Origin of the sequence: Comamonas resistens, from assembly GCF_030064165.1 — a bacterium.
Taxonomy (GTDB): Bacteria; Pseudomonadota; Gammaproteobacteria; order Burkholderiales; family Burkholderiaceae_C; genus Comamonas; species Comamonas resistens.
Map to the genome: position 1 here is coordinate 113,401 of NZ_CP125947.1, position 57,671 is coordinate 171,071.

The window sequence follows — 57,671 nt, forward strand, 5'->3', positions numbered from 1 at the left end:
GCCATCCCACCAGTTGGGGGCGGGCCTGTCTGCTCGTGTGATCAGCAGCAGTGGTGCCCCGGTTGGCGCATGAGCCTGGGCCAGGCACTGCTGCAGCAGATGGCCATCCGTGCAGCCCAGTGCATAACTGGCGGGAAACTGCGAATGCAGCATGGCAGCGATCATGTGATCCGAGCCAACAATCACGCCCTGGCCGTCATAGCCGGCGCTGCGCAGCTGTGCGGCCAGTTCTTTGACCGGGTGGTTCAACTCATCTGGGTCATTCTTGCGTCCGCCCTGCCAGGGGCGCAGCGTGGCCATCAGCAGAAAAATCAGGGCAAAAACCAGGACCAGGCCGGTGAATACCTTGCCCGCTCCGGGCTCTAGCAGCGCGGGGCGCCAGACATAGAGAGCCAATGGCGCAATTGCCACCAGTGGAAGCATCCAGCGTTGTTTGAAGTCGGTCACGTCTGCCAGCAGCACCATGCCGAGAAGACAAGCGATGACAAGCAGCAGATAGCGCTGCAGCAAGGCAAGAGCCCAACTGCGCTCAGGCAGAGGCAAAGACGAGGCAGCGGCCCAGAGCTTGGAGCGATAGCCCAGGCCAACAGCGATCAGCCACAAGCCCATTGCCGAAATCAGGGCCTTGCCCAAATTTCCCAAACCCTTGAGGTGTGAAACCTCTGCAGAAATGGACATTTTCTGCACGGTTTCCGTGGTCGCCATGCCCCAATGCAAAGCCAGCCACCATGCATGGGGCGCAACCAGCAGCAGGCCGACTACAGGAGCCAGCCACCAGCCTTTGGCAAAGAGGGCGGACCTGACCTGACCCACGGACATGGAGGCGACAAACAGCGCAGCGATCAGCATGGCATAGCTGTATTTGGACAGCATGCCCAAGGCGCAAAAAATGCCAATCAACACGAAATTGATAGGTTGGGGGCTACGGACCTGGCGCAATACGGCCCACCACAATCCCATGGTCATGGCCGTCACCATCACGGTATGGGTCTGGTCGCGCAGCGAATCCCAGCCAAATGGAGGCATCAGCAGCAAGCCGGCCGCCACCCACCAGGCGCCTTTGGCATTGAGCAGCTGTCTGCCTGCAAGCCATGCCAGGCAATAGGTCAGTGCAATCAAGCCGTGCTTGAGCACGGCCAAGGCCAGCACGGATGGGCCCAATACCTGGCAGACCACCCATTGCAGCCAGGTGTAGAGCGGGGGCTGGGGACCATAGCCCAGCGATAAAGTTTGGGCCCACAGAATCTGCTCGGATTCGTCCCATTTCATGCCGGAAGAGATGGCAACACGGGAAAGAATATGCGCGCAGGCCAATAAGAGAACGCAAAGCCACGGCTTGGCGTACAGCTTTTGCTGCCAGTCCTGATAGTTGGTTGGGGAGGTCATGAAGCCACTGTATTCGGGCTGAAGGGAAAGGCCGGAATGGCGCCCGGCGAAAATCGTGCCAAGGGTATTCAGTTAGTATAGGTGGACTGTTATTCCAATGCTGAGCATGACGTCCGTGCACGATTCCAAGCCCGAAGTTTCCATTGTTGTCCCTGTCTATAACGAGTTCGATAATCTGCCCGATCTGGTCGCTCGCATTGACGAGGCCATGCGTCAGCAGCCACTCAGCTATGAACTCATTGCCGTGGATGACGGCTCTACCGATGGCAGCGCCAAGCGCTTGAAGGAACTGGCGGAACAGCACCCATGGGTGCGAGCCGTGTGTCTGGTGCGCAACTATGGCCAATCCAGCGCATTGCAGGCCGGCTTCGACAGGGTGCGCGGTCGTTATGTAGTGACGCTGGATGCGGACTTGCAGAACGAGCCTGGTGATATTCCACTGCTGCTGGAGCGCCTGGAAAACGATCCCGATGTGGATATGGTGTCTGGCTGGCGCAAGAACCGCCAGGACAAGGCGCTCTCACGCCGTCTGCCGTCGGTGCTGGCCAACCGCCTCATCTCCAGCTCCACGAATGTCAAGCTGCATGACTACGGCTGTGCCTTGAAGGCCTACCGCCGCGAGATCATCGACCGCATTCGCCTGTATGGTGAATTGCACCGCTTCATCCCCTCGCTGGCGCGTGATGCGGGTGCGCGTATCGCGGAAGTTCCCGTGCGCCACCATGCGCGTACGCGTGGCGTTTCCAAGTACGGTATCGATAGGACTTTCCGGGTGATTCTGGACCTGATCTTCATCGTCTTCTTCATGCGTTTTCGCCAGCGTCCGCTGCATGCGTTCGGCGGGCTTGGTCTGTGGCTGGCGACGCCGGGCATATTGATTCTGCTGTGGCTGCTGGGCGAGAAGATCATGGGCGAATCCATTGGTGGGCGCCCTTTGCTGATGGCTGGCGTCATGCTGGTGCTGATGGGCATGCAGTTCATCGCTGCCGGCCTGATCGGTGAATTGCTGACGCGTATCTATTACGAGTCGGGCAGTGGCTTGCAGTACTACGCCAAGGAATATGGCGCGGTGGAAACCGCGCCTGAACCACAAGCCTCGGAAGCGGTGCTCGGCACATCGTGAACAAAGGCCGCAAAGCATTTGCCAAGGGCATGCTGGGCCTGGCATTGCTGGGCGCTGTCATCTATCTCGCCAATCCCGTGCAGCTCTGGGGGCGCTTGCAGCAGGCAAATCCCTGGTGGTTGCTGGTGGGCTTTGGGTTTGCCATTGCCTCCAACGTAGTATCTGCCTGGCGCTGGAGGGCCATGGCTGTCTGGCTGGGGGCCGAGATGCCGATGGCCTCAGCCATGCGCTGGTATTTCCAGGCCATTGGCCTGAATGTGCTTCTACCAGGGGCGGTTGTCGGCGGTGATGTTTACCGGGCTTTGGCTATGCAAAAGACCGGACAGTCCAAATCGGCAAGCAGCCTGTCGGTGATTCTGGATCGGCTCAGCGGTCTCTGGATGTTGTGCGCCATTGGAGGCTTGGGCGCCGTAGCTTGTGCAGCCACATTGGCGCCATGGCTGGATTTGGACGTGACGCTTTTCAGGACAGCTTTGCTGCTCATCACCTTGCTGTGGTTGCTGTTGCCATGGGGCCTGCTGAAGGCTGTACATCTGGAATGGGTCAAGCTGCCGGGCGCTTGGCTGGCCCCCTTGCAAGACGCGGTGCAAAGGGCTGACTTCATACCTCAGCTATGGCTGCAGGGTTTGAGCTCGGCCATGGTGCAACTGCTGTCGGCCGCTGCGCTGGCCTGTGGTGCGCTGGCCCTGGGTCTGTGGCAACCACTGTCCGTGTGGGCTTTTGCGATTGCCCCGATTTTTCTGATGGCAGCGTTGCCGGTCAGTGTGGGGGGCTGGGGAACGCGGGAAACCGCGGCGGTTGCCGCACTGGCTCCGTTTGGCGTGCCCGCTACCTTGGCTGTTGGCGTGGGCTTGCTCTATGGCGTTTTTGCCTTGGCTCAGGGCGCGCTGGGTGCGTTGGCCCTGGGCCTGCCTGCAAGAGATCAGGCTTGAGGCGAAGCGCCGGATTGGGCCTCCAGGCGACAGATCCCGCCCCAGAGTACGGCCAGGCCGAAGATATAGAACATATTGCCGCTGTTGTGGGCAAAGAAGACCTGGGTCCAGCCAAAGCCAAAGTACGCCAGAGGCAGCAGGGTTGCGGCTGCGCGTAAGGCCAAAGCCTTGGAACGCATTTCCTCGTGCACCCTATTCAGCCGCTTGTGCGTAGGCCAGAAGATGATCGCAGGGACTGCATAGAAAAGCAGCAGCAGAATCAGACCCAGCAAGCCGCGCTTGACCCACATGTCGAGGATTTCATTGTGGGCGTGCCCGTACTCCATCACGGACGGGTGAGCCAGACCTTGATCCACCATCTTCTGCTTGGCTGCGGGGTAGCCGGCCAGACCCCAGCCAGAGATCGGGCGTTGCTCGATCAGATGGATGGCCAGACGCCATTGCTCCAAGCGCTGACCTACCGATGTGGTGGCATATTTTTGAGGGTCCTGCAGATATTCAGAGACTTCCCGGCTTGCCTCCTGGGTGCGCTGCTCCAGTTTGTTATAGGCAGGCACGGCAATGAGCACACCAAGCACTACCATGATGGCAGCAGCCATGCTGGCCAGCTTCTTGAAGCCATTAAGCCAGGCCATGAGCCAGATCGCCGCGATCAGCAGCGGCGTTACCACCCATGAACCGCGCGAGTCCGAAAGAAAAGAGGCCAGGATCCCGCAGGCTCCCAGCAGGCCCAAGGCCGCTGCCTGCCATTTACCCCAGCGTCCGAGGATGGCCACAGCAACTGCGGCAAAGCCCAGATACATGGCAATACCGCCATATTGAATGGCGTTGGTGAATCCGCTGACGCGTGGCATTTTGAGAACGCCAGCCTGATAGGCGGCAATGGCCAGTGCGCCCAGGGCTCCACATGCCAGCCCCCAGACAATTGCGGAAAGCCGCACGCCAGTCTTGCTGAGATACCATAGACTCAGGGCCGCCAGCGCATATTTGGTGCCATATCCCCAGCCAGCAGCAGAGAACAGACGATCGAAGGACATGCTCCAAAGCAGGCCCATGATCAAAATCATGCTCACCAGAACTCGCGTATCTCTTGCTGTCGGCTGTTTGGCGCGGAAAGCTGCGCAGCCGACGATGGAGAGCAGAGCCAGAGCTGTCGAGCCATATGAGTAACCGGAGGGGAGACAAAGACTCAGGGCGAAGAAGGCGAAGCTGGAGGCATCCAAAGCGTGTGCAAAGCCTCGGGCCATTTTTCGTTGATCTGGCTTCGCAGACGTTTGTAAATGCGCAGTCATGGTGTGGATGAGTGTGGCAGCGAGGTGATGGTCTTCAAACTACACTGCGGGGTTTGTCTTAAGTGCCGAAGTGTATGTCGTCATTGCCCGTGGTTTTTATCAATTTGTCCAAGGATGTAGAGCGTCGTGATCGCATGACGACTCAGCTAGAGCAGATGGGCCTGAGGGCATCTCGCCTCCCCGCCGTGTGGTGGTCAGATTTGCCAGCCGATGAGCAACGGCGGTATTTTTCGTCCGCGGAGAGCCGAGGCCGTTACTTCAAGCCATTGGGTAATGGAGAAAAGGGTTGCTATTGCAGCCACCTCAAGGCATGGCAGTCGCTGCTGCAGAGCAATGAACCCGCCCTGGTGGTTTTTGAGGATGACGTCAAACTACTGGACAGCTTGCCGCAGGCTTTGGCCGCGATCAAGGCACTGCCGAGCGATGGCAGCTGGGACATGATCAAACTCTATGGGCGTGAGCAGGAGAAGATTGCCAATCAAGGCCCCTTGGTCGAGGGGGCCCTGCAACTGATCTCTTACCAGCGAGTGCCGAGCTTTGCGGCTGGCTATGTCGTCAGCAGGGCAGGCGCCGAAAAATTGCTGAAGACGCGCATTCCGTTTGACAGGCCTGTGGATGTGGACCTGCGCTTCTGGTTTGAGAACGGGCTGCGTATCTTTGGCGTCTATCCCTCTGTCATCGCCTTGGATGACACCAGCGAAGTCAGCAGCATCTGGGCACAGAAAGAGGCGCGGGCAACCGTGCTGCAGAAAATACGCAAGTTCAAAATGAAGCTTGCGCTCAACTGGGGCAACTTCTGTGCAAAAGCTCCCCATGTGTCCGAAGTGCTCAAGCGTTAACGGGAAGCAGTTTTTGATATTGCTGCCACATATGCTCGCGCCCATAGTGATTCAGGGCATGGTCGCGTGCCGCCAGGCCGAGATTTTGCGCAAGCTCCGGGTTATCCAATAGCTTTTTCAGAGCCTGGGCCAGGGCCTCGGGATCGGACTCCGGTACACGCAGACCATTGACCTCGGGGGTGATGACTTCCCGTGCGCCAATCACATCTGACACGACGCAGGCGCACCCTGCTGCCATGCCTTCAACCAGAGCCAGAGGCATGCCTTCCCAATGTGTAGCAAGCACAAAGATCTGGGTTTGAGAGAGGCGCAGGGGAAGATCGGAAACGTTGCCAAGAAAGCGGACTTGTTGTGTCAGACCCAGCTCCGACACCAGCTGTTCGGCCTTGGCTTTGAGAGCGCTTTTACCGCCGCCGGCGAGATAGAGGGTGGGCGTGCAGCCTTGGCGCCTGAGTATGCCTAGAGCCTTGATCAGGCTGGCATGGTCTTTCTGGCGGGCGAAGCGTGAGGCCATGTAAATGGCGGGTTCGCGTTCCTGCCAGCGCAAGGGCTGGGTGGACTGTGGAAAACGCTCCAGGTCGATGCCGTTGCAAATGGCCAGGCATTTCTCAGGGGGGAAGCCCCGTTCGATTAGGCTGGTCTTGACGCCTTCCGAGACCCCGATATGGGCCTGCGTAAGCGGCTCAAGCGCCAGAGCCTGCCGCAGTCTGCGCGGTGTGTAGCGCTCTCTGGAATTGTGTTCCACATGAAAGATATGTGGCACCTGCTCTGCTGCGGCAGCACGCCGCCCCCAGATATGGTCGCTGAATCCATGGGCAAAGACCGCATCGGGCTTGAAGCCGCGAATGACCTTGCGCAACTCCCAGACGGTGATGGCGTGCATCCAGTTGGAAACCACATGGACCTGAAGGCCCTGCTGGCGCAGCTTCTCGACCCTGGCGTCATCAGTGCTGGGCTTGCGCCTGAGCACCAGCATGACTTCGTATCCCGGCGTATGCAAAGCCGCCAGGCTGAGGTCGATGGCAACCTGGGTGGCTCCGGAAAATCCTCCGGTGACGAAATGCAGAATACGCATGGGCACTAGTAATGCAGAAATGAAAGATGGTTCCCTACGCTCTCACACCTGCGTGTGAGGCAGCCCCTCCAATAAGGGGCATTTTCATCTTGGGGCGGCCCGGAAATGAAAAAGCACCTGGGTACTTATGGAAGTCGCCAGGTGCTTGAGAGTTGGGACCGGATCAATGACCGCCCGCAAACACCTCGCCAGCCTTCAGACGGTAGGCTGTGCCGCAGTATGGGCACTTGGCTTCGCCGGTCTTGGCCACATCCAGATAGACCTTGGGGTGGCTGTTCCACAGCTTCATATCGGCCTTGGGGCTGGGGCAGAACACGCCACCTTGGGCATTGAGGTCTTTGGCGGCCAGTTCGACGACGGCGTTCGTGGTCATTTCTCGTGTCTTTCTCTTGATTTTGATGAAGCGGGCTTGCTGCCGGAAACAGCAGTCAAGCCGCTCAGGGGTGTGATTTTTACACCAAGGTCAGCCAGTGGGCGTACTTGGGGTTGCGGCCGTTGACGATGTCAAAGTAGGCCGACTGGATTTTTTCGGTAATCGGGCCGCGGCGGCCTTCGCCGATCTGCACGCGGTCCACCTCGCGGATGGGTGTGACTTCGGCGGCGGTGCCGGTGAAGAACAGCTCGTCCGAGATATACAACTCGTCGCGGGTGATGCGCTTTTGCACCACTTCCAGGCCCAGGTCCTTGCAGATGTGCAGCACGGTGTTGCGGGTGATGCCGTTGAGGGCACCGGCGGACAGGTCGGGGGTGTAGACCACGCCGTCCTTGATGACGAAGATGTTCTCGCCCGAGCCTTCGGACACAAAGCCCGAGGCGTCCAGCAGGATGGCCTCGTCGTAGCCATCGTCCAGCGCTTCGGTATTGGCCAGGATGGAGTTGGTGTAGTTGCTCACCGCCTTGGCCTGGCTCATGGTGATGTTCACATGGTGGCGGGTGTAGCTGGAAATCTTGGTGCGGATGCCGCGCTGCATGCCTTCCTCGCCCAGGTAGGCGCCCCAAGCCCAGGCGGCGACCATCAGGTGGATGCTGTTGCCCTTGGGGCTCACGCCCAGCTTGCGGTCGCCGATCCAGGTCAGCGGGCGCAGATAGCAGGACTTGAGGCCGTTGGCCTTGACCACCTCGACCTGTGCCTGATTGACCTGCTCCTGGGTGAACGGGATCTGCATGCGCAGGATCTTGGCGCTGTTGAACAGGCGCTTGGTGTGCTCTTCCAGGCGGAAGATGGCCGTGCCCTTGTCGGTCTCATAAGCGCGCACGCCTTCAAAGGCGCCGCAGCCGTAGTGCAGCGTGTGGGTCAGCACATGGATCTTGGCGTCGCGCCACTCCACCAGTTGACCATCCATCCAGATCTTGCCGTCGCGGTCGGACATCGAAGGAACTACAGGGCTCATAAAACCATCCTTTTGGGTTTGTGTAATCAGTGGTCGCCAGCATGGGTTCAACGCTGGCGCTTGTCTCCTGAATTCGCCATTTTAGGGGGCAGTGGTGCTCGATGGTGCAGCTGTTGTTTCTGGTTCAGGCGTGGTGCTACTGCCTGCGGCATCGGGGCGCTTGAGCGTCCACTTCATGAGCCGACCTTTGACAAATTCGCAGGTCACATGGGAGTCGGTACCGTCCGTCCAGCGGTAGATCTCGGGGTCCTGCCCCTCTTCAGACAGACGCTGACCCAGGGAACGGGTCATGGCGACCACATGTACCAACGGAACCTTGGGCTTGAGCTTGGCATTGAGCATCACGGCGCTACCGACATAGCCGATAGGGCGGCTCGATGCCTTCCTCATGACGGACATCAGGCGGGTGAAATGCAGCAGCACCCACATGATGATGCCGCCAACGACTGCCGCCACGCCGGGCCAACCCGCCGAGCGGTGTGCAGCAATGACCAGCACGATCATGCCTAGAGGGACCAAAATATTGCGTAAATTCATGGGCTTAATTGTCTTACGTAGGCCAGTCCTGTTGCCTGCGGGCAGTGCGTATGCCCCAGGCACTTGCGGGACAAGGCTATTCTCAAAACAGTAGCCGCCAGCGCTTGATGTTCAATGAGTTCAAGAAAATTCCTGTCTGGACTCCACTAACTGCATGCGTCAGCAGCTATCAAATTAACCTATACCGCGCACGATATTCATGGCCTCGTCCACGCGTTCCACAGCATGAATGGTCAGGCCGGCAATGGCTTTCTTGGGGGCATTGGCCTTGGGAACGATGGCGATAGTGAATCCTAACTTTGCTGCTTCCTTCAGGCGCTCCTGGCCGCGGGGAGCCGGGCGCACCTCACCGGCCAAGCCGACTTCGCCAAAGGCGATAAAGCCCTTGGGCAAGGCCTTGCCTCTAAGACTTGAAGTGATTGCCAACATCACTGCCAAATCAGCTGCAGGCTCGTTGATACGTACGCCGCCCACGGCATTGACGAATACATCCTGATCGGCACAGGCCACGCCCGCATGGCGGTTGAGCACGGCCAGCAGCATGGCCAGCCGGTCGCGGTCCAGGCCCACGGACAGCCGCCGAGCTGCGGGGCCGCCTTGGTCCACCAGAGCCTGGATTTCCACCAGCATGGGCCGCGTGCCCTCCAGCGTCACCAGCACGCAGCTGCCAGGCACGGGCTCGCTGTGCTGGCTCAGAAAGATGGCGCTGGGGTTGGTCACGCCCTTGAGGCCTTTTTCCGTCATCGCGAAGACGCCGATTTCATTGACGGCTCCGAAACGGTTCTTGATGGCGCGCACCAGGCGAAAGTTGCTGTGCGTATCGCCTTCGAAGTAGAGCACCGTGTCCACCATATGCTCGAGCACGCGCGGGCCGGCCAGCGCACCGTCCTTGGTCACATGGCCCACCAAAATGATGGTGATACCCGTGGTTTTGGCCGCACGCGTCAGATGGGCCGCGCATTCGCGCACCTGGGCCACGGAGCCAGGTGCCGACGAAAGCTGGTCCGAATACACCGTCTGGATCGAGTCGATCACCACCACGGCGGGCTGGGTGGCCTCCACGGTGGCCAGGATTTTTTCGAGCTGGATCTCGGCCAGCACGTTGACCTGGCTGTTGTCCAGCCCCAGTCGGCGCGAGCGCAAAGCCACCTGGGCACCGCTTTCCTCGCCTGTCACATAGAGCGTGGGCAGACCAATGCGATGCAAGGCATCCATAGCTTGTAAAAGAAGTGTGGACTTACCTATTCCTGGGTCGCCGCCGATCAGCACCACGCCGCCTTCGACCACGCCGCCGCCCAGCACGCGGTCCAGCTCCTCGATGCCGCTGGGCGTGCGCGCCACATCCTGGGCCTCGATGGCCGACAGCGGGGTGACGGGCTGGGCATTGGCCAGGCCCGCATAGCCCTGGGGCTGGCTCAGGCGGTTCTTGCCGCCCGAGGACGAGTCGGCCACGGTTTCAACCAGGGTGTTCCAGGCGCCGCAGCTGGGGCATTTGCCCAGCCAGCGCGGGCTGGTGCCGCCACAGGCATTGCAGGTATAGGTGGTTTTGTCTTTGGCCATGGGCGGCAACTATACCGACTGACTTCTGGCGCAAATGCCGTTTGCCAAAGCAGCTGGGCGACAAATCTCAGAGTGAACAACCACAAAAGACAAGCATTTATATAACTACTCCGCATGACGAACCAATATGCGCTACAATTCATCCCATCGACACAGACTCTGTGTAGAGAAACAAATTACCGCGCGATGGAGCAGTCTGGTAGCTCGTTGGGCTCATAACCCAAAGGTCGGAGGTTCAAATCCTTCTCGCGCAACCAATAAAAGAGCCTTCTGGAAACAGAGGGCTTTTTTCGTTCTGGTCGAGCAAAAACTGGCGCGAACCAGCAATGAGATGCCGAGCAAGAGCCGCCTCGCGGCGAGGGCATCACCCCCTCCCGAAGAGAGAGGGGGAAGACGCGATAGCGCCTCAGAGGGAGTTCATAAAGAACTTCAGGCGGTGCTTATGGATACAGTCCGCGCATCTCGCGGGCATGCAGAATGCGCTTGCAGGCCACGATGAAGGTGGCGGTGCGCAGTGTCACCTTGTGCTCCTGGGCCACGGCCCAGATACCGGCAAAGGCCTCCTGCATGATGCGTACCAGACGGGCATTGATCTCGTCCTCGCTCCAGAAGAAGCTGGAAAAGTCCTGCACCCATTCAAAGTAGCTGACCGTCACGCCGCCGGCGTTGGCGATCACGTCGGGCAGCACCAACACGCCCTTGTCGTTGAGGATGTCGTCGGCCTCGGGGGTGGTGGGGCCGTTGGCACCTTCGATCACCAGCTTGGCCTTGATCTGGCCGGCGTTGTCCTTGGTGATCTGGCTTTCCAGCGCCGCAGGGATCAGGATGTCGCAGTCCACCGCCCAGAAGTCCGCGTTGTCCATGGCTTCGGAGCCGGCAAAGCCGCCCACGCCGCCGGTGTTGCCCACATGTTCGAGCAGGGCCGGCACGTCCAGTCCATTGCTGTTGAAGATGGTGCCGGTATGGTCCTGCACGGCCACCACCTTGGAGCCGGCTTCGGCGAACAGCTTGCCAGCCGTGCCGCCCACATTGCCAAAGCCTTGCACGGCCACGCGGGCGCCTTGCAGGCTCAGGCCGGTCAGCTTGGCAGCTTCCACGCCCACGGTGAAGACGCCGCGGCCGGTCGCTTCCACCCGGCCCAGGGAGCCGCCCAGATCAATCGGTTTGCCAGTGACCACGCCGGTGGCGGTGGCGCCGGTGTTCATGGAGTAGGTGTCCATCATCCAGGCCATGACCTGCCCGTTGGTGTTCACGTCCGGTGCCGGGATGTCCTTGGAAGGGCCGATGAACAAGCCGATTTCGCTGGTGTAGCGGCGGGTCAGGCGCTCCAGCTCGGCGGTCGACAGTTTCTTGGGGTCGACGCGGATGCCGCCCTTGGCACCGCCGTAAGGCACGTTCACGGCGGCATTCTTGATGCTCATCCAGGCCGACAGGGCCATCACTTCGGAGAGGGTCACGTCCTGGTGGAAACGCACGCCGCCCTTGCCGGGGCCGCGGCTCAGATTGTGCTGGACGCGGTAGCCTTCAAAGTGGGCGATGGTGCCGTTGTCCATTTCGATGGGCACGTCGACGATCAACATGCGCTTGGGGCGCTTGAGAGTTTCCACCCAACGGGCAAGAGAGCCCAGATAGGGGGTGACACGATCCACCTGTTGCAGGTAGTTGCCCCAGGGGCCGAGGTGATCGGGGTTCAGGTAGGAAGGCAGCGCATGGGCTTGAGACATGATGGGAGCCTGGTTGACTGATGTGCAGCGGCGCGAAATCTCGCGGTTCGCCGTCCGGAATCTCAGTGTGCGCGCACTGATGAATGCTGTCCAAGGCTAGTTGTTTGCAGGGTTATGCATTTGATGCATAAAGCCTTTTCCGCGCCGGCCGACGCGGCGGGGTGAAATTTGCCATCATCCCCTCCATGGCTGAAAATAAAGATTGCTCAACTGGCTGGTGCGGCCCGGCGCCGTTTGCCAACACTCCGCCCATAGGTCTGGCTCCCGAGCTGCAAAAGCAGGAAGACGTGCTGCCTGACTGGACGCAGATTGCCTCCGATCTGCCCGAGGATGCCTACGCCACGGCCGATGCGCTGTGGTGGTCGCGCAAGCTGGGCGCTCCCCAGGCGCTGGGTGCGGACCTGGCACCACTGCTGGCTGGCGAGGATGACGCCCGCGCCGTGCAGCGCGCCCTGGCCAGAGCCTGGGACTGGTGGCCTGCCGACCGTGCGCCGCGCTACTGGAAGTCCGGCGGCGCGAGCCGCGAAGCGGCCTTGCTGCATGTGCCGCTGCCCGAGAACGGCATCCATCTGGGCTTGGCGAAGGTCGCTGCGCCCGAGACCGTCTTCAATCTGCGCTGTGCCGAAGCCGAGATTGCCCTGCGCATAGGCCGGGATGTGAGCGCCGAACAGGCGGCTGCCCTGGATGAGGCTGGCGCATTGGCGCTGGTGGACGGCGTGGCCGTGGCCATCGAATGGGTGGATGTGCGCTGGCGCGACGGGCTCGAGGCGCCTGCCCTGGCGCTGCTGGCCGATGGCCAATGTCATGGCGGGCTGGCGCTGGGCGACTGGCTGCCTGCTTCCGTCCTTTCGGGGCGTGACTGGTCGCAACAACGATGCGCTGTGACCGTCAATGGCGGCGAGGCCCAATGGTTTACCGGCACGCACAGCCTGGGTGACCCGGCCTGGCTGTTGCGCGACTGGCTGAAGCATGTGGCCCGTGAATATGGCAGCGTGCCGGCTGGCACGGTGGTGACCACGGGTACCTGGTGCGGCTGCATGCCTCTCAATGCCGGCGATGGTTTCGAGGTGGAGTTTGAAGGACTGGGCCGCCTGGGCTGGCAGTTTTGATTCTCAAAAACAAGAGCGGATGGCGCTGTATGGGTCTGGGTTACAAAGCCTTTTGTGCTTGAAACCTGGTCTTCACAAGCGCCAGCCGCTTTTGTTTTGCGAGCAAGCCCGGCTTACTTCACCTTGATCTTCTCCAGCGCCGGTGCGCCGGGCGGATATTTCAGCTCGAGATTGCTCAGAACCTCGCGCAGCACGGTGGCAATCATCAGATTGCGGTGCGTCTTGGAGTCCGCTGGCACGATGGTCCAAGGCGCCCAGGGCGTGTGCGTGGCGGCCAGCAGCTGGGCATAGGCCTGCTGGTATTCGTTCCACTGGGCGCGCACCTTGAGGTCGCCTTCGTCAAATTTCCAGTGCTTGCACGGGTCGTCCAGGCGTTCCTGCAGGCGCTGGCGCTGCTCGTCCTTGCTGATGTGCAGCATGAACTTGACGATGACCGTTCCCGTCTCGCTGAGCATGCGCTCGAAGTCGTTGATCTGGGCATAGCGCTGGGTCTGCTGCTCGGGCGTGATCCACTGGTTGACCACGGGCACCAGCACGTCTTCGTACTGGCTGCGGTTGAAGACCACGATTTCGCCGCTGGCCGGTATCTGCAGATGGATGCGCCATAGATAGTCGCGTGCCTTTTCGGTCTCGGTCGGGGCTTTCCAGCCCACGGTGCGCACGCCCAGAGGTGTCATCTGGCTGAACACGCCGCGCAGCGTGCCGTCCTTGCCGGCCGCATCCATGCCTTGCAGGATCACCAGCAGCTTGAAGCGTCGGTCGGCGTAGAAGATGTTCTGCAACTCATCCAGCTCGGTGGCGAGCTTGAACACCGTCTCCTTGTCCTGCTGCTTGCCCTTGCCCAGGGAAAAAGGCTTGGCGGACGGGTCAAAGGCCGCCAGATCGACCGCGCCCGGCTTGGCTTCATGTGCAGCGCGACTGTCCTGGGGCTGGCCGGGCTGCCATTGCTGCCACAGCTTGCGCAGCGGCTTGTCCTTGCTGTGGAAGGGGTAGACATTGGCGCTGCTGTCGCCTGGCTGGTGCAGGGGCGCGGTAGCGGCGGTGATGGCGGCTACCGGAGCATCTTCGTGCCTGGGCGGTTTGGCAGGCAGGATCGTCACGGCAGGCGTCTTGATTGCGGCTGTCTTGACCGCCGGCCTGACGTTTTGCATGGACTCGCTGGTAGGAAACGGCAGAGTCTTGGCCGCAGCGGCCGGACCGGCTTTGGCGGGCGCGGTTTTGACGGGAGGCTTGGCAGGGGCTGGCGGGCGGGGCATGGATGAAACTCCTGTGCGGGGTAGCGGTGCTATGGATTGACGAGCGCAAAGCGCCTTTGTCTGCTGCGCTTGACGCTGTTTTGCCACAAAAATCCGGGTTCCGGCGTCAGCAATTGTCTGCTTGCCTTTCGCGCAACAACTGCAGGAAGCGTCGTGCGGCCAGGCCCATGGGGCGCTCCTTGGACCAGACCCAGTCGACGAACAGCGTGGTGCCGTTGCTCAGGCTTTGCACGGGAATCACCATCAGGCTGCCGGCAGCGATATGGGGTTCCACCCGGCTCAGGGGCAGCCAGCCCCAGCCCAGGCCCGCGCTGATGAGGGACAGCGCCGCCTGGTGGCTGTCCGTGCGCCAGCGCTGTTGGGCGAAGACAAAGCGCGCGTCGATCTGCGCCAGGTCGCGGCTGGCCATCAGGATCTGCCGCGCGGCGGCCAGTTGTTCCACGGTCAACCTGGCCTTGGGGCCTTGTTCGGCCATGGCCTTCTGCCAGGGCGCGAAGCTGGGGGCCATCACGGCCACCAGGGTCTCGCGGCCCATTTCCTGGAAGCCTTCGCGGCCGTCGATGGCAGGGCGCTCGAAGACCAGGGCCAGGTGGGCTCGCCCTGTATGCAACAGTTCGAGCGCATCGTTTTGCGAGGCGGCCAGCACCTCGATGGGCAGGGTCGGAAACTCCTGCACCAGTTGGGCCAGGGTGCCGGTCCAGTGGGTAGATTGCAGCTCGGGCGCAATGGCCAGCGTCAGCCGCTCCTCCAGGCCCTGGTGCAGGGCGCTGGCCTGCCAGTTGAGCTGCTGCAGCTGCTCGGCCAGCAGGCGTGCCTGCGGCTCCAGCGCACGTGCGGCTGCCGTGGGCACGGGCTCGCGCCCGCTGCGGTCGAAGAGCTGCAGGTCCAGTTCGGCCTCCAGCTGGGCAACGGCCATGCTGACGGCCGATGGCACGCGCCCCAGCTTGCGCGCGGCGGCGGAAAAAGAGCCGGCATCAAGCACGGCCAGAAACAGGGGGACTTGGTCGGCGGCAAATGGCATGCTGCGATGTATCAGAAAAACTGAAAGAAGCTGACTTTTATCTTCAATTTTCAGAACATACACTGCCTCCCATGTCTCAACAAGTTTCTGTTTCCACTGCGGCGATTGCCTCTGCATCCGCATCGCCTTCCGTTTCCAGCACCGCCCGCGAGGAGGCCCGTGCGCAGGCCACAGGCCTGCAGGGCCCCAAGCGTCGCATCGTCTATGTCGGTCTGTACGAAACCATTGCCATCATCGTCTCCAGCCTGATCTTCATGGCCATAGGCCAAAAGGCCAGCGACTCCGGCGTCATGGCCGTGGCGGCCTCCGTCATTGCCATCTGCTGGAATCTGAGCTTCAACTACCTGTTTGAAAAATGGGAAGCCAGCCAGAGCGTCAAGGGACGCTCGGTGCTGCGCCGTGTGGTGCATGCCATCGGCTTTGAAGGCGGTATCGCCGCCATGCTGATCCCGCTGATGGCCTGGTGGTTCAACATCTCGCTGTGGGAAGCTGCGGTGATGGAAGCCGGCCTGCTGGTGTTCTTCATGGTCTACACCTTTGCCTTCAACTGGGGCTTTGACCGCCTCTTCGGCCTGCCCGCTTCCGCCCAGGCGCTGACGAAATGAAGATGACTCAAAACGGCTGCAGGCGCTGATGGGCAGCTATCCATCAATAAAAAAGGGCGGGTCTTAGACCCGCCCTTTCTTCATCCTGAAGCCTTCGGCATCAGCGCAGCACGCTGATGAACCCCTGCAGCGCAAATGCGTTGATGATGTCGATGAAGAAGGCGCCGACCAGCGGCACGATCAGAAAGGCCTTGTGCGAGGGGCCGTACTGGTTGGTGATGGCCTGCATATTGGCCACGGCCGTGGGCGTGGCACCCATGCCGAAGCCGCAGTGACCGGCGGCCAGCACGGCGGCGTCGTAGTTCTTGCCCATGATGCGGAAAGTCACAAGGGCCGCGTACAGGGCCATCATCACGGTCTGCGCGGCCAGGATGATCATCAGCGGGCCGGCCAGGTCGGTCAGCTCCCACAGCTTGAGCGACAGCAGCGCAATGGCCAGGTAGATGGATAGCGCTGCATTGCCGAACACATCGATGGCACGGTCGAAGACCTTGATGCCGAAAATATAGTCCAGCGCATTGCGGATCACCACGCCGCCGCCCAATGCCCAGACGAAGGTGGGCAGCTGGATGGCCGTGCCCTTGGTCACGCCGGTCATGAATTCGGCAAAAGCCAGGCATCCGGCAAACAGGGCCAGTGTTTCCACGGCCGCGTCAGCAGTGATCAGGCGGGGCGCCTTGCTGGGGGATTCAAAGTTGGCCACCTCGTTGCCTTCAGGCACGGTGCTGGCGCTGGGGCTCAGCTGTTCGTCCTCGGTCCGGGGTGATGCGAGCTGATTCTTGGTGATCAGACGCTTGGCCAGAGGGCCGCCCAGCAGGCCGCCGATGACCAGGCCGAAGGTGGCGCAGGCGATGCCCAGGGTCGTGGCGCCGGTCAGTCCATATTCGCTCTCCAGCACCGAGCCCCAGGCGCCGGCCGTGCCGTGGCCACCCACCAGGGTGATGGAGCCCGCCACCAGACCGATCAGCGGATCCAGGCCCAGAACCTTGGCCAGGCCCACGCCGACCGCGTTCTGCACGACGATGAACACGGCAATCACGCCGAGGAAGACGAACAGCGCAGAGCCGCCTTCACGCAGCTTGGTGAAGTTGGCGCTCAGGCCGATGGAGGAGAAAAACACCAGCATGAAGGCCGACTGCAGGCTGCCTTCAAAGCTCACGGTCAGCCCCGTGATCTGATGCAGGGCGAAGATGGTGGCGGCAACCACCAAGCCGCCAGAGACGGGCTCGGGGATGTTGAAGTCGCGCAGAAAGCGGATGTGTCGCGTCATGAACTTGCCAAGCAAGAGCACGAGGACGGCCATGATCAAGGTGTAGTACGCGCCAAAGGTCACGTTCATAAATAATCTCCAAAGGGTTCCAGGCGACGACGGGTGGCCCAGCCAGCAGCGGGCGGGCCTGTCGTGCGCGGGTGCGTACTGCGTGCGGAGGCTGCACCGATGGTGCCAAAGCCCGCAAAAGCATTGCTGTAGGTACTTGTCCAGTTGTGGGGACAGCCTGCCCCAGAGGGCAGGCCACAACCAGCCGACCTCGCGTGCATGAGGTCATGCAACACAGGCCATAGCGTGAATATGCGCGAAATGCGATGTCTGCATTCGCTGTTAGCGAAATTACCTTGGCGTTTACCCGCATTTTCATAAAGCTGACAAGCGGGGATCTGCTAATAGGGCGCTCCCAAAAGGGCTCGCCAAGTGGTTGTTGCAAATAAATACATATCACATGTACACATGACATGTGATGAATGCTAAGGTCAAAGCATGGAACATAAGACATCAGCCCACTACCAGAGATTGCACCGGCAAAGACTGCGTGAGCAGGGGCTGGTGAAGAAGGAAGTCTGGATTCTTCCCGAGCACAGCCCGCTGCTGCAGCGGCTGGAAAAGCAGATGCGCCTGCCACAGGCGCTGCCGGACTCATTGCTGATCGACCACAAGGAGGGCTCTATGGATAGTGCAAACCATGCGTACTCGAGTATTCACAGCTTGGCCGACGACCTGCAGCAAAGCGCGCTGGCGCGCGATGGCAGGTTGCATGTCGAGGTGCTTGAGGGTGCCGATGCCAGCGTGCTGGTGACCCTGCCGGAGTTCGGCGACCTGCCTGTGCACCTGGCCCTCTCGGGCGAGCAACTGGTGGTGGAGGCCTTTCTCTGGCCTGCCGACCAGGTCAAGGACCGTGCAGGCCTGAACGAGCAGATCCTGCGCCTGCAAAAGCTCTTTCCCTTCACGACCATGGCGCTGGAGCCCATGGCCCACGGCGGCGAAGGCTATGTGATGTTCGCGGCCCTGAGGGCGACCAGCAGCTGCGAGGACATCGTCAGCGAAATCCTCACGTTGTCCGACAGCGTGATCCAGGCCACCGAAGCGCTGCAAGCCCATTTGTCGCTGGCGCAGGCCTGAAGCGTGTCAGACCCTTTTCCTCTACAACCCACAGCCCCAGGAGAACATCATGGCAGTTTGGAACAAGCTGGTGACAGCACTGCGCGGCGCGGCCCATGAGGCCGGGGAAGCCGTCACGGACAGCCAGGCGCTGCGCATACTCGACCAGGAAATCCGCGATGCTGACAATGACCTGAGCAAGTCCCGCGAAGCGCTGGCCGAGATCATGGCCAAGCAAAAGCTTGCGGCCGGCAAGCTGCAGACCACGCAGTCCAGGCTTGCCGAATACGAAGGCTATGCCGTCAAGGCGCTGGATACCGGCGACGAGACGCTGGCGCTGGAAGTGGCCGGCAAGGTTGCCCTGCTGGAAGCGCAGCGTGACGAGGAGCAGGCGCAGCTGCAGGCTTTCACCCTGAGCGTGGAGCAACTGCGCGAGGCCATACAGACGGCACAGACCAATATCCGCCGCCTCAAGCAACAGGCCGATACGGTCAAGGCTACCGAAAGCGTGCAGCGCGCCCAGGCCACGGTGGCGGGCCGTTATACGGGCTCGCAATCGCGCGTGCAGACGGCGCTGGATTCGCTGGAGCGCATCAAGCAAAAACAGGCCGAGCGCGGCGCGCGGCTGCAAAGCGCGGCCGAGCTGGCACAGGACGGCACGGAAGATGCGCTGGATGCCAAGCTCAGGGCTGCGGGCATTGCCCCCCAGGCCGGCGACGCCAGAACCGTGCTGGAGCGCCTGAAGGCCCAGCGCGCGGGCGGCGACAAGCCCGCTTGACGTTGGCCCGGGCAAGGGCAGGAGCAACAAGAGGCTGCCGGGGCCTCCCGGGCAATACCTCACCGTACGAAAGGAAACAATATGAGCGCTTTCTTGCAGTACGCATTCGGCTTTCCCACCTTCATTTTTGGGGCGCTGCTGGCGTTCATGCTGCTGTATTGGCTGGTGGCGCTCGTGGGCCTGGTGGAAACCGATGCGATCGACCACTGGGTGCTGTTCGACGGCAGCGACCATGCGCATGGGGTCGAGCATTCGGCCAGTGCACTGGCCGGCCTGCTGCTCAAGGTGGGGCTGGGCGGCATTCCTTTGACGGTGATCCTCACGGTGCTGTTTCTGCTGGCGTGGCTGGCGTCCTATCTGCTGTGCCATCTGGTGCCCATGCCCCAGGGCTGGACCTGGATCAATGTGCTGACCGGCAGCGTGGTGGCTGCGGCGGCGCTGGTGCTGGGCTTTGTGACCACCGTGCTGGTGCTGCGCCCGCTGCGTGGTGTCGTCAACAAAATCGCACCGGCTGAAGAGCCCAAGGTGCTGCTGGGCCGCAGCGGCATGGTGCGCAGCGCCGTGGTCAACGCCGCGCAGGGCTATGGCAGCGTGGACGATGGCGGCGGTGGCCTGAACCTTCAACTGCGCTCGCCGGAGCGCGAGCTGGTGCGTGGCACCGAGGTGGTGTTGATCGAGCATCTGCCCGAGCAGGGCGCCTGGCGCGTTGTCAGCAAGGCCGAGTTCGACGGCGGCGAAATGGGGTGACACATTGGGATGAGACATGACGTGTGCATGAAATGCGCACGCCATGTGGATGGTGTTTTCTTGATGATTTATTGACTGGGGAGATTCGTTATGGGTTTGGACAATATGGAGTGGTACATCGTTGTCGGGGTGGTGATCGGTTCGATCTTCATCATCATCCTGGGGCTGTTTGCACTGATCAAGGCCTTCTATATCAAGGTGCCTCAGGGTACGGCGCTGATCATCAACGACACGACATCCCAGCCCAAGGTCAAGTTCACCGGCGGCCTGGTGCTGCCCGTAATCCACAAGAAGGAGTTCATGCGCATCTCGCTGATCACGCTGGAGATCGACCGACGTGGCAAGGAAGGCCTGATCTGCAAGGACAATATGCGCGCTGACATCACGGTGGCCTTCTATCTGCGCGTCAATGAAACGGCGCAGGATGTGCTGAAGGTGGCCAAGGCCATAGGCGTGGAGCGTGCCTCCGACAAGGTGGCCGTCAACGAGCTGTTCAATGCCAAGTTCTCCGAGGCGCTCAAGACCGTGGGCAAGCAGATCGACTTCGTCAAACTGTTCGAGAACCGCCAGGACTTCCGCGACCAGATCATTCATGTGATCGGCAACGACCTCAACGGCTATGTGCTCGAAGACGTGGCCATCGACTACCTGGAGCAGACGCCCAAGTCGTCGCTGGACCCGAACAACATCCTGGACTCCGAGGGCATCCGCAAGATCACCGAGCTGACGGCCAACCAGAACATCGTCACCAACGAGCTCGAACGCAATGCCGAGCTGGCCGTGACCAAGAAAAACGTCGAGACCAAGGAAGCCATGCTGGCCCTGGAGCGCCAGCAGGCCGACGCCGAGGCCCGCCAGAAGCGCGAGATCGCCACCATCCAGGCGCGCGAGCAGGCCGAGACCCAGAAGGTGCAGGAGGAAGAGCGCCTCAAGGCCGAACAGGCCCGTATCCAGACGCAGGAACAGCTCGATATCCGCGAGGAAAACCGCCAGCGCGAAGTGGCCGTGGCCCAGCAGAACCGCGAGCGTGCGGTGGTGATCGAGGTCGAGAAGGTCACCCGCGCCCGCGATCTGGAAGTGGTGGCTCGTCAGCGCGAGGTGGAACTGCAGCGCATCGAGAAGGAAAAGGCCATCGAAGTCGAGAAGGCCAACATCGCCAACGTGGTGCGCGAGCGCGTCGCGGTCGAGAAAACCGTGGCGCAGGAGGAAGAGCGCATCAAGGAAGTGCGCGCGGTGTCCGAAGCCGAGCGCATGAAGCAGGTGACCGTGCTGACGGCCGAGGCCGCGGCCCAGGAAGAGCTGGTGCGCCAGGTCAAGAAGGCCGAGGCGGACGAGACCGCATCACGCCACAAGGCCGTGGAAGTGACCACCATGGCCCAGGCCGAACTGGAGGCCGCGGGCAAGACCGCCGAGGCCAAGAAAAAGCTGGCCGAGGCCATCGAGGTGGAGCGCGCGGCGCCGGGCCTGGCCGATGCCAAGGTGCGCGAAGTGACCGCCGCCGCCATCGAGAAGGAAGGCATGGCGCAGGCCAAGGTCATCGCCGAAAAGCTGCTGGCCGAGGCCCGGGGCGAGCAGGAAAAGGGTCTGGCCGAGGTGCGCGTGATCGAAGCCCAGGCCGATGCCAATGAAAAGCTGGGCCTGGCCGATGCCAAGGTGCTGGAGGAGCGTCTGCTGGCCCAGGCGCGCGGCGAAGCTCAGGTGGGAAATACCAAGGCCGTGGTGACCCGTGAGGTGGGACAGTCCGAAGCCGATGTGCTGCAGGGCAAGCTGTTTGCCGAGGCCAAGGGCCTGACCGAGAAGTTCTCGGCCCTGGGTTCGCTGTCCGACCAGGCGCGTTCGCACGAAGAGTTCCGCATGCAGCTGGAAAAGAACTTCGAGCAGGCGCTGGCCGCCATCGAAGCGAACAAGACCGTGGCGCAGGAGCAGGCCGAGGTGCTGTCGGCCGCGCTGTCCAAGGCCAATATCGACATCGTCGGCGGTGGTGGCGATTTCTTCAACAACTTTGCCAAGGCGCTGTCCGTGGGCAAGGCCGTGGAAGGCGTGTCCGCCAAGAGCCCCATCGTGCAGGAGCTGCTGGGCAAGTTCCTCGGGGGCAAGTCCCTGTCTGCGGATACCCTCAGCGGCCTGCTCAACGGCGGCAGCAAGGGCCTGCCGCCCGCACAGAACAGCGCGGAGTAGGCGCGCGATGTTGCCCGATTCCACCTTCGCTTGCGGGCGTGGATCGGGGTGAATCGAGCGCGGGCAGGCTGTGCGCGTTTCGTCCGCTCCTGCTCGCTTTGAGCGAAAGCCATTGAATTCCATGTCCGAAAACACCTCTCCCGCCGAACTCCAATCCACCTCCGCGGTCGATCAGGCCGTCGCCAGCGGCGGCTCGTATGAAGTTCTGGCCAAGCGGCTCGATGCCCAGGGCCAGGCGCTGGAAGCCCTGGTACGCCAGCTCAACGAAGAGCGGCTGGAGGAGTTTGGCCGCAGCCAGATGGAAGTCGTCGGCCGCATGCGTGTGCGCACCGAGAACAATTGCCTGGGCCGCGATATCGCCCAGGTCGGCGGCTATCTGCTGTTTGGCTACAACGTCTTCATGGGACTGAAGCGGGAGACGCGCGTCGAGGACGTATTTGCACTGTACCGCCTGCACGAAGGCGAGCAGGGCTACGAGGTCACGCCGGTGGATCTCAAGGAGAGCTTTCTCGGCATACAGAGCTTTGTGCAGGACTTCCAGGAGCTCTACGCCTACTACAAGAACACCAAGCTGATGCAGCTGGCCGTGCGCGACGGCAAGCTGCTGGCCAGCTTCCAGATCGGCGAGCGCCTGACCGATGTGCGCGTTTTCCGCTGGTCGGTATCGTCCGATGGTCAGCAGATCCGCTATATCGACAACCGTGGCGAGCGCGATATCGAGCTGCCCGCACCCCATGACTTCGAGTGGCAGCGCGCGGGTCGCGAGCAGCTGGTGCAGGGGCGCTATCCGCATCTCAATATTCTGGACAAGGTGTTTGTCGAGACGCTGGGTGGCGATCTGACCATCAAGGTGGAGAACAACACCAACGATGGCCTGGGCATCTACCGTGAGCCCGTGCAGGAAAAGAACCAGTCGCTGGACGATGCGGTGTTCGAATACGCGGCCGTGGGCAGCCTGATCCTGCTCAAGATCCTGCCCTACCGCGAGGAGCAGTGGCGCTATCTGGTCTACAACACCTTGTCGCAGCAGGTGCTGCGCATGGACTCCATCGGTTCGGCCTGCATACAGCTGCCCGATGACCACGGCATCATCTTTCCCGGCGGCTACTACCTGCAAAGCGGCGAGCACCGCTCGTTCGAGCAGAACATGCAGGGCATGCGCTACCGGCGCAGCATCCGCTCGCCCAATGGCGAGGATGTGCTCTACATCTTCTACGAGCCCGAAAGCGGGCGCATGGCGCTGTTCAAGTACAACCTCATCGAGCGTGCGCTGCAGCCGCCGCTGGTAGGCCATGGCTATGCGCGGCTGGAGGACGGGCGCATCGTCATCTTCGCGGCCGAGAGCAACGAGGCCTCGCGCGTGCACCCCATGCAGGTCTGGCATACGCCGTTTGCCTCGGAAGACTATGCGGCGCGCCAGCCGCAGCGTGACAGCTTTCTGGGCCGCATCGGCAATGCCGAGCTGGTCAGCGGCATCTCCGACTTCTTCAGCGTGCGCAAGGAAATTGCGGCGACCGAGGTTTCGCTACCCCGCTACGAGCGGTTGATAGACAGCACGCGCCGCCTGTTCGAGCGCTACCACTGGCTGGGCACGCCCACGCTCAAGACACTCAACGAAGCGCTGCTGGGCATCGTCGCCACGGGCGATGCGGTGATCGACGAATACGAAAAGGTCGAGAGCATCCGCCAGGCCTCGGCGCGTGCCATGGCCGAGGTCTCGGGCCGCCACCAGGCCCTGCTCAAGCAGTTGCGCAGCTCGGACTGGGAAACGGTGGACGAGCATGTGCAGGCGCTGAGTCAGCTGGGCCAGCTGCGCGGCCAACTGATGTCCACGCGCGAGCTGCGCTATGTGGACCAGGGCGCCATCGACGCCATGGTCGCAGCCGCTGGCGAACAACAGGCCGAGGTCTCGCAGCAGACGGCGGCCTTCATTGCCACCGACGCGGCCCTGCAGCCCTATGTGCAGCAATTGCAGGAGCTGGACCAGGCGGCGCAGGCGGCCACCACGGTGGCGCAGATCGGCGAGCCCATGCAGAAGATGGCGGACATGGCCGGCGCGCTGGACATGCTCTCCGAGCTCATGGGCAGCCTGCAGATCGCCGATGCCACGCAGCGCACGCAGGTGGTGGACCGCATTTCGACCATTTACGCGCGCCTGAACCAGGTGCGTGCACGCGCCCAGCAGCGCAAAAGCACGCTGGGCAGTGCTGAAAACGTGGCCCAGTTCGCGGCCCAGCTGGCCCTGTTCTCGCAAAGCATAGTCAGCGCATTGAATCTGGCGCAGACGCCCGAGCGCTGCGACGAGCAGCTGGCGCGCCTGCTGGTGCAGCTGGAGGAGATCGAAGGCCAGTTCGGCGAGCACGAACAGTTCCTGGGCGACATCGTGGCCAAGCGCGAGGAAGTGCTGGAGACCTTCGAGGCCCACCGGCAGGCGCAGCAGGATGAGCGCCAGCGCCGCGCCCAGGGCGTGCTGGACGCTGCGCTGCGCATCGTGCAAAGCTTGCCCAAGCGCACGGAAAAGCTGGCCAGCTCCGATGCCCTGCATGCCTTCTTCGCGGGCGATCCGCTGATCGCCAAGCTCAAGGAGCTGGCGCAGCGCCTGCGCGAGGAGCTGCACGATCCCGTCAAGGCCGACGATATCGACAGCCGCATCAAGACGCTGCGCGACCAGGCCTTCCGTGCGCTGCAGGACCGCACCGACCTGTACGAAGGCGACGGCAACCTGATCCGGCTGGGGCGCCACCGCTTCTCCGTGGGCAACCAGGAACTGGAGCTGACCTTGCTGCCCCGTGGCAAGGAGTTGTTCCTGCATATCGTGGGCACCGAGTATTTCGAGCCCGTGAACAACGCCGAACTGGCGGGCCTGCAGGGATACTGGGATGCGGCCACGCCGGCCGAGTCGCCCAGCCTCTACCGCGGCGAATATCTGGCGCTGCAAGTGGTGCGAGCCATGCGCGCGGGCCGCGAGGGCTGGAACCAGAACCGTCTGCGGCAGCTACTGCCCGATACCGAGGCGCTGACCCAGGCGATACGCGAATTCGCCGCGCCGCGCTACCGTGAAGGCTACGAGCGCGGCATTCACGACCATGATGCGGCCCTGATCCTGCAGGCCCTGACTCCGTTGGCCGATGCGGCCGGAGCGCTGCGCCATGCGCCCCATGCGCGCAGTCTGGCGGCCCTGTTCTGGAGCCGCAGAGACCGCATACAGCAGCCCCGGCTGGCAGCGGCCATTGCGCTGTGGCCCGAAAGAGCGCAGCAGGCCCAGGCCATGCAGCAGCTGTTTGCCAGCGACGCGCAGAAAAGCCAGCTGCAGGCCGATATGGCTGTGCAACTGCTGGCCTTTGCCCGGGATGAGGAGTTGCTGGACGATTTGCTGGCCAGCGACCCGACTCGTGATGGCACGGGCGTCGATGCGGACGGCGCAGATTCCGAACAGTCCGCAGAGATCGCCAGCCTGGTGAACGCCGCTGCCGAATACCTGCTGGCCGAGCTGGCGCAAAAGGCCTTGCGCTTCCACGCCTCGGGCGCCAGCCAGACGCTGATAGCTGCACTGCAGGCGGCCATGAAGGCCGGCAGCCAGGAAGGCGGGCTGCACTGGGAGGAGCTGCAGGCCTACTGGAGCGCCAAGGCCGCAGGCCGTGGCAGCGAAGGCGCGGCACTGGCCGAACGCTGGCGCAGCGCGTTGCACTGGGTACAGACCGCATGCAGTGCGCAGGTCGGGGACGAGACGACCTCACTCCAGGCTTACTGCAGCGAAGCCGCGACCTGGCTGGTCTGCGCCGGCAACCTGCCCAGCACCGTGAGCAATGTGGACCTGCAGGTGCAGATACCAGGCCTGCTGGGCCAGCATGCCCGCATCATTGACGGCCAGATGCATTTGCAGCTCGACCAGCTGGGTACGCGTGCGGCGCGCCACTACCGGCTCTTCGTGCCGCAGTGGGAGCGCTACCAGCAGCTGCGCCAGCAGGTGCTGCAGGACTATCGGGCACGCATACGCCTGGAGGAATTCAAGGCGCGGCCCCTGTCCTCCTTTGTGCGCAACAAGCTCATCAATGAAGTCTACCTGCCCGTCATAGGCGACAACCTGGCCAAGCAGATGGGCGCACAGGGCGAGGCCCGCCGCACCGACCAGATGGGCCTGCTGATGATGATCTCGCCCCCTGGCTACGGCAAGACCACCTTGATGGAATATGTGGCCAGCCGCCTGGGCCTGATCTTCATGAAGATCAACGGCCCGGCACTCGGCCATTCCGTGCGCTCGCTGGACCCGGCGCAGGCGCCCGATGCCACGGCCGCCAAGGAGCTGGAAAAGCTCAACCTGGCGCTGGAGATGGCCAACAACGTGATGCTGTACGTGGACGACATACAGCACACGCACCCCGAGTTCTTGCAGAAGTTCATTTCGCTGTCCGACGGCACGCGCCGCATCGAAGGCGTGTGGCAGGGCCAGACCAAGACCTACGACATGCGCGGCAAGCGCTTTTGCGTGGTCATGTCGGGCAACCCGTACACCGAGTCGGGCGAGGTCTTCAAGATTCCCGACATGCTGGCCAACCGTGCCGACATCTACAACCTCGGCGACGTGCTGGGCGGCATGGAGGAGGTCTTCAAGCTCAGCTACATCGAAAACAGCATGACCAGCAATGCCGTGCTCGCACCCATGGCCACGCGCAGCCTGCAGGACCTGTACCTGCTGCTGGACAAGGCGCAGGGCAAGGAAGTCTCTGCCAATGCACTCAGCCACGACTACGCGCCCGCCGAGCTGCGCGAAATCGAAGCCGTGCTCCAGCGCATGCTGCAGGTGCGCGAGGTGGTGTTCCGCATCAACCAGCAATACATTCTGAGCGCCGCCCAGGACGACGACTACCGCACCGAGCCCGCGTTCAGGCTGCAGGGCAGCTACCGCAACATGAACAAGCTGGCCGAGAAGATCACGCCGGTGATGAACGACCAGGAAATGCAGCAGATGCTCGACGACCACTACCAGGGCGAAGCGCAGATGCTGACCACGGGCGCCGAGGAGAACCTGCTCAAGCTCAAGCAGTTGCGCGGCCATGCCAGCGGCGCGGAGAGCGCGCGCTGGGAGGAAATCCGCACCCAGTTCCTGCGCCACAAGGCCGCCGGCGGCGCCAATGCCGATGCCGGCACGCGTGTGGCCACGCAGCTGGTCGACCTGGTGGCCGCCACACGCGAGATGGCGCATGGCATGGCCGATGCGCGCCAGCAGCAGGCCGAACAGCTGGCACTGTGGCGCGATGCCGACCAGGGTCAGGACGCGGCGCAGCGCGAGGGCTGGCAGGCGCTGCTGGCGCAATTGCAACGGGCACAGAGCGCCACCGACCAGTCCCTGCAAGGCATACGCCAGGCGCTGGCCGAGGTCGGCAGCCGTGAAGACAGAAACGGGTCGCAAGACTCTGCGCAAAGCGGTCTGGCCAGCTTGCTGGGTCAGGTGATGGCGCACTCGCTGCAGCCGGTGGTCGAGCATCTGGAGCAAAGCCGCAACCAGCAACTGGGTCTGCACCGTGTGCTCATGCAGGTGGCCACGCGCATGCAGGAGCAGATCGACAGCCAGCGCGCACAGCTGCAACGAGCCAGCACGCAGTCCACGCTGCATGCCGGCGAGATAGACCGGGCCTTTGACCGCATGCAGGAGGGGCGGGGACCCAGGTAATGCATAGGGGACTTGCGCAAACAAGCTGGGCCGCCACTGCGGATGCACAACGGGCATTTCTATCGACGAAACGCCATGCCTGATCCGAATCTGCGCAAGTCGCTGCATATTTCATAGCTGTCTGCGCTTGCAGCAAGCTGATTTTGTATATGAAAGTATCAAAAACTGTTTGCTATAAAGCGCCAGAAGCTCTTGAATACATAGCGAAAAACATTTGGCATTGGGCATGCCGATACACTGCGCCGATGCGTGTATTCCCTCTGCCCACTCCTGCCATTCCCGCTCTGTCGCGCGGCACCACATACCGGCTCTGGCTGCTGTCTGTGTTGCTGGCGCTGTGGGTGGTGCTGGCGGGCGTGGCCCAGGCAGCCCCTGGCTCCACGCTGCCCGGCCCCTTGGGCAGCCTGAGTGCAGGCTCGGGCGGCAGCTCGGCTGCCGATGAGGAGCAGCGCGCTCTCCAGGCCCAGCGGGACGCCACCGACAGCGCCAACCAGGAAGCCGATGCCCTGGCCCAGTCGCTGGACCGCTTGCGCGCCAAGGCGCAGGCACCGGTACAGACCTTGCCCGCGCCGCTAGGCGATGCGGAGCTGGCCGGGCTTCTGGCGCGCTGGCAGGAGCGCATTCCCGCCAACGCCAGCCAGGAAGTGCTGGAGCGCCTGCTGGCCGACGAGCGCGATGCCATCGCCGCGCTCAAGACGGGGATTGAGAAGTCCGCCGCCGAGCAGGCCAATCTGGTGACCCAGCCCGGTCAGGGGCGGGCCGATCTGTCCACGCTGCAGCAGCGCGTGCAGGACAGCGCCGAACCCGTGAGCGCCGAACCCGGCGAGCCGCCGGCGCTGACCCAGGCGCGCCAGCTGCGGCGCAGTGCCGAGCACCGCCGCGCCATGCTGGAGCTGGCCTTGCGCCAGGAAGAACAGTCCACCATAGAAACCCGCCAGCGCCTGCTGGACGCCCAGTTGCAGGCCCAGCGCCGCGAATTGCTGGAGCGCACGCCACGCGTGGCCTGGCTGAATCAGCGCATTGCCGAGCGCAGCCGCCAGCAGCTGGAGCAGCAGGCACGCGAAGCGCGCGCGGCGGAAGATGCCGTCACCAGCGCCTCCCCCGCGATCCGCGAGCTGGCGCAGCAGAACGCGGCCCTGGCGGCCCAGATCCTGGAGCACACCAACCGCCTGGCGCAGGAGCGCATGGAACTGGCCGGCGACGAGTACCGCCAGGGCCAGCTGGCTGCCGCGCTGCGCGACACCCAGGCCCGCTTGCGCCTGGGTGGCGGCGCGGCTGTGGGTCAATGGCTGTGGCAGCAACGGGTGGCGTTGCCCACGGCCAACACCGTTCAGGCGCGGCGCAAAGCAGCGCAGCGTCAGCTGGCCGAGCTGCGCCTGGCCTTGTTCAACGCGAGTGAGCGACGCTTCAGCCTCAACAGCGCGGCAGGCCCCATGGACGGCGTGGGCACGGAGGCCAGCGCCGAAGCTGCGGCCCGGCGCACGGCGCTGTGGGGCCGACAGGCGGCGCTGATCGACCAGCTGCAGCCGCTGCTGCTGCGACGCATCGCCGTGCTGGAGCAGACCGAGGCTGCGCTGCAGGCTACGCAGCGCAGCGGCAGCGAACTGCGGCAGGTGATGGACAAGGAGCTGCTGTGGTTCCCCAGCCACCGGGCCATGGACAGCTCCTGGCTACGCGAATGGCGCACCGTGCTGCAAAACGCCGGCGGCGAGGGGGCAGGGCAGGCTTTCAGCGCCTCGCCATGGAACACGGCCCGCGCGCTTGGCGCCAGCCTGCTGGCCAACGTCTGGGCCTATCTGGCCATTGGCGCAGGCGTGCTGGTGCTGCTGAGGCTGCGGCGCCAGGCCTTGCGCAAGCTCGATGCCATCGCGTCGTGCGTGGGCGATTTCTCGCGCGACCATTTCGGGCTGAGTCTGGCCGCACTGGGCTGGAGTCTGCTGTACGCGCTGCCCTGGAGCTTTGCCACGGCTGCGCTGGGTGGGCTGCTGCAATCGACCAGCACGCCGGCGGCGCTGGAGCCGCTGGGCCTGACGCTGGAGCAACTGAGCAGCTTCATCTTCGTGGCCACGCTGCTGCAGGCGCTGTTTCGTCCGGGTGGACTGGCGCTGGCCCATTTCGGCTGGCCTCTGGAGCGCGTGCAGACGCAGAGCCGTGTGCTGCGCCAGGCCACCTGGCTGATCGTGCCTGCAGAGCTGCTGGGTGGGCTGGCCTTCTTCAGCCATGACGATCCGGCCATCAGCACCTGGGGGCGCTTGTGCATTCTGACGCTGGTGCTGGGCCTGGCTTGGGTGTCGGGGCGCTACTTCCGCGACAGCCTGCGCAGAAAAGGCCTGAGCTGGCACTGGGGGCTGATCGTGAGTGCGGTGCTGGTGCTGCTGCTGCTGGGCCTGGCCGTGGGCATCGCGCTGGGCTATGTCTATACCGCCACCGAAGTCATCCAGGCGCTGCTCAGCGGTTTCGTCTTCCTGGCTTGGGTCGAGGTGCTGATCGGCCTGCTGCGGCGCTGGCTGCTGCTGGGCGAGCGTCGCCTGGCGCTGAACCGGCTGCGCGCCGCGGCGCTTGCGCAGGCCGCCGCCCTCGCCCAGACCGACGGCCAGACGGATGCGGCCAAGCCCCCTGTGGACGAGCAAAGCCAGATGGCCCTGGTCACGGTGAGCGCGCAGACGCACCGGCTGCTGGGCCTGCTGCAGCGGATACTGGTCGTGCTGAGCCAGATCTATGTCTGGTCCCCGGTGCTGCCCGCGCTGCTGCGCTTCAATGGCGTGGTGCTCTGGTACACCACCAACACGGGGGCCGACGGCATAGGCCATCCGGCTCCCGTGAGCCTGATGGACGTGCTGCTCACCGTGCTGCTGCTGCTGCTGACCGTCAGCCTGACGCGCAATCTGCCGGGCCTGATGGAAGTGGTGCTGTCGGCGTCGCTGCGCATCAGCAACTCGGCGCGCTACACGGCCACCACGCTGGCGCGCTATGTCGTCGTCATTGCGGGCGCCATCACCGCGCTTTCGCTGCTGGGGCTGCGCTGGGGCCAGTTGCAATGGATGGCCGCGGCGCTGACCGTGGGCCTGGGTTTTGGCTTGCAGGAGATCTTTGCCAACTTCGTCTCGGGGCTGATCCTGCTGGTGGAGCGGCCCTTCCGCGTGGGCGACGTCATCACCATCAACCAGCTGGACGGCACCGTCACCCGCATCCGCACGCGTGCCACCACGGTGCTGGATTTCGACAACAAGGAAATCGTCATCCCCAACAAGACCTTCATCACCGGCCAGGTGACGAACTGGACCCTGAGCGACGATGTGACGCGTCTGGTCATCGAGGTGGGCGTGGCCCACGGCAGCGACTCCGCACGGGTGCGCGAGCTGCTGCTGGCCATTGCCGGCGAGCACCCCCAGGTCTTGCGCGAGCCCGAGCCCAACTGCTGGTTCATGGCTCTGGAGGGCCAGGGCCAGAAGTTCGAGCTGCGCGCCTATGTGGGCTCCGTGGCCGACCGGCTGCCGGTGCGCAACGACCTGAACCGCAGCATACGGGAGCGGTTGGCCGCCGAGGGCATTGCCGTGGCCTTCCCGCAGATGGGTGTCCATGTGCGGGAGTTGCCGGGGCAGCCGTGGGCACCAGGGGCAAGCCCGGATACGAATAGCAGATAGATTCTCGGATTTGATAGCTGGTGGTGCTTTGTGGACGGGCGCTAGCAGCTGTTTTCATGCTGAGCCAATAGCTTCCTGGCTGCGGCACGCGCCAAGCGCCTTGCACCATGCCTGTACGGCTATGGCGGCCAGCCTGCAAAGCGTGGCGCTAGCGCTTAAAATCCGAAGTTCCGCCTCCAAGGAGCGCTGCAGCCAGCCGGTTGTCCACCACAACCCGCCCGTCAGGCTTGGGGGTGCGCAGATGGTCTCAGACCTCTGTCTCCATAACGGCGCTCACCTGTTCTCGATTCTGTCTGGTTTGTATACAGGTGAGCCTCATGTCCGCTTCCGCTGCTTCCGTTTCCGTTCCTCCCATGCGCCTGTCGGGCCTGGAGCCCGTCTTCATCGGCGAGGGTACGCTGTTCGTCAACGTGGGCGAGCGCACCAATGTCACCGGCTCCAAGGCCTTTGCGCGCCTGATCCTCAACGAGCAGTATGAAGAAGCACTGGCCGTGGCGCGCCAGCAGGTGGAGAACGGTGCCCAGGTCATCGACGTGAACATGGACGAGGCCATGCTGGACAGCAAGGCCGCCATGGTGCGCTTCCTGAACCTCATCGCCTCCGAACCCGATATTGCCAAGGTGCCGGTGATGGTGGACAGCTCCAAGTGGGATGTGATCGAGGCCGGCCTGCGCTGCCTGCAAGGCAAGGGCATCGTCAATTCCATCTCCATGAAGGAGGGCGTGGAGGAATTCAAGAAGCACGCCAAGCTGGTCAAGCGCTATGGCGCGGCCGCCGTGGTGATGGCTTTTGACGAAAAAGGCCAGGCCGACACCTTTGCGCGCAAGACCGAAATCTGTGAACGCGCCTACCGCATCCTGGTCGACGAAGTGGGTTTCCCGCCCGAGGACATCATCTTCGACCCCAACATCTTTGCCGTGGCCACCGGCATCGAAGAGCACAACAATTACGGCGTGGACTTCATCGAGGCCACGCGCTGGATCAAGCAGAACCTGCCTGGCGCCAAGGTCAGCGGTGGCGTGTCCAATGTGTCGTTTTCCTTCCGCGGCAACGACCCGGTGCGCGAGGCGATTCACACGGTTTTCCTCTACCACGCCATCAAGGCCGGCATGGACATGGGCATCGTCAACGCCGGCATGATCGGCGTCTATGACGATCTGGAGCCCGAGCTGCGTGAGCGTGTGGAGGATGTGGTGCTCAACCGCCGTCCCGATGCGGCCGAGCGCCTGCTGGAGATTGCCGACAGTGCCAAGGGCGCGGCCAAGGACGACAGCAAGAAACTCGAATGGCGCGGCACGGCCGAGAACCCCAAGACCGTGAGCGAGCGCCTGTCGCACGCGCTGGTGCACGGCATTACCGACTTCATCACCGAGGACACGGAAGAGGCCTACCAGCAGATCGTGGTGCAGGGCGGTGGCCGTCCGCTGCACGTGATCGAGGGCCCGCTGATGGACGGCATGAACATCGTCGGCGACCTGTTCGGCGCCGGCAAGATGTTCCTGCCCCAGGTGGTGAAGTCCGCTCGCGTGATGAAGCAGGCCGTCGCCCATCTGGTGCCCTATATCGAGGAAGAAAAGCGCCAGCAGGAAGCGGCGGGCATGGACGTGACCAGCAAGGGCAAGATCGTCATCGCCACCGTCAAGGGCGATGTGCACGACATCGGCAAGAACATCGTCACCGTGGTCCTGCAGTGCAACAACTTCGAAGTCATCAACATGGGCGTGATGGTGCCCTGCCACGAGATCCTGGCCCGCGCCAAGGCCGAGGGCGCGGACATCATCGGCCTGTCGGGCCTGATCACGCCCAGCCTCGAGGAGATGCAGTACGTGGCCGGCGAGATGGACAAGGATGACTACTTCCGCATCAAGAAGATTCCGCTCTTGATCGGCGGCGCGACCTGCTCGCGCGTGCACACGGCCGTGAAGATCGCACCCAAGTACGACGGCCCCGTGGTCTATGTCCCCGATGCCTCGCGCTCGGTCAGCGTGGCGCAGAGCCTGCTGGGCGATGGCAAGCAGGCCTATCTGGACGAACTGCAGACCGACTACGACAAGGTGCGCACCCAGCACGCCAACAAGAAGAAAACACCGCTGTGGACGCTGGAGCAGGTGCGCGCCAATGCCGCCGTGGTCAAGCATGAGCCCGTGACTCCCCGCGTGTTGGGCCGCCGTGTGTTCAAGAATTTCGATCTGGCCGAAATCGCCCAGTACATCGACTGGGGTCCGTTCTTCCAGACCTGGGACCTGGCTGGCCCCTATCCAGCCATCCTGGACGACGAGATCGTAGGCACCGAGGCGCGCAAGGTGCTGGCCGATGCCCAGGACATGCTCAGGAAAATCATCGAAGGCCGCTGGCTGCAGGCCAATGGCGTGATGGGCCTGTTCCCCGCCAACCGCGTGGGTGACGATATCGAGTTCTATACCGACGAGTCGCGCAGCCAGGTGCTGACCACCTGGTACGGCATGCGCCAGCAGACCGAAAAACAGGCCGTTGATGGTGTGCTGCGTCCCAGCCGCTGCCTGTCCGACTTTGTGGCCAGCAAGGAAAGTGGCATCAAGGACTATGCGGGCCTGTTTGCCGTGACGGCCGGCATTGGCGCCGAGAAGAAGGACAAGGAGTTCCAGAACGCGCTGGACGACTATTCGGGCATCATGTTCAAGGCCTTGGCCGACCGCCTTGCCGAGGCTTTTGCCGAATGCCTGCATGCCCGTGTGCGCAAGGATCTGTGGGGCTATGCGGAGGGCGAGGCCTTGAGCAACGAGGACCTCATCAAGGAAAAATACCAGGGCATTCGCCCCGCGCCTGGCTATCCTGCCTGCCCTGACCATACGGCCAAGATCGATCTGTTCAAGACGCTGAATGCCGAGGAAATCGGCATGACGCTGACCGACAGCCTGGCCATGAACCCGGCATCCAGCGTGAGCGGCTTCTACATCGGCAACCCCGAGGCAAGCTACTTCAATGTGGGCCAGATCGGTGAAGATCAACTGGCTGACATGGCCGCGCGCCGCGGCATGGATATCGAAGAGCTGCGCCGTTATCTGGCACCGAATCTGGGTTGATTCCGGCCAGCAGGCGCGCAGGAGTGCAGAAAAGCCAGGGCAGGCCCTGGCTTTTTCATTTTTGCGGCAGCGGGCTTCGCTTGAGCACGGGCGCCAGCGTGGCGCGCAGGCGGTCGCCAGGATCCGAGGCGGCTTCGGGCGCGCGAATTTCGAGCGAGCGCTCCACCGTGCCTATGTGCTCCAGCAGCAAGGCCTTGGCCTCCTCGGTGTCGCCACGCTCCAGGGCCGCCACGATGCGCTCATGTTCGGCGCAGGACTGGCTGGCGCTGTGCGTGGACTGGTAAAGCGTGGCCGCCAGAGTGGTGCGTGCCGTCAGGTCGCGCAGCGTGTCGGCCAGCAGTCTATGGCCCATCTGTTCGGCCAGGCAGACATGGAAATCCGCGAGCAGGAAGGCGCGCATGGCACTGTCCACGCCCGCAATGGCTTTTTGTTCCTGGGCGATATGGCGGCGCAACTGGGTGATGACACGCTGCAGTGGCTTGCCCGCATCCTGCAATATGCCGGTCTCGATAATGCGCCGGGCGGAGAAAGCATCCTTGGCTTCGGCGGCCGAGGGCTGAACCACATACCAGCCCCTGCGGGCCTGGACCTGGACAAAACCACGGGCCTGCAATTGCATCAACGCTTCGCGCACCACGGTGCGGCTGACGTCGAAGTTGTTGGCCAGATCCTGCTCTCCCAGCCTTTCACCAGGCGCCAGCTTCTGGGCCAGAATGGCTTCGACGATGCGTTCTGCGATGTGCTGTGGAGAGGCAGGAGTCATTGCTTGATTCAGTGGCTGGAGTGGGAGGCTGGGGCAGGCGGAACCTTAGCAGATGCATCGGCCTCTTCATCGTTTTGCGGTTGAACCCTGCCGTCAAGCACGGCATGGGCACGTTCGCGGTCGATGTCACCTTCCCAGGCTGCGATGGCCACGGTGGCCACGCAGTTGCCGATCAGATTGCCCAGGGCGCGGGCAATACCCATGAACCAGTCCACCGACAGCACCAGCACCAGGCCGATGGCGGGAATGGCGGGAATCGCATGCAAGGTGGCAGCCAGCACCACGATGGCCGAGCCCGGCACGCCATGTGCACCCTTGGAGGTCACCAGCGCAATGGCCAGGATGGTCAGCAGGTCGGACATGCTGATCGGGGTGTTGGTGGCCTGGGCGATGAAGACCGCAGCCAGCGTGATGTAGATCGAGAAGGCGTCCAGGTTGAACGAATAGCCGGTGGGAATCACCAGGCCCACTGTGGAATCGCGCACGCCCATGTTGCGCAGCTTGGCCATGATCTGGGGCAGCACGCTGTCGGACGAGGTGGTGGCGAAGACGATGGTCAGCTCCTCACGCAGGTAGCGCAGCAGCTTGATCAGGCTGAAGCCCGACAGGCGCATCACCAGACCCAGCACCACGAACACGAAGATCAGCACCGAGACGTAGAACAGCGCCACCAGCATGCCCAGCTGCTTGAGCGAGCCTATGCCGTACTGGCCGACGGTGAAGGCGATGGCGCCCAGCACGCCCAGCGGGGCCAGCTTGATGATGATGCCCATGATCTTGAACAGCACCATGGACAGCGTGTCCACCAGGTCGAAGACGGGCTTGCCGCGCTCGCCCAGCAGGGTCAGTGCGCAGCCGAACAGCACGGCAAACAGCAGCACCTGCAGCACATCGCCCTTGGCGAAGGCTTCCACCACGGTGCTGGGGATGAGCTTCATCAGAAACTCCACCGTGCCGCCGCTGGTCAGCTTGTCGGCATTGCTGGCGTAGGCAGCCATGGCCGAGGGGTCGAGCTTGCTGGTGTCCACGTTCATGCCGACGCCGGGCTCGAAGACAAAGGCCAGTACCAGGCCCAGGCCCAGAGCGATGGTGGTCAGTACTTCGAAGTAGATCAGGGCCTTCACTCCCACGCGCCCTACGCGCTTGAGGTCGCCCGCGCCGGCAATGCCGTGCACGACCACACAGAACACCAGGATGGGGATGATCATCTTGATCAGCTTGATGAAGCCATCGCCCAAGGGTTTGAGTTTCACGGCCCATTCAGGGGCCAGTAGTCCGGCGAGCACACCCAGGATGAGTGCGATCACCACCTGTCCGAAAAGTGATCTGGCAAAGCGGCGCATAGTCGTCTTTCGCAAGTTGTGAATCTTGTATGCAAGTAATTTGAAACTTGCATACAAGAATGTAGGCAAGCGAAAGTCGTGCCAATAGAGGGTATTCCTGAGGATTTCCGTAATTCCTAAGAGGGTCAGCCCTGACTTTCGTGCGGGAAATCAAGGAACGTTCCGCCCTGGTGCGACCGGGGCGGTCCGTGCGCACGCGTGTGGTGCGTGAGTGGGGTTCATGCCCAAAGCCAGGGCATGAGGCTCAGAGCAGCGGGCTCAGGGCGCCCAGCAGGTTGTCCCAGATGCGCTTCCACCAGCGAGTGGCACGCACCTGCTCCAGCGTCACCACATCGGAATCGCGCAGATAGCTTTGCTGGCGCTGACGGATGGCCTCGGTGGTGGCCTCGTCATGCAGCAGCACATTGTTTTCAAAGTTCAGGTCAAAGCTGCGCAGGTCCAGGTTGGTGGAGCCGATCAGGCTGACCGCGCCGTCCAGGCACAGGGTCTTGGCATGCAGCAGGCCGGGACGGAATTCGTGGATATGCACACCGGCCCTGAGCAGGCGCCAGTAGTGGCTGCGGCTGACGGCGCCGACTATCCATGAGTCATTGCGCGCAGGCAGGATCAGCGTGACGGACACACCCCGTAGCGCGGCCGCGCACAAGGCGTCCAAGACGGTGGTGTCCGGCACAAAGTAGGGGGTGGAAATCACCACTTCATGGCGGGCGCTGGCCAGCAGGCAGGAAACGAGCTGGGGCGTGGCGCGTGGTCTCTCTGTCGGGCCCTCCGCGATGGCCACGGCGCTGAACCCATGAGGGGATGGCCGGGCCGTCTCTGTGGAGGGAGGAGCGATGAGGGTTGGCGACTGTGCCCAGTCGCTGGCAAAAGTCTGCTGCATCTGGGCTACGACCGGGCCTTGCATGCGCAGCATGATGTCCACCCAGGGGGCATAGCGCGGCTTGACGCGAAAGGCTTCGTCGGCGCAGTTCTGGCTGCCTATATAGGTGATGCGCTCATCGATCAGCGTGATCTTGCGGTGGTTGCGCAGGTCGAGCCGGCTGGTCAGCATGACGGTGAGCGGGCGGTTGATGGGCAGGGCCACGCTCAGGTGCACGCCGCCTTGCTGCATCTGCCGCCACAGCGGTGAACGGACCAGTGCACGCGAGCCCAGGCCGTCCACCATGGCTCGGCAGGTCACGCCGCGCCGGGCAGCGCGGATCAGTGCCTGGGCGACCTGGGTTCCGGTTTCGTCCTCCAGCCAGATGTAGTACAGCACATTGATCTCGCGCTGCGCGGCGTCCATGTCGGCAACGAGTTGCGCGCGTGCATGATCGCCGTCCTGCATCAACTCGGCTACCTGGCCGGGCAGGGGCAGAAAGCCGTTGATCGACGAGGCATAGCGAAATGCGGGCTGCCACTGGGCGGGGATGTCGGTGTAGGTCTCCAGCGTGCAGGCACTATTGCCGGCGACATTGCTGCCATGGGACTGGCAGAACTCGCGCACATTGAGTCGCTTGCGTCCTGGCACGCGGCCCAGTGCCACTTCGCCAAAGAAGTAATACAGCAGGCAGCTCACATAAGGCAGCAGCACGATCACCAGAAGCCATGCCAGGCGCACATCGGGCCGCATGTCTCTGCGCAGCAGAATGCGCAGGCCAAAGCCCGCAATCAATATCACATGAAGAGTCAGCAACAGCCAGGTCATGATCAATGCTCAACAATGAAGCTTTGAGCATAACCAGCTGGTGCGGTTTTGCCGTTTGCCGGGCCAGTAGGCTTGACGGACCGGGTGAAGGTGCCGGTCGTTTGCCCTGGAGCTGGGCTGAAAAAGCACAAAGCCAGCTGTTTGCTGGCTTTGTGAATTTGAGCGAAAACCGGCTCTAGCGCTTTATGCGCAAGCGTCAGCAGCTATCCAAATATGATCTCTCACTTGGCTTTCAGCTCGGCGATATAGGCTTCGCGAGCCTTGACGCCGGCAGCCGTGAAATCGGTGAATACGCCATCAATGCCCAGGCGGTAGTAAGCCAGATATTCCTGTGCAGGGTCACCCTTGAAGATGCCTGCCAGGCGGCTGGCCTCGCTGCGGAAGGTAAAGCTGTGCACCACCAGTCCTGCCTTGTGCGCATTGGCGATCAGGCCCGTGTCCTTCAAGGTGTTCACATCCTTGAGGCCTGCCCCGTCTTTGTAGGGCACGACGGAGTGAGCGATGACCTGGGGCTTCCAGGGGCCGATGCCGTCGGCATAAGTCTTGATTTCCGCCAAGCCGGCAGGCGTTTGCATGGCGGCAAAAGTGCGTGCATCGCCAGCCAGCGTCCAGCTGTAGGGGCGGCCGCTGATGAAGGTCCATTCGTCGCTGGTGATGTAGCCGACCGAGCCGTCCTTGAAGTTGTAGTCATTGCCGTCGATCAGCTGCACGCCCTTGGCCTTCATGCCCACCTTGCGCAGGTATTTCAGGCTGTCGGGGTCGAAGCTCTGGATGTAGATGGGCGCGTCCTTGGTGTTGAGCCGGTTTTTTTCCAGCAGCGCCATCACGGCGTCTTCGAACGGGTGATCGCCCGTGCCGCAGCTGTTGGCGATGGCCTGCTGGTTGTTCCAGTACGGATTCTTGGTCTCTGCATAGACGGAGATGCTGCGGCCCGCAGCCTTGCCCTTGGCCGCGGCGATGTCGATCACGTCCTGCGCGCTGATCAGCGGCAACTTGCCATTCCATTCCGTGGGGCGGTCGGCACGGTTGTCCAATATGGTGCCGCCCAGCAGGGTGCGCAGCTCATGCAGGGTGAAGTCGGAGATGGACCAGTCGTTGGTGTGGTCCTCGCCATCGACGACCAGGGCCTGAAGCACGGACTTCTGGTTGTTGGGATCGATACGGTCGCTTAGATAACGGGCCGGCCCGTTGTCGGGTGTCGCGGGGTATTTCACATCGACCCATACCCCGGGCGTGGTGCGCTTGCGCGCGGCCACATAGGAGTTGCTCTTGGCAACATCGGCGATATTGGTGCTGTCGCTGAGCCAGGCGTTGTGGCGAGCCACCAGCTGGCAGTCACGCGTCATGTGCATGTCCAGCTCGATCATGTCGGCGCCCGCATCAATGGCTTTTTCATAGGCCATCTGGGTCTGCTCGGGGTACAGGCCCGAGTAGCCGCGGTGGGCGATGACCTGGGGCTGCTTGCCATCGAGGGTCAGGAACTGAGGCTTGGGTTCCGGTATGGGACCATCACCTCCGCCGCAGGCGGTCAAAGCCATGGCGGCAAGCAAGATCAGAGCAGGAGAAGCGTGACGGGTTTGGAGCATGGATGTCATGAGGGGTGAGCAGATGTGGATGCTTGCGGTGCTTGGTGAAAGCTTTGTGACAGGGGCAGAAAGAGCAGGCTGGAGCATGTGTGCAATGCCCAGCCTGTTGCCTCGGGTGAGGGCTTAGAGACCCAGTTTCTTCGCCACGTAATCCGCGTCCTTGTCGCCGCGACCCGAGAGGTTGACGAGAATGTGCTGATCCTTGCCCAGCGTGGGCGCCACGCGCATGGCCCAGGCCACGGCGTGAGAGCTTTCCAGGGCAGGGATGATGCCTTCGATGCGTGACAGCGTCATGAAGGCGTCCAGGCACTCCTTGTCGTCCACATGCTGGTAGTCCACACGGCCAATGTCTTTCAGATAGCTGTGCTGCGGGCCCACACCGGGGTAGTCCAGGCCGGAGGCAATGCTGTGCACTGCTGCGGGCGTGCCGTCATCGTTTTCCAGCACATAGCATTTCATGCCGTGAATCTCGCCGGGCTTGCCCATGGTGATGGTGGCCGCATGGCGCCCGGGCTTGTCCACGCCTTCGCCCGCCGGTTCCACGCCGACCAGATGCACGGATGCATCTTCCAGGAAGGCCGTGAAGATGCCCATGGCATTGCTGCCGCCGCCCACGCAGGCCGCCACATGGTCGGGCAGCCTGCCATGCTTGGCCTGGAACTGCTCGCGTGCCTCCCGGCCCACGATGGACTGGAAGTCTCGCACCATCATGGGGAAGGGATGGGGCCCGACCACGGAGCCAATCGCATAGATGGTGTTGACGGGGTCCTGCAGATAGACCTCGAAGGCACTGTCCACGGCCTCCTTGAGCGTGGCTGCGCCGCGCGTGACGGGCACAAGATTGCAGCCCAGAATGCGCATCTTGGTGACGTTGGGATGCTCTTTCTCGATGTCCACCTGGCCCATGTGAATCTCGCAGGGAATGCCCACCAGCGCGCAGGCCGTGGCCAGTGCCACGCCATGCTGGCCGGCGCCGGTTTCGGCAATCACCTTCTTCTTGCCCATGAACTTGGCCAGCAAGGCTTCGCCCAGGCAGTGATTGATCTTGTGTGCGCCCGTGTGATTCAGATCCTCGCGCTTGAGATGGATCTGCGCCCCGCCCAGCTGGTCGGACAGGCGCTTGGCGTGAAAGATGGGGCTGGGGCGGCCGACATAGTCGGCAAACAGCGAAGCCAGCTCGTCCTGGAAGTCCTGGCGCTGCACGATCTCGGCATAGGCCGTGGCGATCTCATCCATGCATTTTTTCAGCTCTGGCGGCACCAGCTGGCCACCATAAGGACCGAAAAAGCCGTTGACGTCGGGCATGGACTGGGGGTTCTGGGTCATGCTTGTCTCTCCTGTGTAGGCATGGTTTTTTGACAATGCGCATTCATATCACAGGCTGTGCGATTGGCGGATGCAGACAAGCCCCAGCAATGGCATCAGAACAAGCTGCAGCGCCTATGTGGTAAGCGCTGGCAGCTATTGTTTTTGCGGCTGGATGATGGCTGCAACACAATAGAGGGATGAAAGCCAGTTCTGCCCGCGATATCGTCTTTGCGCATGCCATGGAAACGGCGGCCCCCCATGAATCACTGCCCACTGCAGAGCGCTGCAGCGCCATTACTGCGCATAGCCTGCATGCCCTGGGCGGGGACAAGGCAGGCAGCCGCACGGCCTATCTGCGATTCCTGCAGGACCGCGCCGTGCGCATCATCGAAGCGGCGCAACTGCCCGCGGATATCCGTGCCTTGAGGCAGCAGAGCTCCGGCTTGTCGCGCTGGCTGTCCCTGGCCGTGCTGATAGGGGCGCTGGTGCTGGGGTTTGCGGGGCATGCGATCACCGATCCGCACCGGGTCGATCTGCTTTCGCCGTCGCTGATCGGCATCGTGCTGTGGAATGTGCTGGTTTATGGGTGGTTGCTGGTCAGCGGCATACGGGGCCTGTTCAGGCGTCGCCCATCCATGGTGCAGGCTCTGATGCCGACACAGAGCGCGACCGTGCCGGTTTCTGCACCCGTTGCCAGCCACTGGTGGCAGAAGCTGCAGGCTCGCGCAAGTGGCATGGGCGGCCTGGCGCGTGGTACCGGCCTGCGCAAGATGGCCCTGAATTTCGAGCAGAACTGGTGGCAGTTGCACAAGCGCTCGCGCCATGCGCAGTGGCTCATGCTTATGCACCTGGGCGCGAGCATGCTGGCCTTGGGCGCGCTGCTATCGCTATGGCTGACGGGTCTGACGAATGCCTATCAGGTGGGCTGGGAAAGCACGTTCCTGTCGCCCGCTGCCGTGCAGGCCTGTCTGAACATGCTGTTTGCACCTGTCCAGGCGCTGGTCGGCCTGGCACCCTGGAGCCTGGACCAGGTCCAGTCCTTGCAGGGCTGGGCCTTGGGCGGCACGCCAGAGATGGAGCCCGGCCTGCGCCAGATTCTGGAATGGCCAACGCTGGGCCAGCGCTGGGTGCAGCTCTATACATTGTTGCTGCTCATCATGGTGATTGCGCCACGTTGGGCGCTGGCCCTTTATCAAGGCCTGAAGGTCTGGTGGTTCAACCGGCATGTGGAGCTGCCGCTGCAGCAGCCTTACTTCCAGCAGCTGCAGCGTGACTGGGCTGGCCGGGCGACCGAACTCAAGGTTCAGCCCTACAGCCTGGACATGACGCCCGAGCGCGAAGCTGCGCTGCGCCGGTATGTGGCCTTGCACTATGGGGCAGGGGCACAGCTGTCGCTGCAGCCCGTGCTGGCCTATGGCGCGCCTTTGCCAGAGGTTGAGCAGGGGAGTGCGCAGCAGGTGCTGCTGCTGAATCTGGCCGCCACGCCGGAGGTGGAGATTCACGGCGCCTTGCTCAAGCAAGTCCTTGCCCGCTGGGGGGTGCAGACCGATGTCTGGCTCTGGGCCGCAGACTTCCGTGCACGCAATAGCGGTGCGCCATCGCGTGTGCAGGAGCGAGAGCATCTGTGGCGCGAGTTCGTCCATGGTCTGGGGTTGAATGCCAGTCTGGTACCAGAGGCGGGAGTGTGATGATGAGTGACGAACAAGAACTGCGCAGCGGCGAGCACAGCATTCAGTGGTGCCTGCTTTCCCACACCAATATCGGCAAGACCACGCTGACACGCACGCTGATGGCGGGCGACGTGGGCGAGATTGAAGATGCAGCCCATGTGACCAGTCAGTCCCAACGTTATTTGCTGCAAAAAACGCAGCAAGGAGACGAGCTGTGGCTATGGGATACACCGGGCTTTGGCGACTCCGTGCGCCTGTATGAACGCCTGCGTCAGCAGGGCAATCCCCTGGGCTGGTTTCTCAGCAATGTCTGGGATCGCTGGCGCGACAAGCCTTTCTACCTGAGCCAGCGCGCCTTGCTGGCCGCGCGTGACCATGCCGATGTGATGCTCTACCTCGTCAACGCGGCCGAGGACCCTGCCGATGCTGGCTACTGGAGCGCCGAGATGAACATACTGGCCTGGCTCGAAAAGCCGGTCATCGTGCTGCTCAACCAGATCGGCAGCGACACCACGCAAGAGCAGGCGGCGCAGGACCTGCAGCGCTGGAAGCAGGCAACACAGAGCTTCCGGAACGTGGTGCGCGACGTACTGGTGCTCGACGCATTCACGCGCAGTTGGTGGCATGAGCGCAAGATGATGCAAAGCATTGAGCCCCTGCTGCCCGCGGCCAAACAGGAGGCCTACCGGCGTCTGCTGCAGCAGCGCCAGCAGCAGCAGCAGCAGCGGGAACAAGCCAGCCTGCAGGTCATGGCAGAACAGTTGCAGATGGCCGCAGGCCTGCACGAGAAGCTGGACCCGGAGCAGGGAAAGCTGCTGGCCAGGGCCTGGCAGGGACTGAGTCAGCTCACCAGCAGGCTGAGCAAATCCACGGCTGCGGAGGGCAGCCTGGACGCCCAGGCCAGGGCGGCGGTGGAGCGCCTGATGCTGGGCTTGCGTCAGTCGGATGTCCTGGCAACACAGCGTCTGCTGGAGATTCACCAGCTCGACGGCCAGGCGGCCAGCCAGATTCAGGAGCAACTGCGCAGCCAGTTGAAAGTCAGCAAGCCTGTGGATGCGCAGGCCGCCAGCTTGTGGGGGGCGGTGACTGCAGGTGCAGCCACCGGATTGGGCGCCGATCTGATGGCCGGGGGCCTGACCCTGGGGACGGGAGCCCTGGTCGGGGCGCTGGTGGGAGCGCTGACCTTTGGCGGCGCAGCCTGGGGGGCCAACAAGATGTTCGACCAGGAGCAGCAGAGCTTTCAGCTATCGCTGGACTACTTGACGAGCCTGGTCAGCCAGGTGCTGCTCAAATACCTGCTGATCTCCCACTTTGGACGTGGGCGTGGTCGTTACACCAGCCCTGCTGCTCCCGAGCAATGGAGCGATGCCGTCCAGGCTGTGGTCCAGTCACAGGCCGGCCAATGGGCGGGCATCTGGGAGCAATTGCGCAGCGAAGCCCTGGAGGACGACGCGGTCGATATAAGGCAGGGCATGCAGCAACTGCTGGCGCAGAGCTTGCAGCAGGTGATGGAGCGCCTGTATCCCGATTTGCAGGCCTGAGAGGCGCTCAGTAACGTGGAAAGCGCACGGTAAAAAGCGCCCCGCCGCGCTCGGACACCCCGGTGCTGACCGTGCCACCTTGTGAAGTCACCAGGGCTTTGACGATGGAAAGCCCAAGTCCCGACCCTTCTCTGCGACGCTTGCCGGGGGGCTGGGCGAAACGCTGGAAGGGGTGGGCCTGCAGGTCGCCGGCCAATCCGGGGCCGGCATCGCTGATCTCCAGCGTCACCCAGGGCTGTCCTTGAGAATCAGGGATGGTTTGTACCTTGATGCCCAGCCAGCGGCCGCTGCTGGCATGGCGCAGCACGTTGCTGATGAGATTGGTGATGATCTGGCGCAGCCGGTCCGTGTCTGCGCGGATATCGGTGCTGCCATCGCCATCCTGCATGGGCAGATCCATGGACAGGGCCATGGCGCTTTGCTGCAGCTGCGGCCGCAGCTCGTCCACCACCTCTCCCACCAGGGTGGCAAGGTCAAGCCTCTCGCGGCGCAGGGACAACTGCCCGGCGTCGGCCATGGACAAGGTATGCAGGTCGCCGACCAGTCGTCCCAGGTGCTCGACCTGGGCGAGCAGCGTCTTCATCTCGGCCTGGTCGCTGTCTATGACGCCATCGCAAATGGCATGCAGCCGCGCCTGCAGCACGGTCAAGGGCGTGCGAAGCTCGTGCGAGATGGAGGCGGCGGTTGCCAGGCGCTCGGCCTCCAGGTTTTCCAGGGAGTCGACCATGCCGTTGAAGGCATCGATCATCTCGGCCATCTCCCCGTGGGCTGTGCCCTTGACGGCTCTGGCCGCCAGGTCGCCCCGCTCGACGCGTGCGGCGACTTCCACCATGGAGGCCAGCGGGCTGGTGATGCGCCGTGAGATCCAGAAGCCCACGGCCATGCCAAAGGGCAGGCTGACGGCAAGGCCTATGACCAGCGACCATTTCTCGCCGAACAGGCGGTCGCCTTCCCAGTATTCCGAATAGATTTGCAGGGCACGGGGGCTGTCTTCGAGATCCTGGGATTTCAAGGATTCCAGCTCGGTTCTGACGGGGCTGGGCAGATGGCGGTAGAAATCCCGGTACTGGAGCTCGGAAAACACCAGCACGCCAGCCGCCAGGGCCGCAATGGCAAGCAGTACGGCGGCCGTGATCCACAGGCCGAAGCGTACCCAGATGCGATTCAGTCCCAGGGCCATAAGCGGTAACCGATACCACGCACGGTTTCGATCAGACCTTCCTGCCCAGCCAGTTGGAGCTTGCGCCTGAGCTTGGAGAGGTGAGAGTCTATGACCCGCTCCAGGGCATCGCTCTCGGGCAGGCAGTTCTCGATCAGATAAGCGCGCGAAAAGCAGCGCCTTGGCTGGGCCGCGAGACAGGCCAGCAGACGGAACTCCGTCAAGGTGAGGGCCAGCGGCGTGGCGTGCCCTGCGCTGTCATAAACGGCTGCGCTATGGGCTTCCACATCGATCTCGATGGGCCCAACCCGAATCGGCGCCGCAATCGCGGCAGGCTTGGCCTGGGTGCGGCGCAGTACGGCCCTGACTCTGGCAACCACCTCAGGAGGGTTGAAGGGTTTGACCACGTAGTCGTCGGCTCCCAGGCGCAAGGCCAGCAATTTGTCCACATCGTCAGCCAGGGCCGTCACCATGATGACGGGTACTTCGCTGTCATTGCGGATCATGCGCAGAACATCCACGCCATCGACTTTGGGCAGGTGAATGTCGAGCAGCACCAGGTCGGGGCGCAGTTGGCGAAAGCTCTGCAGTGCCTCTTCTCCGTCTTGCGCCATGCGGATGCGCAGTCCATCCCGCTCCAGATAGGCACTGAGTATGCTGGCAATGGCGGGCTCATCCTCAACGACGAGCACCAGGGGGGTGGAAGCAGGTTGAGCAAAGGTATTCATGGTTTTTGGCGCAGCAAAGTCATGCATTCGCGAGACCTCTGAAGCTTGTTAGCCACACATTATGAGCTTTGCCGCTGTAATCAAAGACTGCGGTCAGCTCTCCATAATTCCTACATAAATCTTGCAATCTTGCGAAAGCTTGCCGCCGTCCAATAGCGGACGGTGGAAAGTTGTTTGTGCTTTCCGTGTGCCCTCCAAGGTGAAAACCGATAGTTCGCTAGCTGTACTGTGATTCCTTTTTTCCGTGCCTCACATACCCGCATGGCTTGTCTGTGCCTTTGCGCGATGTCATTGCTGGCAGGGTGTGCTGCGCCCGTTGATGTGAAGCTCGATAAGGAAACTCCGGATTTGTGGAGACAGCAGCTCACTCAAAAGGCAGGCAGCGCTGACTTGGCACAGTGGTGGAAGTCATGGAATGACCCGGCGCTCAATGCACTGGTTGATGAGGCCCTGGCGCAAAACCTGGATGTGGCCCAGGCGGTACTGCGGCTGCGGCAGCAGCGCTTGCTGGCCGGAGCGAGCAACGCCACCTTCATGCCAGTCGTCAGCGCGGGAGGCAAAACCCTGCAGGATATTGCGGCGGTCGATTCCTACTTCCATGCCAGCATTGACGTGAGCTGGGATCTGGGCCTGTTTGGCGACTCGCAGGCGGCCCGCCGTTCAGCCGATGCCGGTGTGCTGGATGCACAGGCTCAGTTGCACGCGGCGCGGGTAGCCCTGGTTGCCGATGTGGTACATCGCTATCTGGATATCCGGCAGGCTCAGGTACAGCGTGGTCTGGCACTGAGCCAGCAGCAGCAGGCACAGAGGCAGCTGGAGCTGCTGCAGGTCAGGCAGGCGCAAAGGCTTGCCGATACCCAGACGCTGGAGCAGCAGCAGTTGCAGTTGCGCGGCGTACAGGCACAGTTGACCACACTGGATGAAGCCCAGGCGCGAGCCGCTCATGCGCTGGCGGCCTTGTTGGGGCGCGACCGTCCCGAGCCGCAATGGCTGCAAGCCGATGCCGCAGCGGCCTTGCCTCAACTGCAGGCGATTGCGGTGTTGCCGGCCGATCTGCTGCGCAGGCGCCCCGATATTCAAAGCGCCGAGGCCGCGGTGGAACAGGCTGCGGCAGAGGTGGGTGTATCGCGTGCGGCGCTATATCCTCGTCTGACGCTGACGGGCTCGCTGCTGTTTGCCTACAACCTGACGCGCAACCATAGAACGACCTCGGACTACATTCCCATGGTCGGACCGCAGATCGATATTCCGCTGTTTGACTGGAGCCGCCGTCGTGCGGTGGCCGATGGCAAGGAGCTGGCGCTGCAAGCCAGCATCAAGGCCTACCGTCAGGCGGTTCTCAACGGCATTGCCGAAGCCGAGGGCGCACTGGCGGCCATTGCTGCCCAGCAGCAACGCCAACAGGCCTTGCTGTCCGCGCAGCAGATTCATGCGGCACGCGACAAGGCGCAGGCGGTACGTCAGAAGCTGGGGCTGTCCAGCGAGCTGACTGGCCTGGACAACGCGCGCGCCAGCTTGCAGACGCAAAGCGAGCTGGCAACTGCCAAGGCCGCAGAGGCGCTGGCCTATGTGGCGCTCTACAAGGCAGTGGGAGCCGCTCCGCTGGATGAGGTTGCTGTTGTGCAAAAAGCCGAGGTGCAACCATGATTGCACTGGCTCGCAAGACGCTGATTCATGAGTGGCGGCGCTTTGTCCCTTCGGTGTTTGCCGTAGGGTTCTCGGGTGTTCTGCTGGCCATGCAGGCTGCGCTGGTGCTGGGGATTTTTGGCTCTGCCGCGATCTATGTGACGGCATCATCGGCAGATCTCTGGGTTGGCTATCCCGGCACTCAGAGCGTCAACTTCGGCCGCAATATCGGCAGCGATGTTGAGATGCGCTTGCGCATGGACCCCGATGTGGCGAATGTGGAGCCTTATGTCTGGCTCGATGGTGACTGGCGTTCGGGCTCCGTGGCGCAAGGTGCAGCAGGAGGCGGCGTCTCCGTCTATCTCTCCGGCATCAGCACGGCCGAGGGCTCCATGATGTTCACCAAAGTGCTTACCTCCTGGCAGCGTCAGCTGCTGCGTGAGCCCGGAGCGGTGATTGTGGATCGGGCCGACCTGGGGACCTTGGGAGCGCAGGAGGGCAGCACGGCCTGGATCAATAGCCATGCCGTGAAGATTGTGGCGGCCGTGGATGGGCTCAGAGGGCTGGGCGGCGTCAATATCCTGGCGTCTCTGGCCACCGCCCGCGAGATCGCCGAGATGCATGCAGAACACGGCAGCACCTATTTTGTGACGCGCTTGAAGCAAGGCGCCAAGTTGAGCGAGGCTCAGGCGCGGCTGAGCAAGGCCGGCAGCAGCTTCGGGCCTTATGAGGTCTGGACGGCCGAGGCATTTTCGCGTCGCTCGCAGCGCTACTGGATGCTGGACACCGGGGCCGGTGCAGGTGTGCTCTTCATGGCCATCATTGTTTGCCTCGTGGGGGCGATCGTGACCAGCCAGTCGTTGAAGGCCGTGGTCGCAGGTTCTGCCCGCGAGTATGCGGTGCTCAATGCTTTGGGGGTCAGCCGTGCATCCCTGGGCCGGGTGGTGGTGGAGCAGGCTTGCTGGATTGGGGGCCTGGGATTTGTCCTGGCCGCCCTGACCAGCGCGGTGCTGCTGAGCATTGCATCGAGCTACCGTGTGCCCGTGGCCATCAATCTGCCTGCGGTGCTGGCCTGCGGAATTCTGATCGCCGTGTTGTCGCTGCTGTCCGGTCTGGGCGCCATGCGCAGCCTGCTGCGCGCCGACCCTGCCACCTTGCTGCGTTAAGGCCTGGAACATGCAAGACCAGATCGTGGAACGCACCCCAAAAACCATGGCTGCCAAAGACGCAGCGCCCAGCCTCGAAGCCATTCGCCTGGAGAAGTCCTTTGTGTCGGGCATCGTTCAGGTGCACGTGCTGCAAGGGCTATCCGTAAGTCTTTATGCCGGTGAGCTGAGCCTGATATCCGGCCCCTCGGGCTGCGGCAAAAGCACGCTGCTGTCGCTGATGTCCGGCCTGCAGAAGCCCGATGGTGGTCGTGCGCTGGCGCTGGGACAGGACCTGGCCAAGCTTGGCGCTGGAGCGCTGGAGAAGTTTCGCCTGCGCCATACGGGCTTTGTCTTCCAGGGCTTCAATCTGTTCCCCGCGTTGACGGCTCTGGAGCAGGTGCAATTGCCGCTGGGCTATATGGGCCTCAAGAACGCCGAGACATTGCGCCGTGCCAAAGAGGCGCTGGATGAAGTGGGCCTCTCACACCGCAGCCATATGCGGCCGGCCCAGCTATCGGGCGGCGAAAAGCAGCGCGTGGCCATTGCCCGTGCCATGGCCAAGGAGCCGCAGCTGCTGTTTGCTGACGAACCCACGAGTGCGCTGGATGCCGAAAGCGGCCAGCGCGTGATCGACATACTGCACCGGGCGGCGCGCACCCACGGCACTACCGTGCTGTGCGTGAGCCACGACCCGCGACTGGTGCGCCACGCAGACCGCGTGTTGGGCATGGAAGACGGCGCCATCCGCAGCGACTGGCGCCAGAACAGCCCCATCAAGGAATAATTCATGAAACGTAGCCCAATGAGTTTCAGCCTCATGCCGGGGATGCCAGTGCTGGCAGCAGCCCTGCTGGCGCTGGCTGGGTGCTCTCCCTCTTCGGACTCCGCATCCGTGGTGACCTCTGCGGCAGCGCAGGCCAAGCCACAAAGTCAGGTCGCGGTGGCGCGAGGCAAGATCGATGTGGAAGGTGGCTTGCTCGATCTTTCAGCGGCGGCTCCTGGCCTGGTGCAACAATTGCTGATCAAGGAAGGTCAAGCGGTGCAAAAGGGCCAGCTTGTGCTGCGCATGGCCGATGATGCTGCGCGCGCGGATCTGGCCGTTGCCGAGTCGGAGCTGCAACTGGCCCAGACCAAGCTCAAAACCCGGCAGGAGCGCCTGCCTGTGCTCAAGACCGCGCTGACACGCTGGCAGTCCGCTGCCAAGCAAGGCGCGGCCGATTTGCAGAATGTGGATGAAGCCATGCAGGCTCTGCGCGATGCACAGGCCGAGGTGGATATTGCAGGTGCGGAGGCCACGGTGGCAAAGCGAAAGGTGGAGCAGCTGCGAGCCTTGCAGCAGCGCCATGAGTTGCGCGCACCCGAGGCGGGCACAGTGGTGCGCCTGGAAACACAAGTGGGAAGCATGCTGCAAAGCGGAAGCCATGTGGCGGTGCTGCTGCCACAGCGTCCTCTGATCGTGCGTGCGGAGGTCAATGAGAGCTTTGTTTCCGCGATTCGTGAAGGCATGAAAGCCCAGGTGAGCGTGGATGGCGACGCTGCTCCGACGAAGCAGGATCTGCCATCAGCGACGGTGCTGCGCGTCAGCCCGGTATATGGCACGGCGCGTCTGCAGGACGACACGCAGCGCGGTCCCGTGCGTATCGTCGAAACCGTGCTGGCCTTTGACCAGCCTCCAGTCAATGCCAAGGTGGGCCAGAACGTGAGGGTCAGCTTCCATGAATAAGCGTATTCCAATTTTTTCGTCTTCCTCGTCTCAATCCTCGACAGGCTGGATGGTGCAAAGCGACTTCGACGGCACCATCAGCCTGCTGGATGTGACCGATACCCTGCTCAACCGTTTCGGCAAGCCCGGCTGGCAGGAGCTGGAAGACGCCTGGGAACGTGGCGATATCGGTTCGCGCGAGTGCATGAAGGGCCAGGTGGCCTTGCTGGACATGAGCGAGAGCGAGCTGCAGCAGCATCTGGACACTATCGAGATCGATCCGCACTTTGCGGGTTTTGCTGCCGAAGCCAAGGCGCTTGGCATCAAGGTGCAGGTGGTCAGCGACGGCATCGACTATGCGATCCGTCATGTGCTGACACGCCACGGCCTGGTGGACCTGGAGGTCATCGCCAATCGCCTGGTACAGACAGGCGAACGCAGCTGGCGCCTGGAGTCACCCTGGGCCAGCGCACGCTGCGCACGTGCTAGCGGCAACTGCAAATGCGAACGTCTGGCCGAACAGCAGGCCGTGCATGGCCGTGTGCTTTATATCGGCGACAGCACTTCGGACTTCTGTGTCTCCGGCAAGGCCGATTTTGTCCTGGCCAAATACAAGCTGATCGGCCATTGCGAGAGCCAGGGCATTGCACACGCCCGCTTCGAGCATTTCGGGCAGGCCACGCAATTGCTGGAGCAGGTCATTTTGGGTATGGAGCTGGCTGCATGAATGTTGCTGACGGGTATGCGCAGATGCAGCAGCAAGGCTTGCAGCAGCTGTGCCTGACTCCACATGAATTCGTCATGCCGGGTGTTGGCCAGAATGCTCGCACGGGTGTGCTGTTGATTCATGGCCTGACTGGCACGCCAGCCGAAATGCGCCTGCTGGGCAAGGGTTTGAACAAGCAGGGCTTCACTATCTATGGCGTACAGCTGGCAGGTCACTGCGGCAGCATGGAAGACTTGGTCGCCGCGCGCTGGACGGACTGGCTGGCCAGCGCGGAGTCGGGTCTGCAGCGCTTTGCCGGGCATGTAGACCATGTGGTCGTCGCGGGCCTGTCCATGGGCGCGCTGCTGTCGCTGGCCGTGGCCGAACGCCACCCCGACAAGGTGGCCGGCGTTTGCGCCCTGTCCACGACCTTCCGCTATGACGGCTGGAGCATTCCTGCCTATACCAAGCTGGCATTTTTGCTGCCTCTGTTCCGTCTGCTGGGCATTGGCCGCAACAGCGTCTTCATGGAGGCGCCGCCCTACGGCATCAAGGATGAAGCCCTGCGCGCACGCGTGGTGGAGCAGATGAATAGTGGCGACAGCTCGGCCGCGGGCTTGCCTGGCAACCCATGGTGGAGTGTCATCGAGCTGCGGGCCTTGTCTGCCAACGTGCAGGCCAATTTACAGAAGCTGCGCTCGCCCGGCCTGGTCATCCACGCCAAGGAAGACGATATTTCCTCGGTCAGCAACGCCTACGATATTCAACGCGGGGCGGTGAATGCCAATGTCGAACTGGTGTTGCTGGACAACTGCTATCACATGGTCACCATAGACCGTGAGCGCCGCACCGTGATAGCGAAGATGAATGACTTCATTGCGCGCATCGCCAGCTCCGCTGCACTCGTCAAGGCTTTGTCAGAGGTTTGAATGGGCAGTGATCTTTCGCCTCTGGTTGTGACTCTGTGGGTGCTCAATGTGTTGGTGGACAGTGGCGGTCAGCTGGCTTTCAAGGCGGCTGCGAGCGAACCAGGGGATCGGGATGGCATGGAGCGCTGGCGCTTCATGCTGGCCAGGCCCTGGCTCTGGGTGGGTATCGCCTGTTATGTGGCGGAATTCCTGGTCTGGCTGGCGTTTCTGTCGCTGGTGCCGCTGTCGGATGGCGTGTTGCTGGGCTCTATCAATATCGTGGCCATCATGATTCTGGGCCGCGTGCTGTTTCGCGAAAAGCTGGCCCCCATGCGCGTGGTCGGCATTGTGCTGGTGTCCATCGGTGTGGCTATTGTGGGACTGACCCCCTGAGGCGCTACGCACCTTCCCCCAAGGGGGACGACAGCTTCGCGGCGGGGCGGCCCTTGCTCGCTGTCCCTGGCCTGGAACAGGCTTGTTTTAAGCGTCGGGGCAAAGTTCGACGTCATGGATAACTCAAGATGAAGCGTTTTTACATCATCGGCTTTCTGGTGCTCATGGCTTTTGACACGCTGGCGCAGCTCAGCTTCAAGCAGGCCGGAGATTCCGCACTGCCGCTGGAGTTCTCGACCGGCTGGCTGTTGCGCGTGTTCGGCCAGCCCTGGATCTATGGGGCGTTCGTTGGCTATATCGGTGCTTTTTTCACCTGGATGAGCCTGCTCAAACACGCCCCTATTGGCCCGGCTTTTGCAGCATCGCATCTGGAAATCATTTCGGTGCTGGCCATCTCCTACTGGCTGTTCAACGAGCCCATCGGCTGGCCGCAGATCATCGGTTGCCTGTTCATCGTGGCTGGCATCATGTGCCTGGCCGTCAGCGAGACACAAGAGGTTGAAAAGGCGCACTGATATGCGCGAAATCACCGTTCCACCGACTGCCGGTCTGCCATTGCAGAGCGCAGATTTGTGGCCATGGGGTGCGGGAAATTTCGCACAGCTAATGGCTGGCTGGCTGGCGGTACCCGAGGTGCAGCTGCAGTGTTCGGGGACATCGGCGCTCATGGTGGCATTGCGGGCTCTCAAAACGCTGAAGCCGCAGCGCCGCGAGGTCATCGCGCCGGCCTACACCTGTCCGCTGGTTGCCCTGGCAGTGGCGCAGTGCGGTCTGCAACTGCGGCTGTGCGATCTGCGCAGCGATACCCTGGACATGGATGCCGAGCGCTTGCAGGCCTTGTGCAGCGAGCAGACCCTGGCCGTGCTGCCCACGCATCTTTGCGGGCGCGTGGCCGATGTGGAGGCTGCCCTGCAATCTGCGCGTGCCGTGGGCGCCTATGTGATCGAGGATGCGGCCCAGGCGCTGGGCGCGCGCAGCGATGGCGTGTCCGTGGGGCTCAAAGGGGATGTGGGGTTTTTCAGCCTGGCCGTGGGCAAGGGGCTGAGCACGTTTGAGGGCGGTGTGCTGATCGCGCGGGACCCCGCCATGCGTGCTGCATTGAAGGCCGCCGGGCGTACCACCAGATTCAGCCCTTGGTGGGAGCTTCGGCGCAGCGTGGAGTTGCTGGGGTATGCGCTGCTCTATCGCCCTCGCTGGCTGCACCTGGCCTATGGCAAGCCGCTGGCTGCATCGCTGTCGCGTGGTGATTGGGTAGAGGCGGCCGGGGATGATTTTGATGACCACATCCCGCAGCACAGTCTGGGACGCTGGCGTCAGGCCGTGGGTGCCAGAGCGTTGCGCCGTCTGCACCATTTTCAACGCACGACGGCGGAGCAAGCCAGGATGCGTGTGGCGCAATTGAAGGATTGCGGGCTGGATGTGGTGACCGATGCCACGCCTGCTGCACAAGGTGTGTGGCCGGTGATCCTGCTGCGCTTGCCCAGCCAGCGGATCAGAGACGCCGTGATGCGTGCGCACTGGGGCGATGGCAGCGGCCTGTCGCTGCCCTTTGTCCATGCGCTGCCCGACTATGGACGCTATGGTCATGTGCTGGCGTCTGCATGCGATGACGATGTAAGTCAGGCGCGGGATTGGGCCGGGCGCCTGCTGGCCATCAGCAACAGCCCCTGGCTGGATGACGCGCGCTTTGCGCAGTTTTTGTCGGTTCTTGAGGGGGCACTGCTGCAAGGATGACACCAGCGTCTGTGAGCAGCAATTTGTCCGCAATAAAGATATAGAAATCCATTCGTTCCGTTTTGAACACGCCGTTTCTACACTGAATTGGTACCGAGCCGAAACGCTGCATGGCGTGAAGGCAGAGAGCCAAAGGAGTCGTGGAAATGGGTGCGAAAACATCAACAGAGCAGAGGGTCGCCGACACAGCAGCCGCCGTACAGCACGATGTGGATGTGCTGATCATTGGCGGCGGTCCCGCAGGTGCTTGGGCCGCCATCAGCGCGGCAGGGTATGGAGCCAGCGTGGCGCTGGTGGACAAAGGGTATTGCGGCACCTCGGGTGCCACTGCACCTTCGGGCTGCGGTATCTGGCATGTGGAAAACAAGGGCGATTTGCGCGAGAAAGCCAAGGCTAGCCGCTATGCCATGGGTGGCATGCTGGCAGAGCAAGCCTGGATGGACCGCGTGCTGGGGCAGACCTGGAGCAATATCGAGCTGCTGACCGAATGGGGCTACCCCTTTCCTGTGGATGCAGAAGGTGCGCTGCGCCGCAACTCCCTGCAAGGCCCGGAGTACATGCGCCTCATGCGCAAGCAGGTCAAGGCCTCAGGCGCGCGCATTCTCGACCACAGCCCGGCGCTGGAGCTATTGCTCGATGATGACGGGACTGTCTGCGGCGCCAGCGGCGTGCGCCGCCAGACGCAGGACCGCTGGCAGGTGCGTGCTGGTGCCACGGTGATTGCCACGGGTGGTTGCGCGTTTCTGAGCCGCGCCCTGGGCTGCAATGTGCTTACCGGTGATGGCTATCTAATGGCAGCAGAAGCAGGGGCCAGGCTGTCGGGCATGGAGTTCTCCAATGCCTATGGGCTGGCGCCTGCCTTTTCTTCGGTCACCAAATCACTGTTCTACAACTGGGCCAGTTTTTACTACGCCGATGGCCGCCCTATCGAAGGCGCGGGCTCCTCGCGCGGGCGCAGCGTGATTGCCCAGACCCTGCAGACCCAACCTGTGTTCGCGCGCCTGGACAAGGCCGATGCGCGCATTCAGGCCTGGATGCGCACGGCGCAACCCAATTTTTTCGTTTCGTTCGATCGTCAGGGCATAGATCCGTTTCATGAGCTATTTCCTGTCAGCCTGAGGCTGGAGGGCACGGTACGCGGCACAGGCGGACTGGATATCGTGGCCGACGATTGCGCAACCTCTGTACCAGGCCTGTATGCCGCAGGCGATGCCGCTACGCGGGAGCTGATCTGCGGTGGCTTTACCGGCGGCGGCAGCCATAACGCGGCCTGGGCCGTGTCATCGGGCTTCTGGGCCGGCGCGGGGGCCGCTGATTTCGCTTTGCACAACAAGTTGGGCCGCAAGCCTTTGTACCGTGCGGGCCAGACTGGCTTGCAGGAGCAGGGGTCAACACCGCTCGACAGCCGGCAACTGATTGCAAGCGTGCAGGCCGAGGTCTTCCCCTATCAGCGCAACTGGAGCCGCCAGTCAGACGAGCTGCAGCAATCCCTGCAGAACCTCGATGGCCTGTGGCAGCAACTGCGCGCAGGTGCGGTGGTAGGTGATATGACAGAGCGGCTGCGTCTGCGAGAGGCCGCAGCCATGCTGGCCACATCACGCTGGATGTACCGCAGCGCCTTGCAGCGCACGGAAACTCGCGGCATGCACAGGCGCCGCGACCATCAGCATCAGGACCCTGAGCAAAGGCATCGCTTGATTGCAGGCGGACTCGATGAAATCTGGGTAGGCCGTCTGCCTGTCAAAGACTCATTGTCAGAGGAGGTTTTTGCATGATTGAAATCGTCAGCGCCCAGCGCTGCACGGGCTGCAATATCTGCGTTCATGCCTGCCCCACCAATGTCTTCGAGATCGTGGCCGGAAAGCCGCCGCGCATTGCGCGTCAGGACGATTGCCAGACCTGCTTTATGTGCGAGCTGTATTGCCCGGAAGATGCCCTCTATGTCGCTCCGGTGGCGGATGCACCCGCGCAGGCCGAAGAGGCTGCGTCTGCGACTCAAGCCCTGATGGGTAGCTATCGAGCCTCCATAGGCTGGGGCAAGGGACGCCAGTCAACCGCCAGTCTGGATGCCAGCTTCGAGCTGCTGGCGCGTGCGCACTGAAAGACTTCCTCTCATGTCAGAACTTCAGCATTCTTTTTCGCAAATCACTGCTGTGTCTTCTCTGCAGCGCCGCCAGTGGTTGCTGGCCGCATTGGCTTCGGCTGTGCCGGGCTGGGCCATGGCACAGACCGCGGCCACCGCGCAAACCCTGCGCCTCGGTTATATCGGTCCGGGCAGGAAGCCAGCCTATGCCACGGGCTGGGCGCTGCAGCAGGGCATTTTGCAGCGCGAGCTGGAGCCGCAAGGCATCACGCAAGTGGTGACGCGTGTGTTTCCCAATGGACCCGATCTCAACGAGGCACTGATAGCAGGCCATCTGGACATAGGAATTTACGGCGATACGCCTGCCATCGTCGCTCATGCACAGGGCTTTCAGGGGCGCTTGCTGGGCTTTGACAGTGTGGGCATGAATGCCTGGCTGCTGACGCCGCGCACGGGCGTCAAGAGCCTGCAGGAGCTCCAGGGCAAGGTGGTGGGGGTGGCCTTGGGCTCCTATATGCACCGTTTTGTGCTGGGCCTGCTCAAGCTGCAAGGCCTGTCCGGCAAGGTCAAGGTCGTGCATATGTTGCCTAGGGATGGCGCGCCTGCGCTGGAGCGTGGGGATGTAGCTGCATTTGCGGCTCCCAATAATCTTGGCCCCTTGCTGATCAGCCAGGGCTTTCCGGTGTTGGCCGAGGCACTGCAGACGCCGCAGTTGCTGGGCACATCGGTGGTCGTGGCGGCGCCCAAACTGCTGGAAAGAGTGCCGCAATTGCCGGCTGCCTGGGTGCGGGCTCGCAATGCTGCACTCAAGGAAATACGCACCGACAGCGAGGCCTACTACGCGTTCCATGCCGAGGCCAGTGGTTTCCCATTGCAGGCCGTCAAGGCCGCCATACCGCTGTCAAACCTGCCTGATCAGAGCTATCCGCAACAGGGCCTGAACCTGCTCGCGCAAGCCAAGCGCTTTTTGCTCGAGGAAAAGCTGATACGCAAGGAATTCTCCGTCGAGCAGTGGCGGATTGCCGGCCTGGTCTGAAGCGGACCTCAAACCATCGACATGCTCTTTTGCGGCGCGGCGTGAGCATCTGCTGCGGTGTTGCCCGAACCGCTCTCTCGCACACGCAGCTGTGCCTCGCGTTCTGCCACATAGTCGCGCGTCAGCGGCACAGCTTCCTGGCGGCGCGCGAGCTGGACCTGGAAGATGGCGATGTCCTGATAGCGGAAGGCCGTCTCGGACATGGACAGATAGAACTCCCACATGCGGCAGAAGTGCTCGTCATAC

45 protein-coding genes, 1 tRNA gene and 1 riboswitch (2 of these 47 only partly in view) are annotated in these 57,671 nt (G+C 62.7%); of the genes, 27 read left to right on the forward strand and 19 right to left on the reverse strand.

Going from position 1 to position 57,671, the window contains the following annotated elements:
• A protein-coding gene (locus tag QMY55_RS00510; protein ID WP_283486778.1) for an ArnT family glycosyltransferase crosses the window boundary here: on the reverse strand, nucleotides 1-1,386 show its 5' portion. The gene continues 114 nt to the left of window position 1, outside the view; the window shows 1,386 of its 1,500 coding nt (coding positions 1-1,386); its start codon is at nucleotides 1,384-1,386; the stop codon falls past the left edge of the window.
• A gap of 106 nt (nucleotides 1,387-1,492) precedes the next feature.
• On the opposite strand from QMY55_RS00510, the gene QMY55_RS00515 reads away from it, so the two are divergent.
• Complete coding sequence (locus tag QMY55_RS00515) at nucleotides 1,493-2,509, forward strand: glycosyltransferase family 2 protein (RefSeq protein ID WP_283486779.1); 1,017 nt, start codon at nucleotides 1,493-1,495, stop codon at nucleotides 2,507-2,509.
• Nucleotides 2,506-3,441 (forward strand): lysylphosphatidylglycerol synthase transmembrane domain-containing protein, encoded by a 936-nt coding sequence (locus tag QMY55_RS00520; protein WP_283486780.1) that lies wholly within the window; start codon nucleotides 2,506-2,508, stop codon nucleotides 3,439-3,441. Before QMY55_RS00515 ends, QMY55_RS00520 begins: the two co-directional genes overlap by 4 nt.
• Here the strand turns inward: QMY55_RS00520 and QMY55_RS00525 are convergent.
• On the reverse strand, nucleotides 3,432-4,508 hold the full coding sequence (locus QMY55_RS00525; RefSeq protein WP_283489060.1) for an O-antigen ligase family protein: 1,077 nt from the start codon (nucleotides 4,506-4,508) through the stop codon (nucleotides 3,432-3,434). The two genes, QMY55_RS00520 and QMY55_RS00525, sit on opposite strands and share 10 nt — an antisense overlap.
• Nucleotides 4,509-4,807: 299 nt before the next feature.
• On the opposite strand from QMY55_RS00525, the gene QMY55_RS00530 reads away from it, so the two are divergent.
• Nucleotides 4,808-5,572 (forward strand): glycosyltransferase family 25 protein, encoded by a 765-nt coding sequence (locus QMY55_RS00530; protein WP_283486781.1) that lies wholly within the window; start codon nucleotides 4,808-4,810, stop codon nucleotides 5,570-5,572.
• Here QMY55_RS00530 and QMY55_RS00535 read toward each other — a convergent pair.
• The 5 genes from QMY55_RS00535 to radA form a co-directional block, all read right to left on the reverse strand.
• Nucleotides 5,562-6,647, reverse strand: a complete 1,086-nt coding sequence (locus tag QMY55_RS00535) for a glycosyltransferase (protein WP_283486782.1) — start codon at nucleotides 6,645-6,647, stop codon at nucleotides 5,562-5,564. The genes QMY55_RS00530 and QMY55_RS00535 overlap by 11 nt on opposite strands.
• A 163-nt stretch (nucleotides 6,648-6,810) precedes the next feature.
• A complete protein-coding gene (locus tag QMY55_RS00540; RefSeq protein WP_158383009.1) occupies nucleotides 6,811-7,020 on the reverse strand; it encodes a zinc-finger domain-containing protein in 210 nt (69 codons plus the stop codon).
• Between the two features lie 79 nt (nucleotides 7,021-7,099).
• Nucleotides 7,100-8,038, reverse strand: a complete 939-nt coding sequence (locus QMY55_RS00545) for a branched-chain amino acid transaminase (protein ID WP_283486783.1) — start codon at nucleotides 8,036-8,038, stop codon at nucleotides 7,100-7,102.
• Between the two features lie 81 nt (nucleotides 8,039-8,119).
• Entirely contained in the window at nucleotides 8,120-8,575 is a 456-nt protein-coding gene (locus tag QMY55_RS00550) for a glycerate kinase (RefSeq protein WP_283486784.1), read from the reverse strand.
• 174 nt (nucleotides 8,576-8,749) lie between these two features.
• A complete protein-coding gene (gene radA, locus QMY55_RS00555; protein WP_283486785.1) occupies nucleotides 8,750-10,135 on the reverse strand; it encodes a DNA repair protein RadA in 1,386 nt (461 codons plus the stop codon).
• A 180-nt stretch (nucleotides 10,136-10,315) separates the two neighbouring features.
• Here radA and QMY55_RS00560 point away from each other — a divergent pair.
• Nucleotides 10,316-10,392, forward strand: a tRNA-Met gene (locus tag QMY55_RS00560).
• A 183-nt stretch (nucleotides 10,393-10,575) separates the two neighbouring features.
• Here the strand turns inward: QMY55_RS00560 and QMY55_RS00565 are convergent.
• Nucleotides 10,576-11,859, reverse strand: a complete 1,284-nt coding sequence (locus QMY55_RS00565) for a Glu/Leu/Phe/Val family dehydrogenase (protein ID WP_283486786.1) — start codon at nucleotides 11,857-11,859, stop codon at nucleotides 10,576-10,578.
• A gap of 185 nt (nucleotides 11,860-12,044) precedes the next feature.
• On the opposite strand from QMY55_RS00565, the gene QMY55_RS00570 reads away from it, so the two are divergent.
• Nucleotides 12,045-12,968, forward strand: a complete 924-nt coding sequence (locus QMY55_RS00570) for a fumarylacetoacetate hydrolase family protein (protein WP_283486787.1) — start codon at nucleotides 12,045-12,047, stop codon at nucleotides 12,966-12,968.
• Between the two features lie 113 nt (nucleotides 12,969-13,081).
• On the opposite strand, the gene QMY55_RS00575 is transcribed toward QMY55_RS00570, so the two are convergent.
• A complete protein-coding gene (locus QMY55_RS00575; RefSeq protein WP_283489061.1) occupies nucleotides 13,082-13,993 on the reverse strand; it encodes a PPK2 family polyphosphate kinase in 912 nt (303 codons plus the stop codon).
• A 337-nt stretch (nucleotides 13,994-14,330) separates the two neighbouring features.
• Complete coding sequence (locus QMY55_RS00580) at nucleotides 14,331-15,245, reverse strand: LysR family transcriptional regulator (protein WP_283486788.1); 915 nt, start codon at nucleotides 15,243-15,245, stop codon at nucleotides 14,331-14,333.
• A 71-nt stretch (nucleotides 15,246-15,316) separates the two neighbouring features.
• On the opposite strand from QMY55_RS00580, the gene QMY55_RS00585 reads away from it, so the two are divergent.
• Nucleotides 15,317-15,850, forward strand: a complete 534-nt coding sequence (locus tag QMY55_RS00585; RefSeq protein WP_283486789.1) for a PACE efflux transporter — start codon at nucleotides 15,317-15,319, stop codon at nucleotides 15,848-15,850.
• A gap of 100 nt (nucleotides 15,851-15,950) precedes the next feature.
• Here the strand turns inward: QMY55_RS00585 and gltS are convergent, their stop codons facing one another.
• Nucleotides 15,951-17,189: a sodium/glutamate symporter gene (gene gltS, locus QMY55_RS00590; protein WP_283486790.1), complete on the reverse strand. Its 1,239-nt coding sequence runs from the start codon at nucleotides 17,187-17,189 to the stop codon at nucleotides 15,951-15,953.
• 417 nt (nucleotides 17,190-17,606) lie between these two features.
• Here gltS and QMY55_RS00595 point away from each other — a divergent pair, with 417 nt between their 5' ends.
• From QMY55_RS00595 to metH, 7 genes are all read left to right on the forward strand, one after another.
• Nucleotides 17,607-18,245 (forward strand): YjfI family protein, encoded by a 639-nt coding sequence (locus tag QMY55_RS00595; RefSeq protein WP_283486791.1) that lies wholly within the window; start codon nucleotides 17,607-17,609, stop codon nucleotides 18,243-18,245.
• Nucleotides 18,246-18,294: 49 nt separating this feature from the next.
• On the forward strand, nucleotides 18,295-19,002 hold the full coding sequence (locus QMY55_RS00600) for a PspA/IM30 family protein (RefSeq protein ID WP_283486792.1): 708 nt from the start codon (nucleotides 18,295-18,297) through the stop codon (nucleotides 19,000-19,002).
• Nucleotides 19,003-19,083: 81 nt separating this feature from the next.
• The gene (locus QMY55_RS00605) at nucleotides 19,084-19,749 is read left to right on the forward strand and encodes a ubiquinone biosynthesis protein UbiH (RefSeq protein ID WP_283486793.1); all 666 of its coding nucleotides are present in this window, start codon (nucleotides 19,084-19,086) and stop codon (nucleotides 19,747-19,749) included.
• Nucleotides 19,750-19,839: 90 nt separating this feature from the next.
• Nucleotides 19,840-21,927: a flotillin family protein gene (locus tag QMY55_RS00610; RefSeq protein WP_283486794.1), complete on the forward strand. Its 2,088-nt coding sequence runs from the start codon at nucleotides 19,840-19,842 to the stop codon at nucleotides 21,925-21,927.
• A gap of 121 nt (nucleotides 21,928-22,048) precedes the next feature.
• Nucleotides 22,049-27,598, forward strand: a complete 5,550-nt coding sequence (locus tag QMY55_RS00615; RefSeq protein WP_283486795.1) for a DNA repair ATPase — start codon at nucleotides 22,049-22,051, stop codon at nucleotides 27,596-27,598.
• A gap of 245 nt (nucleotides 27,599-27,843) precedes the next feature.
• Nucleotides 27,844-31,242, forward strand: coding sequence for a mechanosensitive ion channel domain-containing protein (locus QMY55_RS00620; protein WP_283486797.1), 3,399 nt, complete (start codon nucleotides 27,844-27,846; stop codon nucleotides 31,240-31,242).
• Between the two features lie 172 nt (nucleotides 31,243-31,414).
• A riboswitch (S-adenosyl-L-homocysteine riboswitch) is annotated at nucleotides 31,415-31,524 on the forward strand.
• 35 nt (nucleotides 31,525-31,559) lie between these two features.
• Complete coding sequence (gene metH / locus QMY55_RS00625) at nucleotides 31,560-34,304, forward strand: methionine synthase (RefSeq protein WP_283486798.1); 2,745 nt, start codon at nucleotides 31,560-31,562, stop codon at nucleotides 34,302-34,304.
• 55 nt (nucleotides 34,305-34,359) lie between these two features.
• On the opposite strand, the gene QMY55_RS00630 is transcribed toward metH, so the two are convergent.
• The 5 genes from QMY55_RS00630 to trpB all read right to left on the reverse strand — a co-directional run bounded on the left by QMY55_RS00630 (nucleotide 34,360) and on the right by trpB (nucleotide 41,009).
• Nucleotides 34,360-35,067, reverse strand: coding sequence for a GntR family transcriptional regulator (locus tag QMY55_RS00630; protein ID WP_283486799.1), 708 nt, complete (start codon nucleotides 35,065-35,067; stop codon nucleotides 34,360-34,362).
• Between the two features lie 8 nt (nucleotides 35,068-35,075).
• A complete protein-coding gene (locus QMY55_RS00635) occupies nucleotides 35,076-36,410 on the reverse strand; it encodes a C4-dicarboxylate transporter DctA (protein ID WP_283488852.1) in 1,335 nt (444 codons plus the stop codon).
• A 244-nt stretch (nucleotides 36,411-36,654) separates the two neighbouring features.
• Complete coding sequence (gene cls / locus QMY55_RS00640; RefSeq protein ID WP_283486800.1) at nucleotides 36,655-38,097, reverse strand: cardiolipin synthase; 1,443 nt, start codon at nucleotides 38,095-38,097, stop codon at nucleotides 36,655-36,657.
• Between the two features lie 221 nt (nucleotides 38,098-38,318).
• Entirely contained in the window at nucleotides 38,319-39,683 is a 1,365-nt protein-coding gene (locus QMY55_RS00645) for a glycerophosphodiester phosphodiesterase family protein (protein ID WP_283486801.1), read from the reverse strand.
• A 123-nt stretch (nucleotides 39,684-39,806) separates the two neighbouring features.
• Nucleotides 39,807-41,009, reverse strand: a complete 1,203-nt coding sequence (trpB, locus tag QMY55_RS00650) for a tryptophan synthase subunit beta (RefSeq protein WP_283486802.1) — start codon at nucleotides 41,007-41,009, stop codon at nucleotides 39,807-39,809.
• Nucleotides 41,010-41,188: 179 nt separating this feature from the next.
• Between trpB and QMY55_RS00655 the strand changes: the two genes are divergently transcribed.
• A complete protein-coding gene (locus QMY55_RS00655) occupies nucleotides 41,189-42,679 on the forward strand; it encodes a DUF2868 domain-containing protein (RefSeq protein ID WP_283486803.1) in 1,491 nt (496 codons plus the stop codon).
• A 2-nt stretch (nucleotides 42,680-42,681) separates the two neighbouring features.
• Nucleotides 42,682-44,202: a DUF3482 domain-containing protein gene (locus QMY55_RS00660; RefSeq protein ID WP_283486804.1), complete on the forward strand. Its 1,521-nt coding sequence runs from the start codon at nucleotides 42,682-42,684 to the stop codon at nucleotides 44,200-44,202.
• 7 nt (nucleotides 44,203-44,209) lie between these two features.
• Here the strand turns inward: QMY55_RS00660 and QMY55_RS00665 are convergent, their stop codons facing one another.
• Complete coding sequence (locus QMY55_RS00665; RefSeq protein ID WP_283486805.1) at nucleotides 44,210-45,382, reverse strand: sensor histidine kinase; 1,173 nt, start codon at nucleotides 45,380-45,382, stop codon at nucleotides 44,210-44,212.
• Entirely contained in the window at nucleotides 45,367-46,089 is a 723-nt protein-coding gene (locus QMY55_RS00670) for a response regulator (protein ID WP_283486806.1), read from the reverse strand. Before QMY55_RS00670 ends, QMY55_RS00665 begins: the two co-directional genes overlap by 16 nt.
• 261 nt (nucleotides 46,090-46,350) lie before the next feature.
• Between QMY55_RS00670 and QMY55_RS00675 the strand changes: the two genes are divergently transcribed.
• From QMY55_RS00675 to QMY55_RS00730, 12 genes are all read left to right on the forward strand, one after another.
• Nucleotides 46,351-47,736 carry an efflux transporter outer membrane subunit gene (locus tag QMY55_RS00675; RefSeq protein ID WP_283486807.1) on the forward strand — a complete coding sequence of 462 codons (1,386 nt, stop codon included), beginning with the start codon at nucleotides 46,351-46,353 and terminating at the stop codon, nucleotides 47,734-47,736.
• Nucleotides 47,733-48,881, forward strand: a complete 1,149-nt coding sequence (locus QMY55_RS00680; protein ID WP_283486809.1) for an ABC transporter permease — start codon at nucleotides 47,733-47,735, stop codon at nucleotides 48,879-48,881. Before QMY55_RS00675 ends, QMY55_RS00680 begins: the two co-directional genes overlap by 4 nt.
• Before the next feature lie 10 nt (nucleotides 48,882-48,891).
• Nucleotides 48,892-49,647 (forward strand): ABC transporter ATP-binding protein, encoded by a 756-nt coding sequence (locus QMY55_RS00685; protein WP_283486811.1) that lies wholly within the window; start codon nucleotides 48,892-48,894, stop codon nucleotides 49,645-49,647.
• A 3-nt stretch (nucleotides 49,648-49,650) separates the two neighbouring features.
• Nucleotides 49,651-50,586: an HlyD family secretion protein gene (locus QMY55_RS00690; RefSeq protein ID WP_283486812.1), complete on the forward strand. Its 936-nt coding sequence runs from the start codon at nucleotides 49,651-49,653 to the stop codon at nucleotides 50,584-50,586.
• Complete coding sequence (locus QMY55_RS00695) at nucleotides 50,579-51,292, forward strand: MtnX-like HAD-IB family phosphatase (protein WP_283486813.1); 714 nt, start codon at nucleotides 50,579-50,581, stop codon at nucleotides 51,290-51,292. The genes QMY55_RS00690 and QMY55_RS00695 overlap by 8 nt, the downstream gene beginning before the upstream one ends.
• The gene (locus tag QMY55_RS00700; RefSeq protein WP_283486814.1) at nucleotides 51,289-52,200 is read left to right on the forward strand and encodes an alpha/beta hydrolase; all 912 of its coding nucleotides are present in this window, start codon (nucleotides 51,289-51,291) and stop codon (nucleotides 52,198-52,200) included. The genes QMY55_RS00695 and QMY55_RS00700 overlap by 4 nt, the downstream gene beginning before the upstream one ends.
• Nucleotides 52,201-52,572, forward strand: coding sequence for an EamA family transporter (locus tag QMY55_RS00705; protein WP_283486815.1), 372 nt, complete (start codon nucleotides 52,201-52,203; stop codon nucleotides 52,570-52,572). It begins immediately after the preceding gene.
• 128 nt (nucleotides 52,573-52,700) lie between these two features.
• Nucleotides 52,701-53,087: a DMT family transporter gene (locus QMY55_RS00710; protein ID WP_283486816.1), complete on the forward strand. Its 387-nt coding sequence runs from the start codon at nucleotides 52,701-52,703 to the stop codon at nucleotides 53,085-53,087.
• A 1-nt stretch (nucleotide 53,088) separates the two neighbouring features.
• Nucleotides 53,089-54,306, forward strand: a complete 1,218-nt coding sequence (locus QMY55_RS00715; RefSeq protein ID WP_283486817.1) for a DegT/DnrJ/EryC1/StrS family aminotransferase — start codon at nucleotides 53,089-53,091, stop codon at nucleotides 54,304-54,306.
• 146 nt (nucleotides 54,307-54,452) lie between these two features.
• A complete protein-coding gene (locus QMY55_RS00720; protein WP_283486818.1) occupies nucleotides 54,453-56,081 on the forward strand; it encodes an FAD-binding protein in 1,629 nt (542 codons plus the stop codon).
• Nucleotides 56,078-56,407 (forward strand): 4Fe-4S dicluster domain-containing protein, encoded by a 330-nt coding sequence (locus QMY55_RS00725; protein ID WP_283486819.1) that lies wholly within the window; start codon nucleotides 56,078-56,080, stop codon nucleotides 56,405-56,407. The genes QMY55_RS00720 and QMY55_RS00725 overlap by 4 nt, the downstream gene beginning before the upstream one ends.
• 52 nt (nucleotides 56,408-56,459) lie before the next feature.
• Nucleotides 56,460-57,425: an ABC transporter substrate-binding protein gene (locus QMY55_RS00730; protein WP_283486820.1), complete on the forward strand. Its 966-nt coding sequence runs from the start codon at nucleotides 56,460-56,462 to the stop codon at nucleotides 57,423-57,425.
• Nucleotides 57,426-57,433: 8 nt separating this feature from the next.
• Here QMY55_RS00730 and QMY55_RS00735 read toward each other — a convergent pair whose 3' ends face one another.
• A protein-coding gene (locus QMY55_RS00735) for an SAM-dependent methyltransferase (protein WP_283486821.1) crosses the window boundary here: on the reverse strand, nucleotides 57,434-57,671 show its final stretch. Its footprint extends 1,064 nt past the window's final position; 238 of the gene's 1,302 nt are visible here — the last part of the coding sequence; the start codon falls outside the window, past its right edge; the stop codon is at nucleotides 57,434-57,436.

Bases quoted from the DNA above. Each gene is read 5' to 3' on its own strand.
- QMY55_RS00600 (WP_283486792.1), top strand. From the start codon at position 18,295: ATGGCAGTTTGGAACAAGCTGGTGACAGCACTGCGCGGCGCGGCCCAT.
- cls (WP_283486800.1), bottom strand. From the start codon at position 38,097: ATGACCTGGCTGTTGCTGACTCTTCATGTGATATTGATTGCGGGCTTT.
- QMY55_RS00570 (WP_283486787.1), top strand. From the start codon at position 12,045: ATGGCTGAAAATAAAGATTGCTCAACTGGCTGGTGCGGCCCGGCGCCG.
- QMY55_RS00670 (WP_283486806.1), bottom strand. From the start codon at position 46,089: ATGAATACCTTTGCTCAACCTGCTTCCACCCCCCTGGTGCTCGTCGTT.
- QMY55_RS00525 (WP_283489060.1), bottom strand. From the start codon at position 4,508: ATGATTTTGATCATGGGCCTGCTTTGGAGCATGTCCTTCGATCGTCTG.
- QMY55_RS00710 (WP_283486816.1), top strand. From the start codon at position 52,701: ATGAAGCGTTTTTACATCATCGGCTTTCTGGTGCTCATGGCTTTTGAC.
- QMY55_RS00610 (WP_283486794.1), top strand. From the start codon at position 19,840: ATGGGTTTGGACAATATGGAGTGGTACATCGTTGTCGGGGTGGTGATC.
- QMY55_RS00550 (WP_283486784.1), bottom strand. From the start codon at position 8,575: ATGAATTTACGCAATATTTTGGTCCCTCTAGGCATGATCGTGCTGGTC.
- QMY55_RS00685 (WP_283486811.1), top strand. From the start codon at position 48,892: ATGCAAGACCAGATCGTGGAACGCACCCCAAAAACCATGGCTGCCAAA.
- radA (WP_283486785.1), bottom strand. From the start codon at position 10,135: ATGGCCAAAGACAAAACCACCTATACCTGCAATGCCTGTGGCGGCACC.
- QMY55_RS00585 (WP_283486789.1), top strand. From the start codon at position 15,317: ATGTCTCAACAAGTTTCTGTTTCCACTGCGGCGATTGCCTCTGCATCC.
- QMY55_RS00630 (WP_283486799.1), bottom strand. From the start codon at position 35,067: ATGACTCCTGCCTCTCCACAGCACATCGCAGAACGCATCGTCGAAGCC.
- QMY55_RS00655 (WP_283486803.1), top strand. From the start codon at position 41,189: ATGAAAGCCAGTTCTGCCCGCGATATCGTCTTTGCGCATGCCATGGAA.
- QMY55_RS00545 (WP_283486783.1), bottom strand. From the start codon at position 8,038: ATGAGCCCTGTAGTTCCTTCGATGTCCGACCGCGACGGCAAGATCTGG.
- gltS (WP_283486790.1), bottom strand. From the start codon at position 17,189: ATGAACGTGACCTTTGGCGCGTACTACACCTTGATCATGGCCGTCCTC.
- QMY55_RS00675 (WP_283486807.1), top strand. From the start codon at position 46,351: ATGGCTTGTCTGTGCCTTTGCGCGATGTCATTGCTGGCAGGGTGTGCT.
- QMY55_RS00720 (WP_283486818.1), top strand. From the start codon at position 54,453: ATGGGTGCGAAAACATCAACAGAGCAGAGGGTCGCCGACACAGCAGCC.
- QMY55_RS00690 (WP_283486812.1), top strand. From the start codon at position 49,651: ATGAAACGTAGCCCAATGAGTTTCAGCCTCATGCCGGGGATGCCAGTG.
- metH (WP_283486798.1), top strand. From the start codon at position 31,560: ATGTCCGCTTCCGCTGCTTCCGTTTCCGTTCCTCCCATGCGCCTGTCG.
- QMY55_RS00620 (WP_283486797.1), top strand. From the start codon at position 27,844: ATGCGTGTATTCCCTCTGCCCACTCCTGCCATTCCCGCTCTGTCGCGC.
- QMY55_RS00715 (WP_283486817.1), top strand. From the start codon at position 53,089: ATGCGCGAAATCACCGTTCCACCGACTGCCGGTCTGCCATTGCAGAGC.
- QMY55_RS00605 (WP_283486793.1), top strand. From the start codon at position 19,084: ATGAGCGCTTTCTTGCAGTACGCATTCGGCTTTCCCACCTTCATTTTT.
- QMY55_RS00645 (WP_283486801.1), bottom strand. From the start codon at position 39,683: ATGCTCCAAACCCGTCACGCTTCTCCTGCTCTGATCTTGCTTGCCGCC.
- QMY55_RS00680 (WP_283486809.1), top strand. From the start codon at position 47,733: ATGATTGCACTGGCTCGCAAGACGCTGATTCATGAGTGGCGGCGCTTT.
- QMY55_RS00565 (WP_283486786.1), bottom strand. From the start codon at position 11,859: ATGTCTCAAGCCCATGCGCTGCCTTCCTACCTGAACCCCGATCACCTC.
- QMY55_RS00530 (WP_283486781.1), top strand. From the start codon at position 4,808: ATGTCGTCATTGCCCGTGGTTTTTATCAATTTGTCCAAGGATGTAGAG.
- QMY55_RS00695 (WP_283486813.1), top strand. From the start codon at position 50,579: ATGAATAAGCGTATTCCAATTTTTTCGTCTTCCTCGTCTCAATCCTCG.
- QMY55_RS00515 (WP_283486779.1), top strand. From the start codon at position 1,493: ATGACGTCCGTGCACGATTCCAAGCCCGAAGTTTCCATTGTTGTCCCT.
- QMY55_RS00725 (WP_283486819.1), top strand. From the start codon at position 56,078: ATGATTGAAATCGTCAGCGCCCAGCGCTGCACGGGCTGCAATATCTGC.
- QMY55_RS00700 (WP_283486814.1), top strand. From the start codon at position 51,289: ATGAATGTTGCTGACGGGTATGCGCAGATGCAGCAGCAAGGCTTGCAG.
- QMY55_RS00540 (WP_158383009.1), bottom strand. From the start codon at position 7,020: ATGACCACGAACGCCGTCGTCGAACTGGCCGCCAAAGACCTCAATGCC.
- QMY55_RS00595 (WP_283486791.1), top strand. From the start codon at position 17,607: ATGGAACATAAGACATCAGCCCACTACCAGAGATTGCACCGGCAAAGA.
- QMY55_RS00535 (WP_283486782.1), bottom strand. From the start codon at position 6,647: ATGCGTATTCTGCATTTCGTCACCGGAGGATTTTCCGGAGCCACCCAG.
- QMY55_RS00705 (WP_283486815.1), top strand. From the start codon at position 52,201: ATGGGCAGTGATCTTTCGCCTCTGGTTGTGACTCTGTGGGTGCTCAAT.
- trpB (WP_283486802.1), bottom strand. From the start codon at position 41,009: ATGACCCAGAACCCCCAGTCCATGCCCGACGTCAACGGCTTTTTCGGT.
- QMY55_RS00615 (WP_283486795.1), top strand. From the start codon at position 22,049: ATGTCCGAAAACACCTCTCCCGCCGAACTCCAATCCACCTCCGCGGTC.
- QMY55_RS00660 (WP_283486804.1), top strand. From the start codon at position 42,682: ATGAGTGACGAACAAGAACTGCGCAGCGGCGAGCACAGCATTCAGTGG.
- QMY55_RS00665 (WP_283486805.1), bottom strand. From the start codon at position 45,382: ATGGCCCTGGGACTGAATCGCATCTGGGTACGCTTCGGCCTGTGGATC.
- QMY55_RS00580 (WP_283486788.1), bottom strand. From the start codon at position 15,245: ATGCCATTTGCCGCCGACCAAGTCCCCCTGTTTCTGGCCGTGCTTGAT.
- QMY55_RS00635 (WP_283488852.1), bottom strand. From the start codon at position 36,410: ATGCGCCGCTTTGCCAGATCACTTTTCGGACAGGTGGTGATCGCACTC.